Source organism: Klebsiella sp. HN106 (assembly GCF_051209435.1).
GTDB lineage: Bacteria > Pseudomonadota > Gammaproteobacteria > Enterobacterales > Enterobacteriaceae > Klebsiella > Klebsiella oxytoca.
Genome location: NZ_JBLURD010000012.1, coordinates 56,161 through 113,179 on the forward strand (window position 1 = coordinate 56,161; position 57,019 = coordinate 113,179).

The 57,019-nt window shown below is 56.2% G+C and carries 54 protein-coding genes, 1 pseudogene and 1 riboswitch (1 of these 56 cut by a window edge); of the genes and pseudogenes, 27 read left to right on the forward strand and 28 right to left on the reverse strand.

Annotated features, from left to right (window positions below):
- From ACSIPU_RS22500 to ACSIPU_RS22520, 5 genes are all read left to right on the forward strand, one after another.
- Positions 1-359: the final stretch of a ketose-bisphosphate aldolase gene (locus ACSIPU_RS22500; protein WP_004101281.1), read on the forward strand. Its footprint begins 478 nt before the window's first position; the window shows 359 of its 837 coding nt (coding positions 479-837); the start codon falls outside the window, past its left edge; the stop codon is at positions 357-359.
- Positions 360-363: 4 nt separating this feature from the next.
- Positions 364-1,311, forward strand: a complete 948-nt coding sequence (locus tag ACSIPU_RS22505) for a sugar kinase (RefSeq protein ID WP_004101290.1) — start codon at positions 364-366, stop codon at positions 1,309-1,311.
- A 9-nt stretch (positions 1,312-1,320) separates the two neighbouring features.
- A complete protein-coding gene (gene ydjG, locus ACSIPU_RS22510) occupies positions 1,321-2,304 on the forward strand; it encodes an NADH-dependent methylglyoxal reductase (protein WP_023320744.1) in 984 nt (327 codons plus the stop codon).
- Positions 2,305-2,439: 135 nt separating this feature from the next.
- Positions 2,440-3,198, forward strand: coding sequence for a DeoR/GlpR family DNA-binding transcription regulator (locus ACSIPU_RS22515; protein WP_004101292.1), 759 nt, complete (start codon positions 2,440-2,442; stop codon positions 3,196-3,198).
- Between the two features lie 141 nt (positions 3,199-3,339).
- Positions 3,340-4,698, forward strand: coding sequence for an MFS transporter (locus ACSIPU_RS22520; protein ID WP_004101293.1), 1,359 nt, complete (start codon positions 3,340-3,342; stop codon positions 4,696-4,698).
- A gap of 37 nt (positions 4,699-4,735) precedes the next feature.
- Here ACSIPU_RS22520 and pncA read toward each other — a convergent pair whose 3' ends face one another.
- The 3 genes from pncA to sppA form a co-directional block, all read right to left on the reverse strand.
- Positions 4,736-5,377 carry a bifunctional nicotinamidase/pyrazinamidase gene (gene pncA / locus ACSIPU_RS22525; RefSeq protein WP_196558131.1) on the reverse strand — a complete coding sequence of 214 codons (642 nt, stop codon included), beginning with the start codon at positions 5,375-5,377 and terminating at the stop codon, positions 4,736-4,738.
- Between the two features lie 10 nt (positions 5,378-5,387).
- Complete coding sequence (gene ansA / locus ACSIPU_RS22530) at positions 5,388-6,404, reverse strand: asparaginase (RefSeq protein ID WP_004101295.1); 1,017 nt, start codon at positions 6,402-6,404, stop codon at positions 5,388-5,390.
- A 253-nt stretch (positions 6,405-6,657) separates the two neighbouring features.
- Positions 6,658-8,511 (reverse strand): signal peptide peptidase SppA, encoded by a 1,854-nt coding sequence (sppA, locus tag ACSIPU_RS22535; RefSeq protein WP_004112300.1) that lies wholly within the window; start codon positions 8,509-8,511, stop codon positions 6,658-6,660.
- A gap of 166 nt (positions 8,512-8,677) precedes the next feature.
- Here sppA and ACSIPU_RS22540 point away from each other — a divergent pair, with 166 nt between their 5' ends.
- Positions 8,678-9,229 (forward strand): NAD(P)H nitroreductase, encoded by a 552-nt coding sequence (locus tag ACSIPU_RS22540; RefSeq protein WP_204746168.1) that lies wholly within the window; start codon positions 8,678-8,680, stop codon positions 9,227-9,229.
- Positions 9,230-9,460: 231 nt separating this feature from the next.
- Here the strand turns inward: ACSIPU_RS22540 and phoC are convergent, their stop codons facing one another.
- On the reverse strand, positions 9,461-10,207 hold the full coding sequence (gene phoC, locus ACSIPU_RS22545; protein WP_126488972.1) for an acid phosphatase PhoC: 747 nt from the start codon (positions 10,205-10,207) through the stop codon (positions 9,461-9,463).
- 227 nt (positions 10,208-10,434) lie between these two features.
- Between phoC and selD the strand changes: the two genes are divergently transcribed.
- Together selD and ACSIPU_RS22555 are read left to right on the forward strand one after the other, a co-directional pair.
- A complete protein-coding gene (gene selD, locus ACSIPU_RS22550) occupies positions 10,435-11,478 on the forward strand; it encodes a selenide, water dikinase SelD (RefSeq protein WP_004101299.1) in 1,044 nt (347 codons plus the stop codon).
- 4 nt (positions 11,479-11,482) lie between these two features.
- A pseudogene (locus ACSIPU_RS22555) lies at positions 11,483-13,415 on the forward strand (DNA topoisomerase III); the annotation flags it as partial.
- A 95-nt stretch (positions 13,416-13,510) separates the two neighbouring features.
- On the opposite strand, the gene gdhA reads toward ACSIPU_RS22555, so the two are convergent.
- Positions 13,511-14,854, reverse strand: coding sequence for an NADP-specific glutamate dehydrogenase (gene gdhA, locus ACSIPU_RS22560; protein WP_004101304.1), 1,344 nt, complete (start codon positions 14,852-14,854; stop codon positions 13,511-13,513).
- Positions 14,855-15,036: 182 nt separating this feature from the next.
- Positions 15,037-15,447, reverse strand: a complete 411-nt coding sequence (locus ACSIPU_RS22565; RefSeq protein ID WP_023320747.1) for a pyrimidine (deoxy)nucleoside triphosphate diphosphatase — start codon at positions 15,445-15,447, stop codon at positions 15,037-15,039.
- 86 nt (positions 15,448-15,533) lie between these two features.
- On the opposite strand from ACSIPU_RS22565, the gene ACSIPU_RS22570 reads away from it, so the two are divergent.
- Entirely contained in the window at positions 15,534-16,151 is a 618-nt protein-coding gene (locus tag ACSIPU_RS22570) for a CDP-alcohol phosphatidyltransferase family protein (protein WP_017146086.1), read from the forward strand.
- Positions 16,152-16,520: 369 nt separating this feature from the next.
- Here the strand turns inward: ACSIPU_RS22570 and ACSIPU_RS22575 are convergent, their stop codons facing one another.
- The 9 genes from ACSIPU_RS22575 to xthA form a co-directional block, all read right to left on the reverse strand.
- The gene (locus ACSIPU_RS22575; RefSeq protein WP_017146085.1) at positions 16,521-16,748 is read right to left on the reverse strand and encodes a hypothetical protein; all 228 of its coding nucleotides are present in this window, start codon (positions 16,746-16,748) and stop codon (positions 16,521-16,523) included.
- 57 nt (positions 16,749-16,805) lie between these two features.
- Positions 16,806-18,101, reverse strand: a complete 1,296-nt coding sequence (locus ACSIPU_RS22580; protein ID WP_023320748.1) for a rhodanese-like domain-containing protein — start codon at positions 18,099-18,101, stop codon at positions 16,806-16,808.
- 78 nt (positions 18,102-18,179) lie between these two features.
- Positions 18,180-18,812 (reverse strand): ATP-binding cassette domain-containing protein, encoded by a 633-nt coding sequence (locus ACSIPU_RS22585; RefSeq protein WP_016808491.1) that lies wholly within the window; start codon positions 18,810-18,812, stop codon positions 18,180-18,182.
- Entirely contained in the window at positions 18,812-20,347 is a 1,536-nt protein-coding gene (locus ACSIPU_RS22590; protein ID WP_196558129.1) for an ABC transporter permease subunit, read from the reverse strand. Before ACSIPU_RS22590 ends, ACSIPU_RS22585 begins: the two co-directional genes overlap by 1 nt.
- The gene (locus ACSIPU_RS22595; RefSeq protein ID WP_196558128.1) at positions 20,320-21,480 is read right to left on the reverse strand and encodes an ABC transporter substrate-binding protein; all 1,161 of its coding nucleotides are present in this window, start codon (positions 21,478-21,480) and stop codon (positions 20,320-20,322) included. The genes ACSIPU_RS22590 and ACSIPU_RS22595 overlap by 28 nt, the downstream gene beginning before the upstream one ends.
- A 9-nt stretch (positions 21,481-21,489) precedes the next feature.
- Positions 21,490-22,041 (reverse strand): carboxymuconolactone decarboxylase family protein, encoded by a 552-nt coding sequence (locus ACSIPU_RS22600; RefSeq protein WP_004112333.1) that lies wholly within the window; start codon positions 22,039-22,041, stop codon positions 21,490-21,492.
- Complete coding sequence (locus ACSIPU_RS22605; RefSeq protein WP_032728110.1) at positions 22,038-22,736, reverse strand: TVP38/TMEM64 family protein; 699 nt, start codon at positions 22,734-22,736, stop codon at positions 22,038-22,040. The genes ACSIPU_RS22600 and ACSIPU_RS22605 overlap by 4 nt, the downstream gene beginning before the upstream one ends.
- On the reverse strand, positions 22,726-23,388 hold the full coding sequence (locus ACSIPU_RS22610; RefSeq protein WP_016808494.1) for a TVP38/TMEM64 family protein: 663 nt from the start codon (positions 23,386-23,388) through the stop codon (positions 22,726-22,728). Before ACSIPU_RS22610 ends, ACSIPU_RS22605 begins: the two co-directional genes overlap by 11 nt.
- Positions 23,389-23,571: 183 nt before the next feature.
- On the reverse strand, positions 23,572-24,378 hold the full coding sequence (gene xthA, locus ACSIPU_RS22615) for an exodeoxyribonuclease III (protein ID WP_196558127.1): 807 nt from the start codon (positions 24,376-24,378) through the stop codon (positions 23,572-23,574).
- Between the two features lie 444 nt (positions 24,379-24,822).
- On the opposite strand from xthA, the gene astC reads away from it, so the two are divergent.
- From astC to ACSIPU_RS22655, 8 genes are all read left to right on the forward strand, one after another.
- Positions 24,823-26,043 (forward strand): succinylornithine/acetylornithine transaminase, encoded by a 1,221-nt coding sequence (astC, locus tag ACSIPU_RS22620; RefSeq protein ID WP_004112342.1) that lies wholly within the window; start codon positions 24,823-24,825, stop codon positions 26,041-26,043.
- The gene (gene astA, locus ACSIPU_RS22625) at positions 26,040-27,074 is read left to right on the forward strand and encodes an arginine N-succinyltransferase (RefSeq protein ID WP_016808497.1); all 1,035 of its coding nucleotides are present in this window, start codon (positions 26,040-26,042) and stop codon (positions 27,072-27,074) included. Before astC ends, astA begins: the two co-directional genes overlap by 4 nt.
- Positions 27,071-28,549, forward strand: a complete 1,479-nt coding sequence (gene astD, locus ACSIPU_RS22630) for a succinylglutamate-semialdehyde dehydrogenase (RefSeq protein ID WP_196558126.1) — start codon at positions 27,071-27,073, stop codon at positions 28,547-28,549. Before astA ends, astD begins: the two co-directional genes overlap by 4 nt.
- Positions 28,546-29,871, forward strand: a complete 1,326-nt coding sequence (gene astB / locus ACSIPU_RS22635; protein WP_016808499.1) for an N-succinylarginine dihydrolase — start codon at positions 28,546-28,548, stop codon at positions 29,869-29,871. Before astD ends, astB begins: the two co-directional genes overlap by 4 nt.
- Positions 29,872-29,880: 9 nt before the next feature.
- Positions 29,881-30,843, forward strand: coding sequence for a succinylglutamate desuccinylase (astE, locus tag ACSIPU_RS22640; RefSeq protein ID WP_196558124.1), 963 nt, complete (start codon positions 29,881-29,883; stop codon positions 30,841-30,843).
- Between the two features lie 352 nt (positions 30,844-31,195).
- Positions 31,196-31,678, forward strand: a complete 483-nt coding sequence (spy, locus tag ACSIPU_RS22645; protein WP_049593240.1) for an ATP-independent periplasmic protein-refolding chaperone Spy — start codon at positions 31,196-31,198, stop codon at positions 31,676-31,678.
- A gap of 216 nt (positions 31,679-31,894) precedes the next feature.
- Positions 31,895-32,437 carry a LemA family protein gene (locus ACSIPU_RS22650; RefSeq protein WP_435322273.1) on the forward strand — a complete coding sequence of 181 codons (543 nt, stop codon included), beginning with the start codon at positions 31,895-31,897 and terminating at the stop codon, positions 32,435-32,437.
- Between the two features lie 4 nt (positions 32,438-32,441).
- Complete coding sequence (locus ACSIPU_RS22655; RefSeq protein WP_196558123.1) at positions 32,442-34,484, forward strand: DUF2207 domain-containing protein; 2,043 nt, start codon at positions 32,442-32,444, stop codon at positions 34,482-34,484.
- 181 nt (positions 34,485-34,665) lie between these two features.
- Here the strand turns inward: ACSIPU_RS22655 and cho are convergent, their stop codons facing one another.
- Positions 34,666-35,526, reverse strand: a complete 861-nt coding sequence (gene cho / locus ACSIPU_RS22660; protein ID WP_004101337.1) for an excinuclease Cho — start codon at positions 35,524-35,526, stop codon at positions 34,666-34,668.
- 103 nt (positions 35,527-35,629) lie between these two features.
- On the reverse strand, positions 35,630-36,457 hold the full coding sequence (gene nadE, locus ACSIPU_RS22665) for an ammonia-dependent NAD(+) synthetase (RefSeq protein WP_004101338.1): 828 nt from the start codon (positions 36,455-36,457) through the stop codon (positions 35,630-35,632).
- Between the two features lie 230 nt (positions 36,458-36,687).
- Here nadE and osmE point away from each other — a divergent pair, with 230 nt between their 5' ends.
- From osmE to chbG, 7 genes are all read left to right on the forward strand, one after another.
- A complete protein-coding gene (osmE, locus tag ACSIPU_RS22670; protein WP_004101339.1) occupies positions 36,688-37,026 on the forward strand; it encodes an osmotically-inducible lipoprotein OsmE in 339 nt (112 codons plus the stop codon).
- Positions 37,027-37,312: 286 nt separating this feature from the next.
- The gene (gene chbB, locus ACSIPU_RS22675; protein WP_004101340.1) at positions 37,313-37,633 is read left to right on the forward strand and encodes a PTS N,N'-diacetylchitobiose transporter subunit IIB; all 321 of its coding nucleotides are present in this window, start codon (positions 37,313-37,315) and stop codon (positions 37,631-37,633) included.
- A 168-nt stretch (positions 37,634-37,801) separates the two neighbouring features.
- Positions 37,802-39,160: a PTS N,N'-diacetylchitobiose transporter subunit IIC gene (chbC, locus tag ACSIPU_RS22680; protein ID WP_004101341.1), complete on the forward strand. Its 1,359-nt coding sequence runs from the start codon at positions 37,802-37,804 to the stop codon at positions 39,158-39,160.
- A 54-nt stretch (positions 39,161-39,214) separates the two neighbouring features.
- Positions 39,215-39,562, forward strand: coding sequence for a PTS N,N'-diacetylchitobiose transporter subunit IIA (gene chbA, locus ACSIPU_RS22685; protein ID WP_004101342.1), 348 nt, complete (start codon positions 39,215-39,217; stop codon positions 39,560-39,562).
- 12 nt (positions 39,563-39,574) lie between these two features.
- Complete coding sequence (chbR, locus tag ACSIPU_RS22690) at positions 39,575-40,414, forward strand: transcriptional regulator ChbR (protein ID WP_071530309.1); 840 nt, start codon at positions 39,575-39,577, stop codon at positions 40,412-40,414.
- A gap of 102 nt (positions 40,415-40,516) precedes the next feature.
- The gene (locus tag ACSIPU_RS22695; protein ID WP_004101344.1) at positions 40,517-41,863 is read left to right on the forward strand and encodes a 6-phospho-beta-glucosidase; all 1,347 of its coding nucleotides are present in this window, start codon (positions 40,517-40,519) and stop codon (positions 41,861-41,863) included.
- 12 nt (positions 41,864-41,875) lie between these two features.
- Positions 41,876-42,634, forward strand: a complete 759-nt coding sequence (chbG, locus tag ACSIPU_RS22700; RefSeq protein WP_016808508.1) for a chitin disaccharide deacetylase — start codon at positions 41,876-41,878, stop codon at positions 42,632-42,634.
- Between the two features lie 38 nt (positions 42,635-42,672).
- Here chbG and katE read toward each other — a convergent pair whose 3' ends face one another.
- On the reverse strand, positions 42,673-44,931 hold the full coding sequence (katE, locus tag ACSIPU_RS22705) for a catalase HPII (RefSeq protein WP_016808509.1): 2,259 nt from the start codon (positions 44,929-44,931) through the stop codon (positions 42,673-42,675).
- A gap of 196 nt (positions 44,932-45,127) precedes the next feature.
- Between katE and cedA the strand changes: the two genes are divergently transcribed.
- A complete protein-coding gene (gene cedA, locus ACSIPU_RS22710) occupies positions 45,128-45,367 on the forward strand; it encodes a cell division activator CedA (RefSeq protein ID WP_024274048.1) in 240 nt (79 codons plus the stop codon).
- Positions 45,368-45,441: 74 nt separating this feature from the next.
- Here the strand turns inward: cedA and ACSIPU_RS22715 are convergent, their stop codons facing one another.
- The 4 genes from ACSIPU_RS22715 to hxpB form a co-directional block, all read right to left on the reverse strand.
- Positions 45,442-46,833, reverse strand: a complete 1,392-nt coding sequence (locus ACSIPU_RS22715) for an L-cystine transporter (RefSeq protein WP_004112384.1) — start codon at positions 46,831-46,833, stop codon at positions 45,442-45,444.
- A 134-nt stretch (positions 46,834-46,967) separates the two neighbouring features.
- Positions 46,968-47,558, reverse strand: coding sequence for a metal-dependent hydrolase (locus tag ACSIPU_RS22720; RefSeq protein ID WP_004101351.1), 591 nt, complete (start codon positions 47,556-47,558; stop codon positions 46,968-46,970).
- A gap of 91 nt (positions 47,559-47,649) precedes the next feature.
- Entirely contained in the window at positions 47,650-48,411 is a 762-nt protein-coding gene (gene kduD / locus ACSIPU_RS22725) for a 2-dehydro-3-deoxy-D-gluconate 5-dehydrogenase KduD (protein WP_004112387.1), read from the reverse strand.
- A 148-nt stretch (positions 48,412-48,559) separates the two neighbouring features.
- A complete protein-coding gene (hxpB, locus tag ACSIPU_RS22730) occupies positions 48,560-49,228 on the reverse strand; it encodes a hexitol phosphatase HxpB (protein ID WP_004112390.1) in 669 nt (222 codons plus the stop codon).
- A gap of 129 nt (positions 49,229-49,357) precedes the next feature.
- On the opposite strand from hxpB, the gene ACSIPU_RS22735 reads away from it, so the two are divergent.
- Positions 49,358-49,894 carry a YniB family protein gene (locus ACSIPU_RS22735; protein WP_017146069.1) on the forward strand — a complete coding sequence of 179 codons (537 nt, stop codon included), beginning with the start codon at positions 49,358-49,360 and terminating at the stop codon, positions 49,892-49,894.
- Between the two features lie 32 nt (positions 49,895-49,926).
- Here the strand turns inward: ACSIPU_RS22735 and yciA are convergent, their stop codons facing one another.
- The 5 genes from yciA to ACSIPU_RS22760 all read right to left on the reverse strand — a co-directional run bounded on the left by yciA (position 49,927) and on the right by ACSIPU_RS22760 (position 55,676).
- Positions 49,927-50,325, reverse strand: a complete 399-nt coding sequence (yciA, locus tag ACSIPU_RS22740) for an acyl-CoA thioester hydrolase YciA (protein WP_004101357.1) — start codon at positions 50,323-50,325, stop codon at positions 49,927-49,929.
- Between the two features lie 101 nt (positions 50,326-50,426).
- Complete coding sequence (locus ACSIPU_RS22745; RefSeq protein ID WP_023329577.1) at positions 50,427-52,607, reverse strand: TonB-dependent siderophore receptor; 2,181 nt, start codon at positions 52,605-52,607, stop codon at positions 50,427-50,429.
- Between the two features lie 183 nt (positions 52,608-52,790).
- On the reverse strand, positions 52,791-54,107 hold the full coding sequence (locus ACSIPU_RS22750) for a voltage-gated chloride channel family protein (protein ID WP_024274049.1): 1,317 nt from the start codon (positions 54,105-54,107) through the stop codon (positions 52,791-52,793).
- 79 nt (positions 54,108-54,186) lie between these two features.
- Positions 54,187-54,248, reverse strand: a riboswitch (Fluoride riboswitch).
- A 93-nt stretch (positions 54,249-54,341) separates the two neighbouring features.
- The gene (locus ACSIPU_RS22755) at positions 54,342-54,881 is read right to left on the reverse strand and encodes a septation protein A (protein ID WP_004101360.1); all 540 of its coding nucleotides are present in this window, start codon (positions 54,879-54,881) and stop codon (positions 54,342-54,344) included.
- Positions 54,882-54,932: 51 nt separating this feature from the next.
- A complete protein-coding gene (locus tag ACSIPU_RS22760) occupies positions 54,933-55,676 on the reverse strand; it encodes a YciC family protein (protein WP_004101361.1) in 744 nt (247 codons plus the stop codon).
- A 312-nt stretch (positions 55,677-55,988) separates the two neighbouring features.
- Here ACSIPU_RS22760 and ompW point away from each other — a divergent pair, with 312 nt between their 5' ends.
- Positions 55,989-56,627 carry an outer membrane protein OmpW gene (gene ompW / locus ACSIPU_RS22765; RefSeq protein WP_004101362.1) on the forward strand — a complete coding sequence of 213 codons (639 nt, stop codon included), beginning with the start codon at positions 55,989-55,991 and terminating at the stop codon, positions 56,625-56,627.
- A 121-nt stretch (positions 56,628-56,748) separates the two neighbouring features.
- Here the strand turns inward: ompW and ACSIPU_RS22770 are convergent, their stop codons facing one another.
- Positions 56,749-56,994, reverse strand: a complete 246-nt coding sequence (locus ACSIPU_RS22770; RefSeq protein WP_004101363.1) for a YmjA family protein — start codon at positions 56,992-56,994, stop codon at positions 56,749-56,751.
- Positions 56,995-57,019: the final 25 nt, after the last annotated feature.

The following is a 57,019-nucleotide window of genomic DNA, read 5'->3' on the forward strand; positions in this document are numbered from 1 at the left end:
AATTCGTCGAGCGCACCGGCTGCGATTCCCTGGCGGTAGCGATTGGTAACCAGCACGGGGTCTATACCTCAGAGCCGAAACTCAACTTTGAGGTGGTGAAACGCGTGCGCGAGGCGGTATCCGTTCCGCTGGTACTGCACGGCGCATCCGGCATTAGCGACGTGGATATTAAGCAGGCTATTTCGCTGGGTATTTCCAAAATTAACATTCATACCGAACTGTGCCAGGCGGCGATGGCGGCAGTGCAGGAGAACCAGAATCAACCGTTCCTGCACGTTGAGCGCGAAGTGCGCAAAGCGGTCAAAACGCGCGCGCTGGAGAAAATAAAACTGTTTGGCTCTGACGGTAAAGCGGAATGACAACATGGATAATATCGAGGTTATTTGTATAGGCGCGGCCATTGTTGATATTCCCCTGCAGCCGGTGAGCAAAAATATCTTTGATGTTGACTCATATCCCTTAGAACGCATCGCCATGACCACCGGGGGGGACGCAATTAACGAGGCAACCATTATTTCCCGACTCGGTCATCGAACGGCATTAATGAGTCGGGTAGGGGACGACGCGGCGGGACATTTTATTCTTGCACACTGTCGCCGGGAGAATATTGATATCCACAGCCTGAAGCAGGATGGCGAAATCGATACCTCCATTAATGTGGGTCTGGTCACCGCCGATGGCGAGCGTACTTTTGTGACTAACCGCAATGGTAGTCTGTGGAAGCTGAATATTAACGATGTGGACTTTGGCCGCTTCTCTCAGGCAAAGCTGCTGTCGCTGGCGAGCATTTTTAATAGCCCGCTGCTCGATGGTAAAGCGTTAACGGAGATATTCACTCAGGCCAAAGCGCACGGATTAATTATTTGCGCCGATATGATTAAGCCGCGGCTTAACGAAACTCTGAACGATATTCGCCAGGCGCTGAGCTACGTCGATTATCTGTTTCCCAATTATGCCGAGGCAAAACTGCTCACCGGCAAAGAGACGCTGGATGATATCGCCGATAGCTTCCTGAACTGCGGGGTGAAAACGGTGGTTATTAAGACCGGCAAGCGAGGCTGCTTTATTAAGCGTGCCGATATGAAGCTGGAAGTGCCGGCGGTTTCAGGCATTACCGCCATCGACACCATTGGCGCAGGGGATAATTTTGCCTCGGGATTTATCACCGCGCTGCTTGAAGGCAAACCGCTGCGCGAGTGCGCGTTGTTTGCTAACGCCACGGCGGCGATCTCGGTGCTGAGCGTAGGCGCCACGACGGGCGTGAAGAACAGAACGCTGGTTGAACAACTTCTCGACGAATATGAAGGGTAATAGCAGCAGATGAAAATGATTTCTTTAGGCAGTACGGATATCACGCTTTCCCGAATGGGATTAGGCACATGGGCCATTGGCGGCGGCCCGGCGTGGAACGGCGATCTCGATCTGCAGATATGTATCGACACCATTGTTGAGGCGCATCGCTGCGGGATCAATCTGATTGATACCGCGCCAGGCTACAACTTTGGCAACAGCGAAGTGATTGTTGGCCAGGCGCTTAAACAGCTGCCGCGCCGCGAAGTCGTTGTCGAAACCAAATGCGGTATCGTCTGGGAGCGCACGGGCAGCCTGTTTAATAAGGTGGGCGATCGCCAGCTGTATAAAAACCTGACGCCCGAGTCGATTCGCGAAGAGGTGGAGGCCAGCCTGCAAAGGCTGGGCATCGATACTATTGATATCTATATGACCCACTGGCAGTCGGTAGAGCCCTGCTTTACGCCAATTGCGGAGACCGTAGCCACGCTGAACGCGCTTAAGAAAGAGGGGAAAATTCGCTCTATCGGCGCGGCGAACGTAGATGCCGGGCATATCAGAGAGTACCTCAAGCACGGCGAGCTGGATATCGTGCAGGCCAAGTACAGCATTCTTGACCGGGCGCTGGAGGCCGAGCTACTGCCGCTCTGTCAACAGAACGGCATTGTAGTGCAGGTCTACTCGCCGCTTGAGCAGGGGCTACTGACCGGGACTATCGGCCGTGATTATGTTCCCGGCGGTGCGCGGGCCAATAAGGTCTGGTTCCAGCGGGAAAATATGCTGCGCGTGATTGATATGCTTGAGCAATGGCAGCCGCTATGCGAAAAATATCGCTGTACCATCCCCGCGCTGGCGCTGGCGTGGATATTAAAGCAAAGCGATCTCATTACCCTGCTGAGCGGCGCTACGGCGCCCGAGCAGGTGCGCGAGAATGTCGATGCGCTGAACATCGCTCTGACCGATGATGATTCATTATTGATGAGGCGAATGGCGGAAGCGCTGGATCCTAAATAAGAGATAAGACGCGGACCTCTGTTTCTGTGTAAAAGAGTATTAAATCTGTGATTCAGACAGGTTCTTTTGAAAATAAACATGGCCTGTGCGATACTAGAATCTTATTATGACTTTGCAGGAAACAGAGGTGTCATCGTGGCGGCAAAAGACAGGATTCAGGCCATAAAGCAAATGGTGGCTAATGATAAGAAAGTAGCGGTTTCTAATTTAAGCGCAATTTTTCAGGTCACTGAGGAAACCATCCGTCGCGATCTGGAAAAGCTCGAAGATGAAGGTTATTTGACCCGCACGTACGGCGGCGCTGTATTAAATACCAATGCTTTAGCTGACAATATTCATTTTTATAAACGCGCTAAATCTTTTTTAGAAGAGAAGCAGATCATTGCCCGCAATGCATTACCGTTTATAAAGAATAAAACCACCATGGCTGCCGACTCCAGCAGTACCGCGATGGAGTTATTAAAGCTGTTGAAAGAGAGAAACGATCTCACGCTGTTAACCAACTCGGCGGAAGCCTTTCATGAGCTGGCACAGTCTGAAATCAACGTGGTATCTACCGGCGGCGAGCTCAATAAGAATACGCTGTCGCTGCAGGGAAGGATCACTAAGGAAATTATTAGCCGCTATCATGTTGATATTATGGTGATGAGCTGCAAAGGGCTGGATATGCAGAGCGGGGCGCTGGACTCTAACGAAGCGGAAGCGGAAATTAAGAAAACCATGATCCGCCAGGCGACCGAAGTCGCTTTGCTGGTCGATCATTCAAAATTCGATCGCAAAGCATTCGTCCAGCTCGTGGATTTTAGCCATATTAATTACCTTATCACCAATAAGGCGCCGGGTGCACAGTGGATTGCATTTTGTAAAGAAAATAATATTCAACTTGTTTATTAACATTAAGATTGGCTGAATCGATATTATTTTAATTTGCACCTGGATAATGCCATAAAAATTTAATGATGATGGCTGGCGCGGCAAAAATGATTCTGCCGCGATGGCCATACTTTATATTTTAGCTGAATTTGAGGCATCCAGATGGAACAATGTGACCCTATCGGCGCAAGATTAGACCGCTTACCTTTATCACGATTTCATTTTCGTATTTTTGGCATTATTAGTTTTAGTTTATTAATCACCGGTTTTCTCAGCTATTCCGGCAACGTGGTGCTGGCAAAGTTAGTCAGCAATGGCTGGTCAAATAACTATCTCAACGCCGCATTTACCTCGGCGCTGATGTTTGGCTACTTTATTGGTTCGTTGACCGGAGGTTTTATAGGCGATTATCTCGGGCGACGTAAAGCATTTCGCCTGAATTTACTGATCGTCGGGGTCTCTGCCTGTGCGGCAACCTTTGTGCCCAACATGTACTGGCTTATCTTTTTTCGCTGTCTGATGGGCTGCGGAATGGGGGCGCTGATTATGGTGGGCTATGCCTCCTTTACCGAATTTATTCCGCCCGCGGTACGCGGAAAATGGTCCGCCCGGCTCTCCTTTGTCGGCAACTGGTCGCCTATGCTATCGGCGGCAATTGGCGTCGTGGTGATTGCTTTTTTAAGCTGGCGGATGATGTTTCTGTTCGGCGGAGGAGCCATGCTGCTGGCCTGGTATCTGTCGGGAAGATACTTTATTGAATCTCCCCGCTGGCTGGCCGGAAAAGGGCAGCGCAGCGCCGCTGAAAAGCATCTCCAGCAGGTAGAGTCGCAAATCGAGAGAGAGAAAAACATCACCTTACCGGCCTGGCAAAGCGCGGATCAAACGGCGGATGTGTGTGTGGAAAGCGGCTCTTTCTGGCTGCTGTTTAAAGGCCAGATGCTGCGGCGCACGCTGGTGGCAATCACGGTGCTAATCGCCATGAATATTTCGCTCTATACCATTACGGTGTGGATCCCGACAATTTTCGTCAATTCGGGCATCGACGTGACGAAGTCAATCTTGATGACCGCGATTATTATGATTGGCGCGCCGGTGGGAATATTTATCGCCGCGCTGATTATCGACCGTTTTCCGCGGCGGTTATTTGGCTCATCGCTGCTGATTATTATTGCGGTGCTCGGCTACTTCTATTCGATTCAAACCGCAGAGTGGGCCATCTTAAGCTATGGCCTGGTGATGATCTTTTTCCTGTATATGTACGTCTGCTTTGCCTCGGCGGTGTACGTGCCGGAGCTGTGGCCAACGCATCTCCGGCTGCGCGGTTCAGGCTTTGTCAACGCGGTAGGGCGAATTGTCGCCGTCTTTACTCCCTACGGCGTCGCTGTCCTGCTGACCCGCTACGGCGCGATTACGGTTTTTATGGTGCTCGGGGTGATGCTGGTACTCTGTGCGCTGATCCTGTTCTGCTTTGGCATCGAAACGCGCAAGATATCGCTGGAGGAGATTTCAACGCTGGCCTGAGAAATGCGCCGACAGGGAAAATGCCTGTCGGCACCGGTTATGCGTGGGTTTCCAGCCAGTCGTCCAGGGTATAGAGGGTGGCGCCCGCGGCGGCCATCTCCATAAATGCCTGATTGCTGTCGTGCGGCTGAATATTCACCCCGCGGCAGCCGTCGGTAATGACGTTGACGTTGTAGCCCAGATTGAGAGCGTCGAGCACGGTAAACTTGACGCAGTAGTCGGTGGCCAGACCCAGCACCGTGAGTTCGCGAATATCGCGCTCGCGCAGCCACGCATCAAGATGCGTTTTCTGTCGGTGGCCGTTGTCGAAAAAGGCGCTGTAGCTATCTATGGCCGGATTTTCGCCTTTGTGGAAGACGGCGGCGATATGCTGCTGTTTGAGCAGCGGATGCAGAGCCGCGCCTTCGCTGTTTTGCACGCAGTGATCCGGCCAGAAAGTTTGCGCCAGGCCGTCGAGCTCGCCCTGGGTATAGGGTTCAACCTGATGCTGGCTGGCAAAGCTGCCGTGATTCGCCGGATGCCAGTCCTGGCTGGCTACCACCGTTTCGCCCCGCGTCAGGCTCCAGTCGATAAGCTGGTTGGCGACGTCAACCGTACTATCGCCCTGCGGGACCGCAAGTGCGCCACCGGCGCAGAAATCATTTTGTAAATCGACCAGAAGCAGCGCGCGCTGGGTCATGTGTTTCTCCTTACTCATCGGGGGTCAGTTCGCCGCGCAGGTTCTCCTGCATTGCGCGACGGATAGCCGCAACGTCCAGATCCTGACTCAATAAATAGTGTAGCTTGGTCAGCGTGGCTTCGACGGTCATATCAAAACCGCTAATCACCCCGGCCTGAGCCAGCGCGTTACCGGTGGCGTAACCGCCCATATTCACCTTGCCGGACATACACTGGGTCAGGTTAATCACCACGATACCGCGCTGGCTGGCTTCAGCCAGGACCTGAATAAATTCGCCGTTCTGCGGCGCGTTACCGACGCCATATGAGCGCAGGATCAGCGCTTTGACCGGCTGGCGCAGGAAATTGCGCACGACGTCGGCGGAAATGCCGGGATAAATGGTCACCACGCCAATCGGCTGCGGCGTGATAGGGTGAACCACCAGCTCACCGCTGCCGTGCGGTGCGGGTGGGGTGCCGAGACGGCGAATATGGATCCCGGCTTCCAGCAGCGGCGCCAGGTTTGGCGAAGCGAAGGCGTTAAATCCGTCGGCGTGGGCCTTTGTTGTACGGTTGCCGCGGTAGAGACGGTTGTTGAAGAACAACGACACTTCGTTAATCGGATAGTTGGCGGCGACGTACAGGGCATTGAGGAGATTAATCTGCCCGTCGGAGCGTAGCTCAGCGAGCGGAATTTGTGACCCTGTCACAATGACCGGTTTCCCCAGATTCTCCAGCATGAAGGAGAGCGCCGAAGCGGTAAACGCCATGGTATCCGTACCGTGCAGGATCACGAAACCGTCGTACTGGTCATAACGATCGCGAATATCCTCGGCGATATGCTGCCAGTCTTCCGGCGTCATATCGGAGGAGTCCATCAGCGGAGCATATTCATGAATGGTGAAGTCCGGCATCTCCGGACGGTGAAACTCGGGCATCAAAGCCAGCTGGCGCTGGAGATGGCCGGAAACGGGAATGTAGCCGTGTTCAGAACGCTGCATACCAATGGTGCCGCCAGTATAGGCAACGTAGATAGATTTCTTCTGCATAGCATCGCTTAGGTTAAACGTAGACAGGCGCAGTATATACCCGTCACGCCGCAAGTTGCAGGGGCGTCGGCTGCTTTCGTGTATTGCATGGCTTGCCTGACACAAAAACATTTACGCTGCATCGAGGCGGCAAGCAATGAAATCTATGGGAGCATAGTGACTATGGGGCCAGCGTTGCTGCGCGTAGCCAGGAAAGAGGCGGCGGGAAGGATGAAGTGAAAAATGCCGCCCCGTGGAATGGGGCGGCGTGGGATTAACGAATGTTGGCGCAGGTCAAGCAGAAGGCGTAGCGATTCTGCGGATCATTAAAGGCCGCCAGCTTGTCGCTTTCGTTTTTCACTGCATTAGCCGCAGCGGCCACCGGCGCAGGCAAATAAGCCTGAACCGCCGCCGGCAGCGCCGCGCGAACGGAACCGGTCAGGCTATCGACCACCATCGAGAAGAAGGTCGGCTCTTCCTGATAATAATTGATATGCCACTCTTTCAGCTTCGCCAGCTCTGCGGCTTTTGCCACCGCGTCGTCAAAGTCGCCAAGGCTGTCGACCAGACCGTTTGCTTTCGCATCTTCACCGGTCCAGACGTGGCCCTGGGCGATTTGGTCGATTTTTTCCGGCGTGCTCTTACGCGCGTTCGCCACCAGGGTGATAAAGCGCTTATAGCCGTTTTCGATGCTGAGCTGCATCAGCTGTTGTACTTCCGGCGGAAGCGCTTTAGTGGTGGAGACATCGGCCAGCGGAGAGGTGGCCACGCCATCGGTATGAACGCCAATCGAGCCGAGCGTATTTTCGACGGTGTTAATTACCCCAAAGATACCGATAGAACCGGTCAGGGTGCTGGGGTTCGCGACGATATAATCCGCCGGGGTGGAGATCCAGTAGCCGCCGGAGGCCGCCATGCCGCCCATCGATACCACCACCGGTTTGCCGGCCGCTTTTGCCGCCGCCAGCTCTTCGCGAATCACCTCCGAGGCGCTGACGCTGCCGCCAGGGCTGTTTACCCGCAGTACGATAGCTTTTACTTTCGGATCGAGGCGGGCATCGCGGATCTGCGCAGCGGTAGTGTCGCCGCCGACGTTACCCGGCGTTTCCTCGCCATCCATAATCGCGCCGTTAGCAAAGATAACCGCTATCGCGGAGCCTTTATCGGCAGGCGTTTTCACGGTGTAGTCGTAGTAGCTGATCGCGCTGTAGTTATTATCCGCTTTGCTCCAGCCAAACTGCTTAGTCAGCGCTTTCTCCACTTCGGTAGAGGTGCCAAGCTCGTCAACCAGCTTGTTATCCAGCGCGTACCTGGCGGTGTCGCCATCAACTTTACGCAGACCGTCGAGGACCCCCTGAGCGCCAGGGAACAGCTGCTGTGCGGAGATCTGGCGGTTGGCGGCGATGGTGTTGAGGTAGTTTTGCCACAGTTCGCCAATCCAACGGCTATCCGCCTCGCGCGCTGCCGGGGACATATCATCGCGGATAAACGGCTCTACCGCTGATTTATAAGTGCCGACGCGGAAAACGTGGGTCGATACTTTGAGTTTGTCGAGCAGCGATTTGTAGTACAGGCCGTTGGTCGCGAAACCATGCAGATCCACTTCGCCCTGCGGCGAAAGCCAGATTTTATTGGCGAAGCTGGCCAGATAATACTGCCCCTGGCTGTAGCTGCTGCCAATGGCGTAGACCGGTTTGCCGCTATCGCGGAATTCGCGCAGCGCTTTACCGATGTACTGCATCGATGGCTGATCGCCGCCGGCAAAGTTTTTCAGATCCAGCACGATGCCGGTGATATTGCGGTCGTCTTTCGCCTGGCGAATTGTCTGCACAATATCAAACAGCGAGTTTTCCTGTAGGCGATCCGAGCTGGCGCCAAACAGTTGACGGCCAATGACCCCAAGTTTGCTGCTGGCCGAAGGTTTATCGACCACCACGCCGGTGATATCCATCAGCAGCGCGCCGCGAGTGGTATGCTCTGTTGTGTTACTGCTGAACTGGGCCCAGATACCGACGCAGGCCAGCACCAGCACCAGGAAAACCACGTTCAGTGCGAGCTGGCGAATGAAGTTGAGCACCCGCCATGTCCATTTAAAAATTCCGGCGAGCAGTCGCCAAAGAGTTCGCATGTATTCTCCCTAACTATTATCAAAAATGGGCGAGCCGCAGGGGCCGCCGCGTCTGGCTATCCTAAAGAGAGTGCCGACGGTTGTCAGCAGGAATCACCCGCTGGGCTGTAACAAAATCCTTGTGCATGTTAATTTTATGAAAAATGACATCACAGGAGTTATACAGATGGATGCTCTAGAATTACTGGTTAATCGCCGCAGCGCTTCACGTCTGACCGATCCAGCTCCGGCTGGCGAACAGCTGGAAAATATTCTCCGCGCTGGCCTGCGCGCGCCGGACCACGGGACGCTGCAGCCGTGGCGCTTCTTTATTATTGCTGATGAAGGGCGCGAGCGCTTCAGCCAGTTGCTGGAAAAAGGCGCGGTTACGGCAGGGGCCGATGAGAAAGCGATTGAGAAAGCCCGTAGTGCGCCGTTTCGCGCGCCGCTGATTATTACCGTGGTGGCGCGCTGTGAAGATCATCCGAAGGTCCCCAGATGGGAACAAGAGATGTCGGCGGGCTGCGCGGTGATGGCCATGCAGATGGCGGCCGTGGCGCAGGGCTTTAATGGTATCTGGCGCAGCGGCGCATTAACCGAGAGCCCGGTCGTCCGTGAAGGGTTTGCCTGCCGCGAGCAGGATAAAATCGTGGGCTTTCTTTATCTGGGAACGCCGCAGCTCAAAGCTTCAACCACCATCACTTTGCCGGATACCGCGCCGTTCGTGACGCGCTTCTGAGTCCGTTCTCGTTATGCCGGGTGGGCCCGGCTCACCGCCGCCTCCGGGATTGTAGCCCGGCTAAGCGCAGCGCGAGCCTGGTGGAAGCCGTGCCAGTGTACCAGGCTCGACACCTTTCCCGGAGGCGGTGCTGGCGCATCTGTCCGGGCGACCAAACCGCGGACGGCTGGGAACCCGTAGCCCGGATAAGGCGCGTCAAGCGCCGCCTCCGGGAATTTAACAGCGATGAGGTTACTTCTGCCGTTTGGCGAATTCGTCTTTCGCTTTCTGAAGCTGCTGCTGGAAGGCCGGGTTGGTATGCAGCGTGGCAACCACCGCCGAACCGACAATCCGCGCCGCGTCGACGTCGCTCTGCCAGTGATAGCCGCAGATCACCCGGCTTTCGCCCAGCTCAAAGCCGCGCTTAAGAATTTCATTTTGCCGCTGCGGATTAATCTCAGCCAGCACCAGCGCGGTGGCCCAGCCGATAGAGGTGTGGCCGGAGGGGTAGGAGCCGTTTTTCGATAGCGTATCCTGTTCCTTGGTGTTACAGGTGGCGACTCCATAAAACGCAAAGGGGCGAATGCGCATGTATTTCTCCTTCGCCCCTCGCGTGGCCAGGTCGCCGGCATCTTCAATCATGTTGGTGAGCAGCTTGTGCAGCTCCGGCGCATCTTTGGCGGTAATGGGCGAGCCGAAGGCACCCGAGAAGGCGTTGGCGACGCCGCCGCCGCTCAGGTTTGCGTCTTCCGCCGCCAGTTTGCCGCGCTCGGTGCCGCGCAGCAGGCGTCCTTTCTCATACATGGCCTGATCGTTTAAAAACGCGATACTGCCCACCTCCGGCGGCGGCGGTAGCAGCGAGAGACTGTCGATAGCCTGCGCATTGGTCAGGTAGTAGAGATCCGGTTTGGTGGTGACGTCGTTACCGGCGGGAACCAGGGCGAAAGCGTTGATGGAGAAGAAACTGGCCAGGCAAAGGGCGAGAACACGCTTTTTCATGAAAACTTCCTTACGTTGTTATATGTCCAGACAAAACAGAATTTTTTGTTGTTACATTTCTGTCATTTTTTAGTAAAGGGTAAAATGACGACGAAAAAGCGGGCCCGTATCGCAAAATCGGTTTTTTGTCTGCTTAATGAGCAACCATACGCGATTTCGGACTGTCGCACTTACCACTCCGCCATTTGGGCGCTACCATATCGGGATTGCAATGACAGGAGATGTCCATGAGCGAGCAAGCCATTCGTTTAACGCAATACAGCCACGGAGCCGGTTGCGGATGTAAAATTTCCCCTAAAGTGCTGGAAACCATCCTGCAGAGCGACCAGGCCAAATTTATTGACCCGAATCTGCTGGTGGGGAATGAAACCAGCGATGATGCCGCGGTCTACGATCTCGGCAACGGTACCTCGATTGTCAGTACTACCGACTTTTTTATGCCGATCGTCGATAATCCGTTCGACTTTGGGCGCATTGCCGCGACAAACGCCATCAGCGATATTTTCGCTATGGGCGGCAAGCCGATAATGGCCATCGCTATCCTCGGCTGGCCCATCAATACGCTGGCGCCGGAAATTGCCCGTCAGGTAGTTGATGGCGGGCGTTTTGCCTGCCAGCAGGCGGGGATCGCGCTGGCCGGGGGCCACTCGATTGATGCGCCTGAACCCATCTTCGGTCTTGCGGTGACCGGCGTGGTTCCGACCGAGCGGGTGAAGAAAAACAGTACCGCTCAGGCCGGATGCAAACTCTACCTCACGAAACCGCTGGGTATCGGCGTGCTGACCACTGCCGAGAAAAAGTCGCTGCTGAAGCCGGAACATCAGGGGCTGGCGACGGAAACCATGTGCCAGATGAACCTCGTCGGCTCGGCGTTCGCCAACATTGACGGCGTGAAGGCGATGACCGACGTCACCGGCTTCGGACTGCTGGGGCATCTGAGCGAAGTGTGCCGCGGCGCGGGCGTACAGGCGCAACTCACCTATGCCAGTATCCCGAAACTACCGGGCGTGGAAGAGTATATTGCGGCCGGTGCGGTGCCGGGCGGAACCGGGCGAAACTTTGCCAGCTACGGGCATCTGATGGGCGAAATGCCGCCTGAGTGGCGCGATCTGCTGTGCGATCCGCAAACCTCCGGCGGCCTGCTGCTGGCGGTAACGCCGGAAGCAGAGGACGAGGTGCTGGCAGCAGCCGCTGAATATGGCATCACGCTGACCGCTATCGGCGAGCTGGTGACCGCCCGCGGCGGACGCCCTATGATCGAGATTCGTTGATTTCATGCGGCTGTTTATTGCAGAAAAGCCGAGTCTCGGCCGCGCCATTGCCGATGTGCTGCCAAAACCGCATCGCAAAGGCGATGGCTATATTGAATGCGGCAACGGACAGGTGGTCACCTGGTGTATCGGCCACCTGCTGGAGCAGGCTCAGCCTGACGTCTATGACGGGCGCTATGCGCGCTGGAATTTGCTCGACCTGCCTATCGTTCCGGAAAAGTGGCAGCTCCAGCCCAAGCCCTCGGTGACCAAACAGCTTAACGTGATTAAGCGTTTGCTTGGCGATGCGCAGGAAGTGATCCACGCGGGTGACCCGGACAGAGAAGGCCAACTGCTGGTGGACGAGGTGCTCGACTACCTGCAGCTGGCGCCGGAAAAGCGCCAGCAGGTGCAGCGCTGCCTGATTAACGATCTCAACCCGCAGGCGGTGGAGCGGGCGATTAACCGCCTGCGCGCCAATAGCGAATTCGTTCCGCTGTGCGTCTCGGCGCTGGCTCGCGCCCGCGCCGACTGGTTATATGGGATCAATATGACCCGCGCCTACACCATCCTTGGGCGTAACGCGGGTTATCAAGGGGTGCTATCGGTCGGACGCGTACAAACGCCGGTGCTTGGCCTGGTTGTACGCCGCGATGAAGAGATTGAAAACTTCGTCGCCAAAGACTTCTTCGACGTGAAGGCGCATATCGTCACCCCGAAGGAGGAGCGTTTTGTCGCCACCTGGATCCCCAGCGAGGCCTGTGAACCCTATCAGGATGAAGAGGGACGGCTGCTGCATCGTTCGCTTGCCGAACATGTGGTCAAGCGCATTGAGGGCCAGCCGGCGACGGTGACCGCTTATAACGACAAGCGGGACTCCGAGCCAGCGCCGCTGCCGTTCTCCCTCTCGGCGCTGCAGATTGAAGCCGCGAAGCGCTTCGGTTTTAGCGCGCAGAACGTGCTGGATATCTGCCAGAAGCTGTATGAAACCCATAAGCTGATTACCTATCCGCGTTCGGACAGCCGCTATCTGCCGGAAGAGCATTTTGCCGGACGACATGCGGTGCTGAACGCCATCAGCGTACATGCGCCGGACCTGCTGCCGCAGCCGGTGGTGGACCCGGAGATCCGCAACCGCTGCTGGGACGATAAAAAGGTCGATGCCCACCACGCCATTATCCCCACCGCGCGCAGTTCGCAGGTGAAGCTCAGCGACAACGAAGAAAAGGTTTACACCCTGATTGCCCGCCAGTATCTGATGCAGTTCTGCCCGGATGCGGTGTTCCGAAAGTGTCAGATCGATCTTGATATCGCCAACGGTAAGTTTGTGGCCAAGGCGCGTTTTCTGGCAGAAGCGGGCTGGCGAACCCTGTTAGGCAATAAAGAGCGCGATGAAGAAAACGACGGCATGCCGCTGCCGGTGGTCGCTAAAGATGATGAGCTCCTGTGCGAAAAAGGGGAAGTGGTGGAGCGGCAGACCCAGCCGCCGCGTCACTTTACCGACGCCACGCTGCTGTCGGCGATGACCGGTATTGCCCGCTTTGTGCAGGATAAAGACCTGAAGAAAATTTTGCGCGCCACGGACGGTCTCGGTACGGAGGCGACCCGCGCCGGAATTATCGAGCTATTGTTCAAACGCGGTTTTCTGACCAAGAAAGGGCGCTATATCCACTCTACCGATGCCGGCAAGGCGCTTTTCCATTCGTTGCCGGAGATGGCGACGCGTCCGGACATGACTGCCCACTGGGAGTCGATTCTGACGCAAATCAGCGAGAAACAGTGCCGTTATCAGGATTTCATGCAGCCGCTGGTCGGGACGCTGTTCCAGCTTATTGACCAGGCCCGTAGCACGCCGGTACGCCGCTTCCGCGGAATTGCGGCGCCGGGGGAGGGGAAGAAAAGCTTTAGCAAGGGGAAAGGCAGAGCCAAAGCGAAAGATAAAAAAAGCGCCGCCGGCCCTGCGGCGGAAAACCCGCAGTAAAAAACCCCGGGAAGCCGGGGTTTTTCAATTATGCACCGAATCCGCATGCAGGGGTTCATTCAGCGAGTGGGCTTAAATCACACCCTGAGCCAGCATAGCGTCAGCAACCTTCACGAAACCGGCGATATTGGCGCCGCGCACGTAGTTGGTCTGCTTCGCTTCGCCGCCGTACTGCACGCAGGCGTGGTGAATATCCAGCATGATGTGGTGCAGACGCGCATCCACTTTTTCCGCTTTCCAGCCCATGCGCGCGGCGTTCTGCGCCATTTCCAGGCCGGAGGTGGCGACGCCGCCGGCGTTCGCGGCTTTACCCGGCGCGAACAGTACGCCCGCTTCAAGGAACAGATCGGTGGCGGCGATGGTGGTTGGCATATTGGCGCCTTCCGCTACGGCCTTCACGCCGTTAGCGATCAACTGACGGGCGGCATCGACGTCCAGCTCGTTCTGCGTCGCGCACGGCAGCGCGATATCCACCGGTACGGACCACGGCTGTTTGCCTTCCAGATAGGTCAGGCCAAACTCGCGCGCGTAATCCGCTACGCGGCCATGGCAACGCTCTTTAATGTCGATCAGGCGCGCCAGTTTTTCTTTGGTGAAGCCTGCCTCGTCGACGACGGTGCCGTTAGAGTCGGACGCTGTAATCACCCGCGCGCCAAGCTCCATCGCTTTCTCGATGGCGTACTGCGCCACGTTGCCAGAGCCGGAAACCGCCACGCGAGCGCCTTCAAAGCCCAAACCGTGGCGCTTAAGCATCGCTTCGGTGAAGTAAATCAGGCCATAGCCGGTGGCTTCCGGACGAATCAGGCTGCCGCCGAAGGAGAGACCTTTGCCGGTAAATACGCAGGCGCTGTTGTTAGAGAGCTTACGCATCATCCCGGCCATAAAGCCGACTTCACGACCGCCTACGCCGATATCACCGGCAGGCACGTCGGTATCCGGCCCCAGATGACGATACAGTTCGGTCATCAGCGCCTGGCAGAAACGCATGACTTCGCCGTCGCTCTTGCCTTTAGGATCGAAATCGCTGCCGCCTTTACCGCCGCCCATAGGCAGGGTGGTCAGGGCGTTTTTGAAGGTTTGTTCAAAGCCAAGGAATTTCAGAATCGACAGGTTTACGGAGGGGTGAAAACGCATACCGCCCTTGTACGGGCCGATGGCGGAGTTGAACTGCACGCGCCATGCGCGGTTAACCTGAACCTGGTTACGGTCATCAACCCAAACGACGCGGAACTGGATAGCACGCTCCGGTTCAACCAGACGTTCCAGCAAATTCATCTGGCGATAGCGCGGATTTTCCTCAAGGAAGGGCCACAGGGTGGTCATCACCTCGCGGACGGCCTGAGCAAATTCAGTTTGATTTGGATCGCGCTGTTGAACGCGGGCGAGAAAACCTTCCAGAGTGCACGTCTGATCCATAGATATAATTTCCCCTTATGGTTGTGGTTGCGTCTATTTATTATGATTCGGCCCTTGAAAAAGCCGATTTTCCGACTATACCACCGGGAATCGTTAGGTAAGCAAGGAAAAATTGTTCGGAAAGCAAAATTTATAATCAGGCATGGGTCATAATCAAAAACGATGACCGCTGCCTGACAGAATTAGCGGGAGAGGAGATCGGCGCGCTGGGCGATAAAGGCTTCCAGCAGGGGGATGTCCGCTGGCGCAAGGTTGAAGCTAAAGGCCTCCTGCGGGGAACACCAGCGCAGCTGACTGTGATAGCGGGCGATGGGTTCGCCGCTAAAATGAGGGACCCACCAGGCGTGAAGATGAATCAGGCGAGCGGAAATTTCGCGCCGATGGCTGGCGATATAGCATCCCGGGCTGGCGTCGATCTCCAGCTCTTCCCGGAGCTCGCGGGCCAGCGCCTCGGCCTGGGTTTCGCCGGGTTCGACTTTACCGCCGGCAAATTCCCACATCCCCGGCTGATCCGCGTGGGGAGGGCGCTGCGCCAGCAAAATTTGCCCGTTGCGTTCGATAATGGCGGCAACAACATCAAAAGTTTTTAGCATGTGAATCATCGTTCTGTACGAAAGAAACGCCTATTATCACCGCCCTGGTACTCTGCAAACAACCCTGAATCCGCTGGAGAAACTTCGTGCTTGATCGTTATCTGCATCCGCGTTTGAAACCTGCCCTCAACGCCACCGCCGCTCTGCTGGATCGTCCAGCCGTTTCTCCCGACGGTCTGACCCTGCTTGGCTTTGCAATTGGCGTACTGGCGCTGCCGTTTTTAGCCCTGGGCTGGTATCAGGCGGCGCTGGCGGCGATAGTGCTTAACCGCCTGCTGGACGGCCTCGACGGCGCACTGGCCCGGCGACGCGGATTGACCGATGCGGGCGGTTTTCTCGATATTTCCCTCGATTTTCTGTTTTACGCCCTGGTGCCGTTTGGCTTTATTCTGGCCGACCCGGCGAGCAACGCGCTGGCGGGCGGCTGGCTGCTGTTCGCGTTTATCGGTACCGGCAGCAGCTTTCTCGCCTTTGCCGCGCTGGCGACAAAGCATCAGATCGCCAATCCGGGCTACGCCCACAAATCGTTTTACTATCTTGGCGGACTGACGGAAGGGACGGAAACCATCGCGCTGTTTGTGCTGAGCTGTCTGTTCCCTGCGTGGTTTGCCTGGCTGGCGTGGATTTTTGGCGCGCTGTGCTGGCTGACGACCTTTACGCGGGTGTGGAGCGGATACCTGACCCTGAAGCAGGTAAAAGAGTGATGAGCAGGTTTTGTGCCGGGCGGCGGCTGACGGGTTCAGTGCCGTCTGCGGGCCGGTAGCCCGGACAGATGCGCAGCATCGCCTCCGGGAAACTCTGTCACTCTGCGCGCGGCTCCCGGGGGCGGCGCTTAACGCGCCTTGCCCGGGCTACGGGTTTACAGCCCGTCTGCGGGCCGGTAGCCCGGACAGATGCGCCGCATCGCCTCCGGGAAACTCTGCCACTCTGCGCTCTGCTCCCGGGGGCGGCGCTTAACGCGCCTTGCCCGGACTACGGGTTCTGACGACCTTGGCACAGGTGCCTGAGTCTAAGAAAAAATCAGCGCCACCCAAAAAATAACAGCCTTGGTGGTACGGCGAATCAGGAGTGAATTAGTTTGTAAGGCTGGCCAGAACCAGGCCAAAACCCACCCCAGCGCTGAGAATTAGTGTCAGGATCGCATTGCGCCATACGCGCCAGTGTTTGCCGAAAGTATCGGGATCGGATTTGTGTTTATGCCAGGTTTGCCATGCAACGGCGACAGTAGCCACAATGGGCAAACCCACCATAAATGTCAGAATAAGATTTTCGATATATTCGGTATTAATGGTCAATTTCATCGTCCTTTATCATTAACGTGCCGGGCAAATCCATCGCCCGGCATCAAAGCCGCGATATCACTCCGGCTTGCGATCGCCAGTCGCAATCGGATTTTTCGGATCGCTGCTCCACTCGTACCAGCCGCCGTCGTAGACCGAGACGTTGTTCCAGCCCATCGCCCTGGCGTACATAAACGTTTCTGAGGCGCGCCATCCGGTGCCGCAGTAAAAAGAGACCTGCTGGCTCGGCAGAATATTCCATGATTTCCACATCGCGGCGATATCATCAGCGCTACGCATGGTGCCGTCCGGATTATGGAAATCCTCCATATGGGTGGAATCGCTTCCGGCATGACCCCAGCGAGCCCCGGCAATTTCGCCCTTCGGCTTGATATAGCTGTAGCCGCTGGTGGTACCGATAAACTCCGGCCAGGAACGGATGCTGACCAGCGAAGCATCCTGACGATGCAGCAGGGCGCGAGCCTGCTCGGTATTGAGCATCAGCTGCGGCTGGCCCGGGATGGGGGCGCCAAAATCCGGTTCAGGTTTCTGTTCTGGCGGCGTTCCGCGCTCAACCGGCAGACCGGCATCGGACCAGGTCTTCCAGCCGCCGTCGAGCAGGCGCACATCCTTCACGCCGGCGTAGAGCATAATCTGCGCCACGCGGGCGGCGGCATACACGTCGCGACCGTACAAAATTACCGTGGTGTCATGGCGAATGCCGTGTTTTGCCAGCATCGCTTTTAGCTGCGCGTCGGACACTTTATTCCATAGCGGTTCGCTCTCCACCTCGTTAGTGTCGATATAACCGGCGCCCGGAATATGGCTCAGCAGATAAAACTTCGGCGCGCCCCAGGCGGCTTCAAAAACTTTCCATTCACCGGCAGGCGCGGCGGTAACCGGCTCGCCGCGCTGGAGGTCGTGCAGCCACTGCGGATATACCAGCTGTTCAAAATGCGGCAGCTTTTGCAGGCGACCTGCCTGGCTCAGGGCATCGCCGAGGGAGCTGAGATGAGTGAAACCAGCAGCCTGAAGGCGCGCCGCGACTTTCGCGTTGTCTTCGGCGTTGCCGTATAGCGCAATTGGCGTAGAGGTCTGCAGATTGTGCAGCTTAGCCCAGGCGCTCAGCTGTTCGTCGTTCATCGCGCCAAGCCAGCTGGCTGACAGGTTAAGCGCCTGCGGTTCATGACCCTGAGGCCCGTTAGCGCTTTGCGGCCAGCCGTTATAGAAAGCGCTGAGACGCGTATCAATAGCGACGCCGTTCTGCTGTTGCAGCGTGGAGAGCGTTAGCGTTGGCATGGATTCAGCGGCGGAGGTGGAAGCAGCAAGCCCCATCAGGAGGGCGAGTGCGGTCAATTGAGAAACACGTTTCATCGAAATGCCCGACAGTAGAAAATTGAGCGGCAATTCTCGGCGTTCTCAGCGGAAAAATCCTTGCGATAGCGCAGGCTTTCATTGCCACTGGCTCATATGTAAACAGCGCCCGCCGACGGGAGAGTCCTGGCGATCGTGCGTCACCAGCAGCGCCGGAATGGCCAGCCGCGCCAGTTCGTCGAATACCCAGCGGCGAAAATCGGCGCGCAGCTCAATGTCGAGGCGATTAAAGGGCTCATCAAGCAGCAGCGCCCGCGGTCGGGCCAGCAGGGCGCGCATCAGGCTGACCCGCGCCCGCTGGCCGCCGGAAAGGGTGGCCGGATCGCGGCTGTAGAAACCCTCCAGACCGGCGCGCTCCAGCGCCTGTTCTACCTGCGGTTTGCGCTGGGAACGCTGGACGTCAGCGGGCAGCGCCAGCCGCAGATTTTGTCCGACGCTGAAGTGGTCAAACAGCAGCGCGTCCTGGAACAGGATGCCGATACGCCGCCGCTCGGTGGGTAAACTGTCGCAGCGCTGATTATCCAGCCACAGCTCCCCTGCGGCGCGGAAATCTTCCGCCAGCGCGCCCACCATCCAGGCGAACAACGTCGATTTGCCGCTGCCGGAGGGGCCCATCAACGTCAATATCTCGCCCGCTGCAACCGAAAAATCGACGTCGCGCAGCAGCGGCTGCCCGTTGAGTCTGAGAGTCAGGTTTTTGACGATCAACATTAGCGTAATCCTTGTCGATAGCGGCCAATCGGCCAGGCCAGCAGAGCGGTGAGAGCAAAGAATACCGCCGGTAGCAGCAACTGCCACAGCGCCTGCGCGGCGAGGGTGGCGATATCGCCGCCGCTGCTCAGCGCCACGGCTTCGCTGGTCAGCGTTGGGATCCGCCCGCCTCCCAGCCATAACGTCGGTAGATATTGCGCAATGCTTACCGAAAAGCCCACCGCCAGCGCCGTCAGCAGCGGACGCGTCAGGGCAGGTAAGGTGACCAGCCAGAAGATACGCCCCTGATGCCAGCCGAGGGTTCGGGCAACCAACTCCGCGCGCGGATCGGCCGCGCGACGCGCGGGATGCAGAATAAACAGCATCCATGGTACCACCCATAGCAGATGGCCCCATAAAACGGTAAGCCACTCGCCGTCCTGCCACGTATACAGCGCCAGCTGATATTGCCCGTCCACCAGCGGCAGCGCCGGTAAAATTAGCGGCAGCCAGATCCAGCCGCCGAAGCGGGAAGGGCCAAGCTCCAGCCACAGCAGGCAAACGACCGCGCCGAGAAGCGCAGAGCAGAGACCGAGCCACAGACTGTTGCCGATGCTATCGCCGAGCGGAGCACGACTCTGCGCCGTCGCCGCCAGCAGCAGCGCGCAGAGCACGCCACACAGCGGCAGGAGAATCGCGAAGCTTTTCCCGATGAGCGCCCGCGGCTGCGGGCGGCGGATCCCCTGAACCGGTGGGATCCACCGCCGCCAGACGCGCCAGGCTCCCCATGCCAGCAGCGCCATCATGACGAGCGTCAGCAGTAATACCAGGCTGGCAAGGGCCCCTTTGGCCTGCTGTTGTTCATCGCCCTGGCTCAACCATTGCCAGGCCAGCACCGCCAGCGTCGGCGGGTTGCCCGGCCCAATTACCAGCGCGACATCAACCGCCGAAAGGCTCCAGGCGGCGGTCGCCAGCAGCGCGATCGCCAGCGCTGGCAGCAGGGCGGGTAGCACAAGCCACTTCAGGCACTGCCAGCGGCCGTAGCCGAGGCTTTTTAATACCGTTGCCTGTCCCGCCAGCCGTTTCTCACCTAACAGGCCGTAAACCACCCACAACAGAAATGCGCTCTCTTTGACCGCCATCGTCAGACCCAGGCCAATGCCGTAGCGGTCAACTGGCGGAATGAAAAAGGGCAGCAGGCGAGAGAGCCAGCCGCCTTCAGCAAATAGCAGCAGGGCGGCGGTAGCGAAGGCGACATGGGGTACCGCCAGCAGCAGCGGCAGCCTGGCTGCCAGCCGGCGCCAACCGCTTGATGGCCAGAGTGCGGCAACAACCGAGAGCGTGATGATCAGCGCGCCGCCAACCGAGAGCAGGGTTGAGACGAGAGTCGCCGCCAGCGCCTGCCAGAACTGCGGATCGGCAACCAGCGACTGCCAAAGCGTCAGGCGCAGCGCCGGAAGCGTCATCAGAGAAACGGCCGGCAGCAGCGGGAGATAGATCAGCGCGACGGCGGCCCAGGCCAGCAGCCTTAGTGCGTGCCGTAGCGGCGCAGCCATTCCTGCTCCAGCGCTTCTACCCAGGCCGAGTGCGGTTCTCCCAGCATTGGCGGCAAATCCTGCGGCACAACGGCGTTGAAGGACTGGCGCTCATCGGCCGTTAACTTCGCCGGATCCAGCACGCTGGGGTCGCCCCACACCGCCGGGTCGGCCTTGCGCAGCTGCGCCTGCGGTGAGAGCAGGAAATTGGCGACAACTTTCGCCCCTGCCGTCGCGCGGGCGTTAACCGGGATCGCCACAAAGTGGACGTTGCCGAGCATCCCCTGGCTAAAACCGAAGCCGTAGCTGTCTTTCGGCAGCTCGCCGCTGGCCGCTTTTTGCTGCGCGTGCAGCGGGTTGAAGGTGATTGACAGCCTGAGGACACCGTTCGTCAGCATGGTATCCATACGGGCGGGCGAAGCCGGGAAGTCGCGGCCCTCGCGCCATAGCAGAGGGTGAAGCTGGTCAAGGTATTGCCACAGCGGCGCGGTCGCGGCGGCGAAGTTGGCCTCTTGCGGCGGCTGACGCAGGGCGTCAGGATCTGGGGTCAGCGTCAGCAGCAGCTGTTCGAGAAAGGCGGTACCGGTAAAATCCGGCGGCCGCGGATAGGTAACGCTACCGGGGTGCGCGGCGGCGAAAGCCAGCAGCGCCTGCGGATCGTTGGGCGCGTCGGGCGTTTGCGAACGGCGGGCGATAAAAGTGAGCTGCGCGCCGCCCCACGGCGACTCCGCCCCGTCGGTAGGAATGGAGAAATCTTCGCGCACCGGCTTTTGCGTATCGACAAAGCGCCAGTTGGGCAGGGTTTCCGCCCACTGGGTTTGCAGCAGATTTGCGCTTTTCAGGGTGCGGAAATTCTCGCCGTTAACCCACAGCAGGTCGATAGAACCGCCAGAACTGCGTCCGACGCGGGCTTCGCTTTGAATGCGCTTTACCGCGTCGGCGGCATCGGCGATATGCACGATGCGCAGATCGATGGCATAGTCGCGCTTCACCTCTTCGCTGACCCAGTCGAGATAGCGGTTAACCGCCGGATCGCCACCCCAGGCGTTAAACCACACCGTCTGGCCGCGAGCCTCTTGTTGCGTGGATTGCCAGTTGGCGCTGGCGGACAGCGGAGAAAGCAACAGCAAAGCGAAGACCAACAAACTACGCATAACCACTCCTTATGGTTTCGAATCGGTGGGAAGCTGGCATAACCCCTGGGCGGGGATCGCCATCGCCGAATTAAAGCGCGCTGACAGGTTTTGTAACCCGATCAGCGCCGTGAGTTCGGTCAGCGCTTGAGCATCAAACTGTCCCGCCAGCTTATCGCGCAGCGCGTCGTCGACGGCTGGAGGCGTCATGCTGGCCGCTTCGGCATACTCCAGCGCCAGCCGCTCGCGTTCGCTGAATAGCGCGCTATCTCGCCATCCGGCTACAGCAAGGAGTTTATCGCTGCCGCCGCTGCGCTCCGCCAGCTTCATGCTGGTGATATCAATACAAAACTCGCACAAACACAACTGCGCGATGCGGGCGCTGACCAGCGAACGCAGCACCGGCTCGAGGGGCGAGCGTTTGCGTTCCAGATAACCGACGAACATCGACACCAGATAAAAGACCAGCGGAATGCGGCCCCACCAGCGAATAGGGCTCAGCACCTCGCCGTAGTGGCGGCGATGCAGCCAGGCCTGCGGGCGCAGAATCAGGGGAATTGACTTCAGGGGGGGTAAGCTCATCGTGAACGCCTCTTTTGTTGTTCAAGATAGAGTGCTTTCGCGACGACCACCAGGATCGCCAGCGCAAACAGGATCGATAAACCGGTTACCAGCCAGAATGTACCGCCCGTCAGCAGGCTGCCGGTCCATGAGTAGACTATCGTGGCGGGCAACTGGCCCAGACCGGTAGCCAGCATAAAATGGCGAAAGCGTATTGAGGTCAGTCCGGCTGCGTAACTTACCGGATCAAAAGGTACAAAGGGCAGCAGGCGGCAAACCAGGATGGTGTGTTTACCGTAGCGGGTAAAAAAGCCATCCATACTCTGCAATACGCTTTTGCCGGTCAGCTTTTCCACCGCTTCGCGGCCAAATACTCTGGCGATGAAAAAACACAGCGCCGCCCCGGCCATGGCGCTCACCCACGATAGCGCGCCGCCCCAGAAGGCGCCGAACAGGGAAGCGTTAGCGAAGGTGATGAGAAAAGCGGGAAGCGGGGCGATAATCGCCTGCAGAATCATCAGCGCAAAGGAGACCAGGGCCGCCTGCGGCCCCCAGGAGTCGATAAACTGCTCAATAGCCAGCTGATCGAGCGTGGCAAAGGCGGCGAGGCTGCGCTGCATAAACCCATTGACGCCGGGGATCAGCCACCACGCCAGCAGCCCCGCCAGCAGCGTAGCGCCAATGATTATCCGGTAGATCGCCTGGCTATTTTTCATCGTTGATTCGCCACCGTTGCGTGTCGATCCGCCGATAGCGGGCATATCTTTTGGCTGCCTGAATCAGGACAAATAACACCAGCCCGGCAAGCGTTAGCTTTAGCACAAAAAGGGAGGTGATACCGTCGCGGATAAGTTCGCTGGCCATCAGCGTATAAATAAATATGCCGGGCAAGGTGGTTATGGCGGAAATAAAGGTAAACGACCAGAATGAAATAGCCGTGAGGCCATAGGCGTAATTCTGGATATTATAGGGAAACAGCGGGACTAACCGGGTCAGAATTAAAAAATCGCAGCCGCTACGCTCAATGCCTCTTTCAATTGCCTGGAATATCGCCGTCTCTCCGAAGTATTTAAGCAGCAGCTCGCGGCCCAGCCAACGGGCGAGCAGGAACGACAGGGAGGAGGCGACCGTCGCCGCCAGCAGCGATAGCAAGGTTCCCGTCAGCGGGCCAAAAAGTACACCGCCGGCAATGACCAGCGCACTGCCCGGAATCAAAAACAGGGTAGCGATAATAAACAGCAAGATATAGAGCGCATACCCGAAGCCACCGCTTTGGCGGATAATTTCGCGCAGATGGTGGAAATGAGTGACCAGCTCGGCAAAACCCGACTGCTGGATAATACAGGCGAAAATGCTCAGGATGACCACAACAGAAAGCAGCTTATACTCTGCTTTATGACGGCTTCTTTTGCATTGGGTTCTCCTGTCTTATGCGGGCGGTCAAAAGTGCGCGCGACAGTATAATAGTTTGCCGACGTTCACAATCTATTACGGCGGCTTTTTTGATATGGCTCAGGCTCTCCGGGCGGGAGAGCCTGACAGAGGGCATCATCAGACTTTAAAGGTGGCCCATACCGGGGCATGGTCGGAGGGTTTTTCCATGCTGCGAATTTCGTAGTCGATGCCGGTCTCGATACAGCGCTGCGCCAGCGGGTGGCTGGCCAGCAGCAGGTCGATACGCAGCCCGCGGTTATCGTCAAAGCCCTTAGAGCGATAGTCGAACCATGAGAAATGTTCGTTGTCCTGCGGGTTCGCATGGCGGTACGTATCCACCAGGCCCCAGCCCAGCAGGCGCTCCATCCATTCGCGCTCTTCCGGCAGGAATGAACATTTGCCGGTACGCAGCCAGCGCTTGCGATTCTCTTCGCCGATGCCGATATCAAGATCGGTAGGGCTGATGTTCATATCGCCCATAATCAGCACCGGATTCTCTTTATTCAGTTCGGTATCAAGGTAGTTCTGCAGATTCTGATAAAAGGCCGCTTTCGCCGGGAATTTGGTTTCATGATCCCGGCTTTCGCCCTGCGGGAAATAGCCGTTGATTACCGTCACGTTACCAAACGGAGACGGGATTTCCGCCATGATAATGCGGCGCTGGGCCTCTTCACCATCGTTGGGGAAGCCGCGGCGCACCGAGATCGGCGTCTCTTTGGTCAGCAGCGCGACGCCGTAATGGCCTTTCTGCCCGTGATAAAAGACGTTATAGCCCAGCTTTGCCACCTCTTCGAGAGGAAACATATCGTCGTGAACTTTGGTTTCCTGGAGGCCGATGACGTCGGGCTGGTGTTTGTCGATGATGGCGGCCAGCTGATGCGGGCGGGCACGCAGGCCGTTGATATTAAAAGAGACAAATTTCATAGTCGCTGCCACTGTGCAAGGTGAATAGTGCAGGGATGGTAGCAGAAATTCGCCGGGCTGGCTGCGCAAAGGCGCTTTATTCTGCCGATTGCAGCGGTTGGTAGCCTGTTTGCACAAAGTGTGCACCATTCTGGAACGCGCTGCGCCAAAAAAGGGCGATTATTGCCGATAAATTTCGTCAAGGATCACAATTACAGAATTATATCTTACCCCTGCATAATCTTTCTTTTTATTCCACTGCTAAAGCCTCTTTTAGTATTTTTATTCACTTTTTATGCATTTTATGTGAATAGCGGTCTTTCGTAACTTATTGATATTTCGTTGACGACCTCGATTTATGCATTTTTACCTCTGGCTGGCACGAACCGTGCAATCTACATTTACAGCGTAATAACCATATTCATTAACATTATTTAAACTTTTTGTTTACCGGAAGAGGTCGATATGTCTCAGTCAATTACGCGTAGCAACTTTGATGAATGGATGATGCCTGTATACGCGCCAGCGGCTTTTATTCCGGTACGCGGCGAAGGGTCACGCCTGTGGGATCAGCAGGGGAAGGAGTATATCGATTTTGCCGGCGGCATTGCGGTTAATGCCCTAGGCCATGCGCACCCGCAGCTGGTTAAGGCGCTGACCGAACAGGCGGAGAAATTCTGGCATACCGGCAACGGCTATACCAATGAGCCGGTACTACGTCTGGCTAAGCAGCTCATTGACGCCACTTTTGCTGACCGGGTCTTTTTCTGTAACTCGGGGGCTGAAGCCAACGAAGCGGCGCTAAAACTGGCGCGCAAATATGCCCACGATCGTTTCGGCAGTGAGAAAAGCGGCATCGTGGCATTCAAGAATGCCTTCCATGGCCGCACGCTGTTTACCGTTTCTGCGGGCGGTCAGCCGGCCTATTCACAGGATTTTGCGCCGCTGCCGCCGCAGATTCAGCACGCTATCTTTAACGACCTCGACTCGGCAAAGGCGCTGATCGACGACAATACCTGCGCAGTGATCGTTGAACCGATGCAGGGGGAAGGCGGCGTCGTACCAGCGGATGTGGAATTCCTGCGCGGCCTGCGTGAGCTGTGCGATGCGCACAATGCGCTGCTGATTTTCGATGAAGTCCAGACCGGCGTCGGCCGTACCGGGGAGCTGTACGCCTATATGCACTATGGCGTGACGCCGGACGTGCTTTCCACCGCGAAAGCGCTGGGCGGCGGTTTCCCGATCGGCGCGCTGCTGGCAACGGAACGCTGCGCCAGCGTAATGACCGTGGGTACTCATGGCACCACCTACGGCGGCAACCCGCTGGCCTGCGCGGTGGCGGGGGAAGTCTTTGCCATCGTCAACACGCGTGAGGTTCTCAACGGCGTTAAGCAGCGCCATCAGTGGTTTAGCGAACGGCTCAACGCCATCAACGCCCGGTACGGCCTGTTTAAAGAGGTTCGCGGTCTGGGGCTGCTTATTGGCTGCGTGCTGAAAGATGAATATGCCGGCAAGGCGAAAAACATCAGCAACCTGGCGGCGGAGGAAGGGCTAATGATGCTGATTGCCGGCGCCAATGTGTTGCGCTTCGCACCGGCACTGATTATCAGCGAAGACGAAGTCAATAGCGGCCTGGATCGCTTCGAGCTGGCCTGCAAACGCTTTCTCTCGGGGGTCTCATCATGATGGTGATCCGTCCAGTCGAAAAAGGTGACCTGCCGGGGTTAATGACGCTGGCAGGCGAAACCGGCGGCGGCCTGACATCGCTGCCGGCCGATGAGGCCACGCTGGCCGCGCGCATTGAACGTTCACAGATGACCTGGCGCGGCGAGCTGCCGAAAAGCGAACAGGGGTATGTGTTCGTTCTGGAGGATTGCACCAGCGGCGCGGTGGCGGGAATTTGCGCCATTGAGGTGGCCGTAGGGCTTAACGACCCCTGGTACAACTATCGCGTCGGTACGCAGGTCCACGCATCGAAAGAGCTAAACGTCTATAACGCCCTGCCGACGCTGTTTCTCAGTAACGACCATACCGGCAGCAGCGAACTGTGTACCCTGTTCCTTGATCCAAAATGGCGAAAAGAGGGCAACGGCTATCTGCTGTCGAAATCGCGTTTTCTGTTTATGGCCGCCTTTCGTGAACGCTTCAACGATAAGGTCGTGGCGGAAATGCGCGGCGTAATTGATGAGCACGGCTACTCGCCGTTCTGGGAGAGTCTCGGGAAACGCTTCTTCGCGATGGAGTTTTCCCGCGCCGACTATCTGTGCGGCACCGGGCAAAAAGCGTTTATCGCCGCGCTGATGCCGAAGCACCCGCTGTATATCGACTTCTTAAGCGATGAAGCGCGGGCGGTTATCGGCGAGGTTCATCCGCAAACCGCCCCGGCCCGCGCGGTGCTGGAAAAAGAGGGATTCCGCTATCTCAACTACGTCGATATTTTCGACGGCGGTCCGACGCTGGAATGCGAAATTGACCGGGTGCGGGCCATCCGCAAAAGTCGGCTGGTTACCGTCGTTGAAGGCGAACCCGAGGCGGGAGAGTGGCCGCCATGCCTGATCGCCAATGAACAGTACCAGCACTTTCGCGCCATGCTCGTTCACGCGGACCCGGATAGCGACCGCCTGGTGCTAAGCGCGCGTGAGTTAGATGCCCTGAAATGCCATTCCGGTGAACAAATTCGCCTGGTTCGCCTGTGCCCTGAGGAGAAAAAATCATGAGTTTATGGATCAATGGCGACTGGCAAAGCGGTCGCGGCCCGGCCCGACAAAAACATAACCCGGTAAGCCAGGCGCTACTGTGGCAGGGACGGGATGCCGATGCTGAGCAGGTTGCGCTGGCGGTCAGCGCGGCGCGGCGGGCATTCCCCGCGTGGGCGCGCCAGCCGTTTGCCGCCCGCAAAGCGATAGCAGAAAAGTTTGCTGCTTTACTTGACGTGAACAAAGCTGAATTAACCGCCATTATTGCTCAGGAGACCGGCAAACCGCGCTGGGAAGCGGCGACGGAAATCACCGCGATGATCAACAAAATCGCGATTTCAGTAAACGCTTACCATAGTCGTACGGGGGAAGCGCAAACCGCACTGGCCGACGGCGCAGCCACTCTGCGTCACCGGCCGCACGGCGTACTGGCGGTGTTTGGTCCCTACAATTTTCCCGGACATTTACCAAACGGACATATTGTTCCGGCGCTGCTGGCGGGCAATACCGTGGTGTTCAAACCCAGCGAGCTGACCCCACAGAGCGGCGAAGCGGTGGTAAGGCTTTGGGCAGAAGCCGGCCTGCCGCCCGGAGTGCTTAACCTGCTTCAGGGCGGTCGGGAGACCGGCGAAGCGCTGAGCGGTCAGTCAGATATCGACGGTCTGCTGTTTACCGGCAGTTCTGCCACCGGCTTTCAGCTCCATCGCCAGCTTGCCGGCCAGCCGGAAAAAATACTCGCTCTTGAGATGGGCGGCAACAATCCGCTGATCGTCGATGAACCGCAGGATATCGATGCCGCCGTTCATCTCACCATTCAGTCGGCATTTATTACTGCAGGCCAGCGCTGTACCTGCGCGCGTCGGCTGTTGGTGAAGCGTGGTGAGGCTGGCGATGCGTTTCTTCGCCGTCTTGTGACAGTGTCACAAAAACTTATTCCTGACGCCTGGGATGCAGAGCCGCAGCCTTTCCTCGGGGGACTGATTTCAGCGCAGGCGGCGCAGAAAGTGCATCAGGCCTGGCTGACACACGTCTCCAACGGCGGCCAAACGCTGCTGGAGCCGCGTCTGCTACAGGCCGAAACGTCGCTGCTGACGCCGGGTATTATCGACATGAGCGAGGTCGCGCAGGTGGCCGATGAAGAGGTTTTTGGCCCACTGCTCTGCGTCTGGCGTTACGACCATTTCGATGAGGCGATTGCGCTTGCTAACGCGACCCGCTTCGGGCTTTCCTGCGGGCTGATCTCCGCCGAACGCGAGAAGTTCGACCAGCTGCTGCTGGAGGCGCGCGCCGGTATCGTGAACTGGAATAAACCGCTCACCGGCGCCGCCAGCACCGCGCCGTTTGGCGGGACCGGTGCTTCCGGTAACCATCGGCCGGGGGCCTGGTACGCCGCGGATTATTGCGCCTGGCCGATGGCCAGCCTGGAATCGCCGGAGCTGTCGCTCCCGGTCGCGCTCAGCCCGGGTCTGGATTTTGGCCAGGAGAGCTCACAATGAACGCCTGGGAAGTGAACTTTGACGGGCTGCCGGGCCTGACCCATCACTATGCGGGATTATCTTTCGGCAACGAGGCTTCGACCAAACACCGCTATCGGGTGTCAAATCCGCAGCTGGCGGCAAAGCAGGGGCTGAAAAAAATGAAAGCCCTGGCGGATGCGGGCTATCCGCAGGGGATCATCCCGCCGCAGGAGCGGCCAAACATCCCCCTGTTGCGCCAGATTGGCTTTAGCGGTAGCGATGAGCAGGTGCTGGAAAAAGCGTCGCGTCAGGCGCCGGAGCTCCTCTCGGCGGCCAGTTCAGCCTCATCAATGTGGGTGGCCAACGCCGCTACGGTCTCGCCATCGGCGGATTCGCTGGACGGCCGGGTGCATCTGACCGTCGCCAACCTCAATGATAAATTCCACCGCGCCAGCGAAGCGCCTACCACCGAGGCTTTGCTGAAGGCGATTTTCCCTGATGAGCAGCGGTTTGCCGTACACGGCGCGCTACCCCAGGCCTCGCTGTTCGGTGATGAAGGGGCGGCAAACCATAACCGTCTCGGCGGCGACTACGGCGCCCCTGGCGTGCAGCTGTTTATTTACGGTCGTCAGCAGGGTGGGGAAGAGAGCCCGCAGCGCTACCCGGCGCGGCAGACGCTGGAGGCCAGCCAGGCCGTTGCCCGCCTCAACCAGGTCAACCCACGGCAAGTGATTTTCGCCCGTCAAAACCCGGCGGTGATTGATAAGGGCGTATTTCATAACGATGTGATTGCGGTAAGCAATCAGCAGGTGCTGTTTTGCCACGAGCAGGCGTTTGTCGATCAGCCGCAGCTCCTGCAGCAGCTGACGGAGCGGGTTGCTGGTTTTACGCCGCTTGTGGTGCCGACGGGTCAGGTATCGGTAGAAGAGGCGGTGGCGACCTATCTGTTCAACAGCCAGCTGCTGAGCAAACGCGAGGGCGGAATGCGGCTGATTCTGCCGCTGGAAGCGCAGGAGCATCCGGGCGTCTGGCGTTATCTGAACCGGCTGGTGGAGGGCGATAACCCGATTGATGAGCTTCAGGTTTACGACCTGCGCGAGAGCATGGCCAACGGCGGCGGCCCGGCCTGCCTGCGTCTTCGGGTGGTGCTGACTGAGAACGAGCGACGAGCGGTGAATCCGGCGGTCATGATCGACGACGCGCTGTTCGCCACTTTGAATGATTGGGTAGACCGCTACTATCGCGATCGCCTGACCCAGGCCGACCTTGCAGATCCGCAGCTGCTGCGCGAAGGTCGCGAAGCGCTCGACCGCCTGACGCAAATCCTGCGCCTCGGCTCCGTATATCCGTTTCAGCAATAAGGAGATGTCGTGGACGACTTTCTGGCATTAACGCTGGCTGGGCGTTTGCCCCACCATTTTCATGGCCAAACGGCGCACTTCCGCTGGCACTGGATTGACTGCGGTATACTGCAGCTCATTCCCCATGAGCCCTGCGAGCGCTCGCTGGTATTGTCCGCCGGGATCCATGGTAACGAAACCGCGCCGGTCGAAATCACGGATTTACTGCTGCGTCAGTTGTTCAGCGGGGAGTTGCCGTTACGCTGGCGGTTGCTGGTGGTCTTCGGCAATCCTTCGGCGCTGAGGGCCAATAAACGCTATCTGCACAGCGATATTAATCGAATGTTTGGTGAGCGCTGGCGGGCTTTCAGCGTCAGCGATGAAACCGCTCGCGCCCGGCAACTGGAGCATGCGCTGGCGCGCTTTTATGCGCCGGGTAGCGGTGAGCGCTGGCACCTGGATTTACATACCGCTATTCGCGGATCGCTGCATACGCGCTTTGGCGTCCTGCCAGCGCGCGATAAGCCGTGGGATGAAGCATTCCTGGGCTGGTTGGGGGCGGCTGGCCTGGAAGCGCTGGTCTTTCATCAGCAGCCGGGCGACACCTTTACCCATTTCAGTAGCGAACGTTTCTGCGCGCACTCCTGCACGCTGGAGCTGGGAAAAGCGCTTCCTTTTGGCGACAACGATCTCAGCCAGTTTGCCGCGACGCAGCGCGCGCTGGCGCGTCTGCTGGCCGGCGAGAGGGCGTTGGCTACCGGTGATTCGCCGCTGCGCTACAGAGTGGTGCAGCAAATTACCCGCAGCAGCGACAAATTTCAGCTGCATATGTCGGCGCAGACGCTAAACTTCACCCCCTTTTCTGCCGGGACGCTGCTGGCTGAAGATGGCGAAACCCGCTATGTCGCGGCTAAGGAGCCAGAATATGTGCTGTTTCCCAACCCCGACGTAGCTTTTGGCCAGCGAGCCGGGCTGATGCTCGAACGCTTCTGAATATGCTGTCGCCCCGGTGGGCGATGGCATTTATTTTGCCGGCTGTTTTTTCCTTTAGATCTTAATTTTTTGTGCGCTATCGGATGATTGCGGATTATTCCTGGATAAATGCTTTGTTTTTAATCTGCGCTGGTTTATAGTCTTCATAATTTCTCGATAAAACAGCCTGTTAATTATTTTTTCTTGCAATTATCTCCCCATAATCCTTATTTTCTCCATAATTGGTCAGAAACTGTTTCTTATACTTTCAATGTTTTACGCTTGCTCTGACTAATTGACGATAAACGTCGTAAAGTTAATCTCGTCAACACGGCAACGCGCCGTAAGAATAACGCAAAGTAAGGATTGAACGATGAAAAAGATTACAGCTCTGTTTGTTGCCTCTACTCTGGCTCTTGGCGCGGCTAACCTGGCTCACGCGGCTGATACTCCGGCAACCTCAGGCGAGACCGCGCCGATGATGCATCATAAGCGCGGCCCGGCGGGCCCACATGAAATGATGTTTAAAGGTCTGAACCTGACCGACGCGCAGAAAACGCAAATTCGCGACATCATGAAGAGCCAGCGCGACAATATGAAGCGTCCGTCCCTGGATGAGCGCCGCGCGATGCATGAACTGGTTGCCAGCGATACCTTCGATAAGGCAAAAGCGGAAGCGCAGATTGATAAAATGGAAGCCCAGCATAAAGAAATGGCGCTGGCTCGACTGGAAACTCAGAACAAGATTTACAACATTCTGACCCCGGAACAGAAAAAACAGTTCAATGCTAATTTTGAGAAGCATCTGACAGATCGTAAAGCGCCGGAAGGTAAAATGCCTGCACCAGCTGAATAATTCAGCGCGCTGACTTAAGACCGCCGGTCTTGCCCAAGAATGCCAACAGGCTTTGGGCAGGGCCGGCGGTTTTTTTATCTGCGGCGGGGCAACGGCAAAACGCCGATGAAACCTGATTTACCCGACAGGGGCGAATATGCGAGGATGAGGCTTCAACCGTTATCATGGGCGCAGTCACCCTGACTCTGCTGCCCGCTATCGCTTCGGATTTTGCATATGGAAATGTATATCGGCCTCGCCGTCCTCGTTGTCGTCCTCGTCTGGGTTATCATGACCTATAACCGCTTTATCTCCCTGCGTCGTTTCAAAGACGAGGCCTGGAGCGGCATCGCTGTGCAGCTTAAGCGCCGCCACGATCTGGCGCCCAATCTACTGAGTCTGGTGAAACGCTACGCACAGCACGAAAAGGAATTGCTGGAAGAGCTGGGCCGCCAGCGTAGCGTACTGGTCGGCAGCACCAAACAGATAGCCGACAGCGAACGCCACTATTCCGCTACGCTGGGACGTATTTTCGCGCTCGGCGAAGCCTGGCCGGAACTCAAAGCCAGCGACAACTTCCTCTCATTACAGCAATCGCTTAATGAAATAGAAGAGCAGCTGCAGATGGCTCGCCGCTACTTCAACGGTACGGTGCGCGATTTGAATATTCTGGTCGAGTCTTTCCCCAGCCTGCTGCTGGCGCGACTATTTAAATTTAAAGCACAAGCTTTCTTTGAACTGGACTCACCGGAAGAAGCTCAATCTCCACGGATGGAGTGATTAAATGCTCTGTATAACTCTGCGGGTAGTGCGCGCGTTCGTATTGCTGTTGCTGCTGCCTGCCAGCGCAGCATTCTCCGCAAACAACCCGATTATTATTAGAGATGCTTCTCAACTCCCCGCTGGCGCTATTCCGGCGTATGAACATATCCTCTCTTTTGATTCCCGGGCGCGCTTTAGCCCGAACGGCAGCATGGCGATTGAGGAGAATATCAAGGTACTTGCCCTGGGGAAGGAGATTCGGCGAGGGATTTTGCGCACGCTTCCCCTCACGTGGAACCGCCAGGATGGCAAAATCTTCCGTGTTGACTATACGATCGAATCGGTGTCGCGCGATGGCATCTCTGAGCCATTTAGCCTTGATGAGGCAGCAAAAAGCCTGACGATACGTATCGGCAGCGGCGAAAAGATATTAAAACCAGGGATCTATCACTATCGGATTCGCTATCAAATCAGCAACCATTTCAGCCGATTTCCCCAGTGGGATGAACTGTACTGGAACGTGACGGGCAATGGCTGGGCCTGGCCAATTAGCAAGGCCAGCTTTAGCCTGACGCTACCGGATAGCGCCGCAAATCTCAACGCTGACGCCAAAGATGCCAGGCTGCGCTCAATTGATGTTTATACAGGGATCGCAGGCACGAAAGAGCACAACGCAACGATTCTGCCCGACGGTAGCGTGCGCACTCTGCGTCCGCTGGCAAAGGGGGAGGGGCTGACGGTTGTTTATACCTGGCCGCGGGAGATACTTGCCCGCGCTCCGGCGCCGGAGGCCGCTTCGCCGCTGGTGCATCTACTTTTCCCCAACCTGAAAACCTGGGTGATATGGCTGCCGCTGCTGTTCATGCTCGTTTATTATCTGCTCTGGTGGCGGAAAAACGTCACCCAGGCCGGGTTGAGAATGCCGCCTGTTGTGCCGCTCTTTTCGCTGCCTGCCTCCATGTCGCCAGGCCACCTGCGTTTTATTACCCGGCGTAAATATGACGATGTGGCTTTTAGCAGCGATTTATTAGCGCTGGTCGCGAAACGCGGGATGACGCTGACGAGCGACAAAAATCCATCCCGCAGCCCGTGGCGATTAAATTCCGGCATCAAACAACGGCTGACCCGCCTCCCCGTTGAGGGGAACAGACGGTTAAACAGAGACGATCTCCAGCTATTAAGCACCCTATTTAAAGGCAAACAGAAAAATATCGATCTCAGTAAGGCCCATCAGCGGTCAGTGCAGAGTGCGCGTAAACGTCAGGAGACGCGTTGTGAAGAACAGCGGGCTAAACTCTTTCGTAAATGGGGGCAACCGCTGCGGCGCTGCATCTACATTGCGCTGCTTGTTCCGGTAGCGTGCGGTCTTTGGGTTAATGCGGAGGCCGCGCTGCTGACGATACCGGCCGCGGTTTTTATGCTGATCGGCGGTTCGCTGCTGGCTTTTTTCTTGCGGTTTCTTTGTCATCCTCGGGAGATGTGGCGCGACTGGGGCCCCGCCCCGGTACTGTTTTGTGCCTCTTTTGGTATTTTAGCGATGCTCGGCGGAAGCAATTTTCTGTTGGGAATGTTGCCCATAACCCAACTTCCCGCCGGATATATTGGCGCGCTGCTGATGGCGTTCGCCCTGTGCGTTTTTGTTGGCTGGAAAACGCCTCGTTATACGCAGCGCGGGTTGGATGAGCTGGCAGTCGCCAAAGGACTGAAGCTGTATCTTGGCACCGCTGAAAAGAACCGCTATCAGATTATTTACCCGCCTGCGCAGATGATCTCCCATTTTGAAGAACTACTGCCCGTAGCGTTGGCGCTTGGCGTGGGGAAAACCTGGGCGAACACCTTTGCCCACTATCTGAGTAGTACTGGCGCTCTGTCGGAAGCGTTTGCCGGTGCTGGCTGGGAAAGCGTGCATCATTTCAGCGAGTTCTGTCGAACCTCCTCTATATCCTCGCCGACCAGCGGTTCAGGGGGCGGTTCATCATCGGGTTCAGGCTATAGCGGTTCCGGCTCTTCCGGTGGCGGTTCATCCGGCGGCGGCTCAGGCGGAGGCGGCGGCGGAGGCTGGTAATTAAGGGAGACGCCCCGATAACCTACTGCGGGATCTGATGCTGGCATCGTGCGTTTCCCGGCAGGTCTTACCGGACTGACGGGAAACGCGTATGGCAGCAGTTTTTAAACCGGGCAAGGCCATATCACCAGGGAATGCGATATGATCTGTTCGTCAGGACAGAGGTGGCCCACGGTCAGTTTTACAGCGGATGCAGCTTATAGCGGCCGCTAAGCAGCGGTTTACACAGTATTTTATAACCATCATGGTCAAATTTTGCCGCCAGGCGCGTGAGCGATGAGGCCTGCGACAGGGATTCTACGGCGCCCAGCCATAGCCAGTTTTGAATAATATGGTACTGCGTCATATCCTCGCTGCGCTCTTCCAGCGCGATCGCCCCGGCCCATGGCCAGCATACCAGCTGCATTTTTTGCATATTTTCCACCAAACGCTGCTGGTGCGCTTCAACGCTCTCCTTCCCGCAGCAGGCTCCTGCACAGCGGCCCAGCGCCGAACGAAAGCAGGCGCGCCCGCGGTTGAGCGGCTCGAGTCCCATTAATCCATAACAAAGGCGATGCTCGTCGGCAATTTTTTGCAGCGCCTGCAGCGCGGCGCGGCGATTGGCAAAAAGGCCATAGAGATCGCTTTGTTGCGAGAAATCCAGCTCGCTGGCGTAAACCACCTGCGGTCGGGCGTCAGCCAGGCGCAATGAGCACAGCTGCCGGTTTTGCCGCAGACGTTTATTAAACAGGGGCTGCTGTTCCTTAATGAGCTGCGCTTCTAACAGGAGTGCGCCGAGCTCGCCCGCCGTCCGTTGCCAGGTGATGCGTCGTGACTGGCGCAGCATAGCCGCTTCGTCGGGGGTGCGCAGATGCGACAACACCCGGCTGCGGATATTAACGCTTTTGCCGATATAGAGCGGCAGGGTATCGCTTTCGCCGTGAAACAGATATACCCCCGGCTGCCTGGGCAGAGCCTCAAGCCACGGACGCAGATGTTCGGGATACTCATAGATTGCCGCCGCTTCAAATTCGAGACGCGGGGCGGATTGCCTTCTTGCCACTATTGCTCCTGGTGCTGTTTATTTATCCAGTATAGCAGGGGAAGAGCGGAGCGAAAAGGACAATAAATCACCCCAACCGGAGTCGGGGCGAGGGAGGGATGGGTTATTTTTTCCAGAAGTCGTCGAAGACGGTGATTGGCGGGCGGCGTTTGTGCTCGGTTTTCAGATACCAGCCTTCGATCGTTTTCGCGACTTTCTCGTCCAGCGTTTTACCTTCCAGATAGTCGTCGATGTTCTCGTAGGTCACGCCCAGCGCCACTTCGTCCGGCAGGGAGGGGCGGTCGTCCTCAAGATCGGCGGTCGGCAGTTTTTTATACAGGTGCTCCGGACACCCCAGATGGGCCAAAAGCTGTTTGCCCTGACGTTTGTTGAGGCGGAAAAGAGGGTTGATGTCTGTGCCGCCGTCGCCGTATTTAGTGAAAAAACCAGTAATAGCCTCCGCCGCATGATCGGTACCTACCACCACGCCGTGGGTCATCCCGGCGATGCTGTACTGCGCTTTCATGCGTTCGCGGGCTTTTTCGTTGCCGCGAACAAAGTCGCTAAGCTCAATGCCGGCTTCGCGCAGCGCCTGTTCACTGGCCAGCACGGCGCCCTTAATATTGACCGTTAATACACGGTCCGGCTGAATAAAAGCGATGGCGTCCTGACAGTCCTGCTCGTCTGCCTGCACGCCGTACGGCAAGCGAACGGCGATAAACTGCAGGCTGTCGTCACCGGTTTCGGCGCGTAGCTCATTGATTGCCTGCTGGCAGAGCTTACCGGCAAGCGTGGAGTCCTGGCCGCCGCTGATGCCGAGGACCAGTGATTTAATAAAAGGGTATTTCTGCAGATAGGACTTCAAAAAGTCTATGCTGCAGCGTATTTCGGCTTCGACATCGATCTGGGGTTTAGCGCCCAGCGCCTGAATAATCTCTTGTTGTAGCGTCATCGCGCCCTCCGGAAAGTGAATCTGTATGGCAATCAGCAGAGGTTTAACCTACCTCTTTGACGGTAAAACGACAAGGATCACAATTTTGAGTGTAGCAAAAGCAGGCAACCTCAACGGAACGGGCTTTATTATTGGAAAGATCTTAATTTCGCTTCATTTCCACCTTCGGCTTGAAAAATAACGATATTTATTCCAGGCTTATTTACACGCCAAAAAAAAGAGGATGGAATATGAACAAGCATTTTGCAGGATTTCTGGGCGCAGCAGCTGTATTAACCATGCTGGCAGGGTGTACGGCCTATGACCGTACTAAAGATCAGTTCACCCAGCCGGTGGTTAAAGACGTTAAAAAAGGCATGACCCGCGCGCAGGTTGCGCAAATTGCTGGTAAACCTTCATCAGAAGTGACGATGATCCACGCACGCGGTACCTGTCAGACATACATCCTGGGTCAACGCGATGGTAAAATTGAAACCTACTTCGTCGCGCTGGATGAAACCGGCCGTGTGATGAATTCTGGTTATCAGACCTGCGCTGAATACGATACCGACCCGCGCAACAGTAAGTAACATCCCGCCATAGTGCTGATTCCTACGAAAGCCCGACCATTGGTCGGGCTTTTTTATGAGCGCTGATGCTTATTTAATTGCGCGAATTATTTGAGGGAAATGTGAGGGCAGTCAAAACGCGAGGTCAATGAGAGACAATTCTGTTCAAGGAGGAATTATCCTGCCGATGAACGATGCCGTATACTCAATGCATAAACAATACTAATTCAAAGAAACATCTCTTACCGCCTCTCCGGCATCAACGATGCGCTCAGGAGACCCGGTCACACAAATTGAGGAAGCGTTCATGGAAAAGAAACATATCTACCTGTTCTGTTCTGCTGGGATGTCTACATCACTGCTGGTCTCGAAAATGCGTGCTCAGGCCGAGAAGTATGAAGTGCCGGTTATTATTGAAGCATTTCCCGAGACTCTGGCCGGTGAAAAAGGACCTGATGCTGATGTCGTATTATTAGGCCCACAGATTTCCTATATGCTGCCGGACATTCAACGTTTACTACCAAATAAACCCGTAGAAGTTATTGATTCCGTGCTGTACGGTAAGATCGATGGTTTAGGTGTTCTGAAAGCGGCCGTTGCGGCCATTAAGAAAGCTGCTGCGCAATAATTTATATTTTAAAACTCGACATATTTCGGATGGCAATGGTTAAAATTTCGTGAGGGTGTGTTTTAACTGTTTGCTGTCCGAAATACCCTGAGTTTATTTTCCCGTCAAAGAGTAATTTCATCTATCATTGCCGCAATAATTACATTGCGGCCTTAAAGGGTATTTATTATGAGTAAAGTGATTGATTCGCTTGAAAAGGTACTCCTTCCGTTTGCGATCAGAATAGGAAGGCAACCTCACGTCAATGCAATTAAAAACGGCTTTATTAAGTTAATGCCATTGACGTTAGCCGGGGCCATGTTTGTTTTAATTAATAACGTATTTTTGAGCTTTGGCGACGGTTCATTCTTTTATTCAATGGGCATTCGTCTGGATGCCTCGACAATCGAAACACTGAACGGTTTTAAAGCTATCGGCGGCAACGTTTATAACGGTACGCTAGGTATTATGTCGCTGATGGCGCCTTTCTTTATTGGTTCGGCTTTAGCTGAAGAGCGTAAAGTTGACCCAATGGCGGCCGGGTTGCTGGCGGTTGCGGCATTTATGACCGTTACGCCTTATAGCGTCGGGGAAGCCTACGCCGTTGGCGCGAATTGGTTAGGCGGTGCCAACATTATTTCTGGTATCGTAATCGGTCTGGTCGTTGCCGAGATGTTCACCTTTATCGTTCATCGCAACTGGGTGATTACGCTGCCGTCCAGCGTGCCGGCTTCGGTCTCCCGTTCATTCTCAGCGGTTATCCCGGCCTTTATTATCCTGTCTATTATGGGGATTATCTCCTGGGCGCTGACCCACTGGGGAACGAACTTCCACCAGATCATCATGGACACTATCTCCACGCCGCTGGCCTCAATGGGTGCCGTGGTAGGCTGGGCATACGTTATTTTCACCTCGCTGCTGTGGTTCTTCGGCGTACACGGGTCGCTGGCGCTGTCGGCGCTCGATAGCGGCATTATGACGCCATGGGCACTGGAAAACATCGCAACCTATCAGCAGTACGGCTCCGTTGAAGCCGCGCTGGCGGCGGGTAAGAGCTTCCATATGTGGGCCAAGCCGATGCTTGATTCCTACATTTTCCTCGGTGGTACCGGCGCGACGCTGGGCTTGATCATCGCCATCTTTATCGCTTCCCGCCGCGAGGATCATCGTCAGGTGGCGAAACTGGCGCTGCCGTCCGGCATCTTCCAGATTAACGAGCCTATCCTTTTCGGTCTGCCGATTATCATGAACCCGGTGATGTTTATTCCGTTCATTCTGATTCAGCCTCTGCTGGCGGCCATCACCATGACGGCGTATACCCTGGGCATCATCCCGCCGATTACCAACATCGCTCCGTGGACTATGCCGACCGGTTTAGGCGCCTTCTTTAACACTAACGGTAGCGTCGCAGCTCTGCTGCTGGCCCTGTTCAACCTTGCCGTATCGACCCTGGTCTACCTGCCGTTTGTGGTTATTTCCAACAAAGCGCAGGGCGTCATTGAGCAGGAAGAGAGCGAAGAAGATATCGCTAACGCACTGAAATTCTAATATCGAGCGGTACGGGAAGTTTCCCGTACCGTCTGGCAAATTAAGGGAGTCATTATGTTTGATCTGGATAACATCGCAGCAGAAGAGACCGCGGTAAACGACCTCGAAGAGGTGGTGATGGGGCTGATTATCAACTCCGGACAAGCGCGTAGTCTGGCTTATGCCGCGCTGAAGCAGGCAAAGCAGGGAGATTTTGCGGCGGCTAAAACCATGATGGAACAGTCGCGCATGGCGCTGAGCGAAGCGCATCTGGTGCAGACCCAGCTGATTGAGAGCGATGAGGGAGAAGGCAAAATGAAGGTGAGCCTGGTGCTGGTGCATGCGCAGGATCATCTGATGACCTCAATGCTGGCACGTGAGCTGGTTGCCGAATTGATTGAGCTGCACGAGAAGGTACAATAGGTCATCGACACGATGAGGCAACCAAAGATGATGACCACTGAAATCAGTACCGCCCGGGAGCAACAACTCTTTAACGGCAAAAACTTTCATGTGGTCATCTATAACAAAACGGAGAGCGTAAGCGGACTTCACCAGCATGATTATTACGAGTACACCATCGTTTTAACCGGGCGCTATTATCAGGTTATTAATGGCAAGCGGGTGCTGCTGGAGCGCGGGGATTTCGTTTTTATCCCAATGGGGTCGCACCACCAAAGCTTTTATGAATTTGGCGCGACGCGCATTCTGAACGTTGGTATCAGCAAAAGTTTCTTTGAAAAACACTATCTGCCGCTGCTGCCGTTTGGTCTGGTTGCTTCTCAGGTCTATGCCGTTAAAAGTACTTTTCTCAGTTATATTGAGTCGGTTATTGCATCACTGAATTTTCGCGAAACTGAATTTGACGAATTTATCGAGCTGGTCTCCTTTTATACTCTGAATCGGCTCCGACATTATCGTGAAGAGCCTGCGGAAGACGTTATTCCGCAATGGCTGAAAAATACCGTGGAGGGGATGCACGATAAGCTTAAGTTTGGCGAGGGGGCGCTGGAGAATATGGTTGAACTTTCCGGGAAAACCCAGGAGTACTTAACTCGGGCAACCCAGCGTTATTACGCCAAAACGCCGATGCAGATGATTAACGATATTCGCATCAACTTCGCAAAAAAACAGTTAGAGATAACCAACTACTCGGTGACCGATATTGCCTATGAGTCGGGGTACAGTAGCCCAAGTTTGTTTATTAAAACATTCAAGAAGCTGACTTCTTTTACCCCCAGCAGCTATCGGAAACACCTCACCAGTATTAATTAACCGGGCGCGGAATAGTCCGCGCGGTCTAAATATTCAAATTAACTGTCCGTATTTACACGGAGAGCGGGTGTCGCATACGCGTTATCCGCAAGGGAGAAAAAGATGAGCCAGAAATTGAAGGTAGTGACTATCGGCGGCGGCAGCAGCTATACCCCGGAATTACTGGAAGGGTTCCTGAAGCGTTATCATGAACTGCCGATTAGCGAACTGTGGCTGGTGGACGTCGCGGAAGGGCAGGAAAAGCTCGATATTATCCATGCGCTGTGCCAGCGCATGGTGGAAAAAGCCGGCGTGCCGATGAAAGTCTACAAGACCCTCGATCGCCGCGCGGCGCTGGAAGGCGCAGATTTCGTAACGACCCAGCTGCGCGTTGGCCAGCTCAAGGCCCGCGAGAAGGACGAGCGTATCCCGCTGAGCCACGGCTATTTAGGCCAGGAAACCAACGGCGCGGGCGGACTGTTTAAAGGTTTGCGCACTATTCCGGTCATTTTTGACATTGTGAAAGATGTGCAGGAAGTCTGTCCGAATGCCTGGGTCATTAACTTTACCAATCCGGCGGGGATGGTCACCGAAGCGGTTTATCGTCATACCGGCTTCAAGCGTTTTATCGGCGTGTGCAATATTCCGATTGGCATGAAGATGTTTATCACCGACGTTCTGCAGCTGAGCCCGAGCGATGAGCTCAATATCGATCTGTTTGGCCTGAACCATCTGGTATTTGTGCGCGATGTACTGGTTAACGGCGTTTCACGCTTTGACGAGCTGCTGGACGGCGTGGCATCGGGTCGATTGAGCGCTAACTCGGTGAAAAATATTTTTGATTTACCCTTTAGCGAAGGACTGCTTCGTTCGCTGCGCCTGATCCCTTGTTCCTATCTGCTCTACTACTTTAAGCCAAAAGAGATGCTGGCGATTGAAATGGGCGAATACTACAAAGGCGGCGCGCGCGCGCAGGTGGTGCAGAAGGTTGAGAAACAGCTATTTGAGCTGTACAAAGATCCGGATCTGAACGTTAAGCCGAAAGAACTGGAACAGCGCGGTGGGGCGTATTATTCCGACGCGGCCTGTGAAGTGATTAACGCCATTTATAATGACAAGCAGGCCGAGCATTACGTGAACGTGCCGCATCATGGTCACGTTGATAACATCCCGGCAGACTGGGCGGTCGAGATGACCTGTACGCTGGGCCGCGACGGCGCGAAACCAACGCCGCGCATCACGCATTTCGATGAGAAAGTGTTGGGGCTGATTTACACCATTAAAGGTTTTGAAGTTGCGGCCAGCGAAGCGGCTATCAGCGGTAAACTGGATGATGTGCTGCTGGCGCTTAATCTGAGCCCGCTGATCCACTCCGATCGCGATGCTGAAAAGCTGGCGCGGGAGATGATCCTCGCGCACGAGCAGTGGCTGCCAAACTTTGCGGCGACTATCGAAAAACTGAAACAGTAACGGGAGCGGCTAATGGAACGCGTGTTAATCGTCAATGCCGATGATTTTGGCCTCAGCAGGGGGCAAAACTACGGCATTATCGAAGCTTGCAAGAACGGTGTGGTCACCTCCACGACGGCGCTGGTCAACGGCGCGGCGATTAGCCACGCTGCCCAGCTTAGCCGCTGCGTCCCGGAGCTGGCGGTTGGGATGCACTTTGTCCTGACGCTGGGCGAGCCGCTGGCGGCGATGCCGGGGCTAACCCGCGAAGGGCGCTTTGGAAAGTGGATTTGGCAGATGGCGGAAGAGGGCAGCCTGCCGCTGGACGACATCGCCCACGAACTGGAGCGTCAGTATCAGCGTTTTGTCGAGCTGTTTGGCCATGAACCGACGCATATCGACAGCCATCATCATGTCCATATGATCGCGCAGATCTACCCCATCGTCGCGGCGTTTGCCCGCGAGAAGGGCGTGGCGCTGCGGATCGACCGCCAGCTAGCGACGCTGTCAGGCCTGGCGCAGGATGCCGCGCGCAGTAGTGATGGATTTGCCAGCGAGTTCTACGGGGAAGGGGTTTCGGAAGCGCTGTTTCTGCAAACCCTGGATGCCTCTGTCCAGCGCGAGGAAAAATCGCTGGAGGTGATGTGTCACCCGGCGTTCGTGGATAACACGATAATGGGCAGCGCCTACTGCTATCCGCGACTGACCGAACTGGATGTGCTGACCGCCGGGTCGCTGAAGTATGCGATTGCCGAGCGCGGCTACCGGCTTGGAACCTACCGCGATGTATAAAGGGAAGTGAGAAGCCCGGCATCTCTGCCGGGCTTTTTTTACGCCGGGATCGCGGCGATTTTAGCGCTTCTCGACCACACCCGATGCGCCGCCATCAGGGTGATCAGTTCATCCATTGATTGGCTATCAATGGCATCGGTCTCAACAATGCCTTCTTCGCCCTGAGCGGCAACCTGCAGCGGCGCTTTGCACTGCCGTGCATCGCCTGCCAGCAGAATCGGCTTCAGGTGTTTGTATGCTTCCAGCAGGTAATAGTTGAAATCACCGTTGCTGCTCAGACTTTGCAGATCGCCGCCGGGAACGATGACTGCATCCACGGTCAGCGATGGCGACCCGGCAAAGGTTCCGGCTACCGGGAGCTCGGTGCCATCATCGGCCTGCACTTTCCCCATTCGTGAATAGAGTAATTTGGCATGTACCCCGTGCGCTTTCAGCGACTTGAGCAAAGTCAGCAGCTCTTTGGCAACCGGACGATCGTTAAGCAGTACCGCCACCACCCGGCCTTTCACGTCGCCGCTGGGAATGGCGTACAGGCTTAGCGTCGGATCCTTTTTCAGGCCGTTGACATCCGGCGGCGGCGTAATGCTGCGCTGTTCGTCCGTGAGCTCAATACCCAGGTTTTTACCTACGGCCTGAGCCAGCTGCAGGTCGATATGCGCCAGCTGATCGACCACCCGCTCGCGGATCCACTCTCTGACAACCTTGCTCAGCTCGAAGCTGAATCCGTCGATAATATGCTGCTGCTCAATTGGCGTCTGGCTACGCCAGAATAGCAGGGGTTGAGAGTAATACTCGCCAAAGGAAGGGCTACGCTGGCGAATTTTTTCTCCGTCAATCCGCTCGGCATAGGATTCGAAGCCGCCGCGTTTAGCGGCCGGCGGCGTCTCCCGCGGCCAGTTGTTATTGATGGAGTTAGGTTCATAGTTTGCCGGGTTGGTATCAATATCCATCCGGTGCATGCCGTCGCGCTGGAAATTATGATACGGGCAGGTGGGTTTATTAATCGGAATTTCATGGAAATTCGGCCCGCCGAGGCGGCTAATCTGCGTATCGGTATAGGAGAAGAGTCGGCCCTGCAGCAGCGGGTCGTTGCTGAAGTCTATTCCTGGAACGATATGCCCGGGATGGAAGGCCGCCTGTTCGTTTTCGGCAAAGAAGTTATCCGGGTTGCGATTAAGGACCATCTTACCGACGCGCTGCACCGGAACCAACGCTTCCGGGATGAGCTTGGTGGGATCCAGCAGATCGAAATCAAAAGCAAATTCATCCTCTTCCGGGATCAGCTGTAATCCCAGCTCGTACTCAGGATAATCTCCGGCTTCAATCGATTCCCATAAGTCACGACGATGGAAATCGGGGTCGCGGCCGGTCAGCTTTTGCGACTCATCCCACACCAGGGAGGCCTTACCCGCGACCGGCTTCCAGTGGAAGCGTACGAAGGTCGCTTTACCTTCCGCGTTAATCAGGCGGAAGGTGTGGATGCCAAACCCTTCCATGGTACGGTAGCTGCGGGGTAGCCCGCGGTCCGACATCGCCCACATGACGTTATGCAGCGTTTCAGGCTGCAGCGAGACGTAATCCCAGAAGGTATCGTGCGCGCTTTGCCCCTGCGGGACGGCCCAGTGCGGTTCCGGTTTCACCGCATGGACAAAATCGGGAAACTTGATCGCATCCTGGATAAAAAAGATCGGCGTGTTGTTGCCGACCAGGTCAAAGATGCCCTCGTCGGTATAAAACTTGGTGGCAAAACCACGGATGTCGCGCACCGTATCGGCGGAGCCAGCGCCGCCCTGAACGGTGGAAAAACGGACGAATACCGGCGTTTTTTTCTGCGGGTCGCAGAGGAAAGCCGCTTTGGTGATGTCGCTTAAATCGCTGTACGCCTGGAAATAGCCGTGCGCAGCGGAGCCGCGGGCATGAACGATGCGCTCGGGAATACGTTCATGGTCAAAATGGGTTATTTTTTCACGCAGGATAAAATCTTCCAGCAGCGTGGGGCCGCGTTGACCCGCGCGCAGCGAGTTCTGGTCGTCAGCGATGCGTAGACCCTGATTGGTTGTAAGCGCAGCATTCTCACCGCCTTTACGCTGTTTCTCGAGGGCATCGAGCTTTTCGCTGGTCGTATCCGGGGCCTTCATGCTACCCGGCGCCGTCGGCTCTTCGCCCGGCGCGGTCGGGTGCGGCGTGGGCTGCCAATCCTGATCTTCTGGCGCTAATGCGCCCAGGCCAGGTTTTGCCGCCCGGTCATCATGCACCGGTGATTGATGGGATTTCGGGTTATGGGGTTTATCAGACATTGCACGCTCCTGCTTTCATTACTGAAAATGGTCTTTGCTAAACCAAAACCCTTCTAATTGTAGAACATCATTTCAAGAATATATTTTTATAAGAGTTTTGCTACTAAAGGACCGCAAGCAGGGGGCGACGAAAGCGGGCGTTTTCGGCTATGATAGGGGTTTCTGTTTACCGCCGTATTTAGTGAATTTATTTGTCATGAAACCACTTCGCCAACAAAATCGTCAGGTCATTAGCTACGTGCCTCGAGTGGAGCCTGCGCCGCCGGAACACGCCGTCAAAATGGATGGTTTTCGCGACGTTTGGGTTCTGCGGGGTAAATACGTCGCCTTTGTGCTGATCGACGAACGTTTCCGTCGCTCCCCGCCGTTTAACGTGCCGGAAGCGGCGCAGCGCTGGGCGACGCAAATGAGGCAGGAAGGTGAAATCGACGCCTGAATGAGCCGGGACAATAAAAAACCGCTGAAAATTCAGCGGTTTTTAGTTTCTGACTACGCGAAGGGCATATCGACTTAGCGGTGTGCCAGCTCCGCATCGTCATCGCTATCGAGAATAGCTTTATCGGTTTGGCGCAGCCACTGGCTGGTCAGGGTACCGGCGGTCATTGAGCCGCTAACGTTCAGCGCCGTACGGCCCATATCAATCAGCGGTTCAACCGAGATTAACAGCGCCACCAGCGTGACCGGCAGCCCCATCGCCGGTAAGACGATCAGCGCGGCAAACGTCGCGCCTCCGCCCACGCCTGCGACGCCGGCGGAACTGACGGTGACGATGCCAACCAGGGTAGCAATCCACAGCGGATCGAGCGGGTTAATACCGACCGTCGGTGCGACCATCACCGCCAGCATCGCCGGATAGAGTCCCGCACAGCCGTTCTGTCCGATGGTAGCGCCGAACGATGCTGAGAAGCTGGCAATGGATTCCGGCACGCCCAGACGACGGGTTTGCGCTTCCACGTTCAGCGGAATAGACGCCGCGCTGGAGCGGCTGGTGAAGGCGAAGGTCAGAACCGGCCAGACTTTGCGGAAGTATTTCAGAGGGCTCACGCCGTTGACCGCCAGCAGCAGGCCGTGCACCACGAACATGATGCCCAGACCAATATAGGAGGCGATAACGAAGCTGCCGAGCTTGATAATGTCCTGCAGGTTAGAGCCCGCAACCACTTTGGTCATCAGCGCCAGTACGCCGTACGGCGTTAACTGCATGACCAGACGCACCAGCTTCATCACCCAGCTCTGCAGCGTATCGATAGCGGTCAGCACGCGCTGGCCTTTGGCGACATCGTCTTTCAGCAGCTTCAGCGCCGCGACGCCGAGGAATGCAGCGAAGATTACCACGCTGATAATCGACGTCGGGTTCGCGCCGGTCAGATCGGCGAACGGATTTTTCGGCACAAAGGAGAGGATCAGCTGCGGGACGCTCAGGTCGGCGACTTTACCGGCATAATTACTCTGAATGGCGTTGAGGCGTGCGGTTTCCGCGCTGCCCTGGACCAGGCCTTCGGCTGTCAGGCCAAACATGTTAGTCACCAGCACCCCGACCAGCGCCGCAATCAGCGTAGTAAAGAGCAGGGTACCGATACTGAGGAAGCTGATTTTACCCAGCTGCGAAGCGTTATGCAGGCGGGCCACCGCGCTCAGAATCGAGGCGAAAACCAGCGGCATGACGATCATTTGCAGCAGTTGAACGTAGCCGTTACCGACGATATTAAACCACTGGATAGAGTCCTTCAGTACCGGGCTGTCGGAGCCATAGATTAGCTGTAACGCCAGGCCAAAAATAACGCCGATAACCAGACCGACCAGCACTTTTTTAGCGAGGCTCCACTGTTTATGGCGGGTTTGGGCCAGCGCCAACAGTAAAACCGCGAACACAACTACGTTCGCTATTAATGGAAAGTTCATCCCCGTTCTCCTGATATCTTTTATCACCAGGTTGGTCAATAACCAACTCTTATGACGGCAAGGGTAGCAGAAGGCGTAATCCGTACCTTATATTCAAATGGAATTGATTATAACTATTTGAATAATTCGCTGCTTTATCGTCCAGTCTGGTGACTAATAAAGCGATGAAAGGTAGTTTGCAGTGAATTTATCATCTCAGATGACCAGCGAACGGCGCTGTTTTCGGCAACGTTTTGCGGCATCCACACGGCGTAGATGAACAGCGCCATGCACAGCGCGCGCTCCAGTTGATTACCTTTTCGCGGCGCAAGAATAGGGAAGCGAAAGCGCCAGCGGCAGGGCCAGAGCAGCGGAACCCCGGCAGGGGTAAGCATGTCGGCAAGAATATGGCTGAGGTAGCCCAGCACCAGGCCCTGAACCGCATCCGCCGGGACGATCCAGCTATCCGGAACCTTCAACGAGAAAATCGCCACCGCGCCAAAGACCACCAGCAGGCTATGGGTGAAGCCGCGATGGCCGAAGGCGCGGGCAATCGGTTTTGATATCCAGCTTAATCGTTGCCCGAGAAACGACTTGGGGTGATCGATATCCGGCAGCAGACAGGTCAGGATGGCGGACGGAACGATATGCCACCAGTCACCCTGGGCCAGCACGGGGGTTAATTCCGCATTTTTCGCAAATACCGCACAGGCAATAGAAAAGAGGAGGTGGCCTTCCGCCGTCATGATAAACACCCTAAACTGTCAATTCATACAGTATAGGGTTTTTATACAGTGTGCGGAAGAGGTGACGGTGTAACTCTTTGTCACAAGACCATCAGCGTGCCAGCCAGCCGCCGTCCACCGCCAGGGTATAGCCGTTAATGTAATCCGCCGCCTGGGAAGCAAGAAAGACCACCGGTCCCTGCAGGTCTTCCGGAACACCCCAGCGTGCGGCCGGGATACGGTCGAGGATCTCTTTGCTGCGTTCGGCATCGTCGCGCAGCTGCTGGGTATTATTGGTAGCCATATAGCCCGGCGCGATGGCGTTAACGTTAATACGATGTTCCGCCCATTCGTTGGCCATCAGGCGGGTAATGCCCAGCACGCCGCTTTTGGAGGCGGTGTATGACGGGACCCGAATACCGCCCTGAAATGAGAGCATTGAGGCGATATTAATAATTTTTCCGCCGTCGCCCTGCGCGATGAACTGTCTGGCGACCGCCTGAGACAGAAAGAAAACGGATTTCAGATTCAGGTTAAGCACGTCGTCCCAGTCCTTTTCGCTAAAGGTTAGCGCATCGGCGCGGCGTATGGTTCCGGCATTATTCACCAGAATGTCAACCCGGCCCATGGCGGCCACGGCCTGAGTAACAATGGCTGCGATCTGATCCTGACGGCTCAGATCGGCCTGAATAGCGGTAAAGCGTCGGCCCAGCGCCTGAACCTTCTCTGCGGTTTCGTGAGGGATCCGGCGATTCACGCCGACGATATCGCACCCGGCCTGCGCAAGGCCCAACGTCATTCCCTGGCCCAGTCCGGTATCACAACCCGTCACGATAGCGACCTTGCCCGTAAGGTCAAAGGCGTTCAGTACCATATGCACCCCTGTATGCTGATTTTATGCGTCAAATAACGCCGTTGGGACAAGCATAGAGGGCGGGAGAAGAAAAGACAAATAAAAATGAAACGCTGTTTTAATTTTGTGATGATGGGGCGATGCCGCAACCCCATCATCAGCGATGCCTTTAGCCGAGCAGGTCGCTCAGGGTCAAAGATTCAAGGGTGGCAAGCTTGACGTCGGCCAGCACGAAGCGCGGGTCATGGCTATTTTCCGCTTCCGGTACGACGACAGAGCGCATCCGCGCCGCTTTGCTGGCAATCATCCCGTTGACCGAGTCTTCCAGCGCCACGCAGTTCATCGGGCTGACGCCGAGACTGGCGGCGCAGTTCAGATAGACCTGCGGGTGCGGTTTGCTGTACGGCAGCATTTCGGCGGAAGCGAGGGCGTCAAACTGGTCGCGTAGTTCAAACATGGCGAGGACTTTTTCCAGCATTCGCAGCGGCGATGCCGACGCCAGGCCAATTTTCAGTCCCTGTGCTTTACACATCGCCACCGCTTCCCGCGCCCCCGGCAGCAGCGGACGCGCCTCTTCCACCAGTTGGATAGCGCGATTGATGATCCGCGTGGTGACCTCCGCGCGGTCCGGGCCCTGCCACGGCTGTTGGGCAAACCACAGGTCGACGACTAAATCGATGCGCAGCCCGAGAATATCCGGCATTTCATTGCGGCGACGAATATCCACCCCAAGGCTGGCCATTACCTCCAGCTCTGCTTTGTCCCATAGCGGCTCGGAGTCAATCAGTAATCCATCCATATCAAAAATCGCGGCGTGAATCTGGCGCCTGGCTGACATAAGTCCCTCTCCTGTAGCGTAAGTAGATAACGAATCGGCACTCATGGTATATCATACCGCGCATTATTGGGCGAAATTCGCCGACGAAGGTAGACTAAGAGTGGATAGGCGTCTTAACAAGGGGAATCCATGACGTATCAACAAGCTGGACGCATTGCAGTACTTAAACGAATTCTGGGATGGGTGGTATTTATCCCGGCGGTTATCTCAACGCTGATCTCCGTGCTGAAGTTTATGTACGAGCACAGCGAGAAAAAACCGGGCATCGACGCGGTGATGATGGACTTTTCTCATGTGATGATCGAGATGATGCGCTTTAACACGCCGTTCCTCAATTTCTTCTGGTACAACTCGCCGCTGCCGGATTTTAAGCACGGCATGAATATAGGTTTCTGGATCATCTATATTCTGGTGTTTGTCGGCATGGCGCTACAGGCTTCCGGGGCGCGGATGGGGCGCCAGGCGAAGTTTCTGCGCGAAGGCGTTGAGGATCAGCTGATTCTGGAACAGGCTAAAGGAACGGAAGGGCTGACGCGCGAACAAATTTCCGCACGGGTTGTGGTGCCGCGCCACACCATCCTGGTGCAGTATTTTCCGCTGTACGTCCTGCCGGTAATTATTATTGTGCTGGGCTACTTCTTCTTTTCTTTACTCGGTTTTCTGTAAACAATCGGCCCGGATGCCCCGGGCCGGCTGAATCACAGAGTCGGCAGTGCGCGCGGTTTTCCCTGATTATCCACCGCGACGTAGATAAACAGCGCTTCGGTGGCTTTGTAGCGCTGGCCGATGGGCTCAGACGACACTTTCTTAACCCACACTTCCATATTGATAGTTATCGACGTATTGCCGCGCTTCACGCAGTTGGCGTAGCAGCACACGACGTCGCCGACCGCCACCGGGCGCAAAAAGGTCATGCCGTCGACGCGCACGGTCACGACGCGACCGTGGGCAATTTCTTTGGCCATAATGGCCCCGCCAATATCCATTTGCGACATCAGCCAGCCGCCGAAAATATCGCCGTTTGCGTTGGTGTCCGCCGGCATCGCCAGGGTGCGTAAAACCAATTCGCCCTTCGGCGCAAGATCTGTTGTTGTCATTCTCTACTCTGTACTGGTCAAAGACGATCAGGCGGATGCTACTATGAAAATGAGGTTGAGAGAATAGGGGAATACGCCCGCTATAGCGGGCGTGAGGGGGGTTAGAAAGAGAGCGTGACGCCAGCGTAATAGGCGCGACCCGGTTCGTTATAGGTCGAAGCGCCTTCGTTTTCCCGATAAATTTGCTTATCGAAGAGGTTACTGATCCCGGCATTCAGCCGCAGGTCTTTGGTTAGCTGATAGTTGCCGCCGACGCCGACGACAGAATACGCGCCGACTTCATTGGTGGCCAGCACCCCGTTTTCGTTACGAATTTCCGCGTATTCGCGCGGTTTCTGTCGACCGTACAGGGTCCAGTTGACGTTAGCCGAGAACTTGCTGGTCACCTGCCAGTCGAGCAGGGTATTGATGGTGTATTTCGGAATAACGGACAGCGGGTTGCCGGTATCTTTGTTTTCCGATTTGATCATATAAGTGGCGTTGGTGCGCCAGCTGAGCGTATCGGCAATGAGCGGAACCAGCAGCGTGCCTTCAAGGCCTTCGACGACCGCTTTCCCGCCGTTCTCCCACTGCAGGATATTCGCTCCGCTGGCGGTATTACCCAGCACCTCGGTGCCGGAGACGATCTTGTTTTTGTAGTCGTTGCGGAACCAGGTGATGCCGGCGTTATAACCGTTGAGGTTAAACTCAAGGCCGAGCTCTTTGTTGACGCTGATTTCCGGGTCGAGATCCGGGTTACCTAAAAGATAGCAATTGCCTTCCGCAATACTTATCGGGCAGCCGTTTCCGCGCGTAGAGAGCAGGTAGCCTTCGCTTGACTGATACAGGTTCGGCGCCTTGAATACGCGGGCAATGCCCGCCTTAACCTTAAACATATCGCCCAGATCCTGTGACAGATTCAGGCTCGGGCTCCAGTTACTGCCGAAGTCGTTATGATAGTCGAAACGCAGGCCGGGGATAATATTGGTTCCCGGCATCGCTTCGATATTGTCTTCCAGATAAATACCGGTCAGCGTGGCGCTGTTTTTAGGGCTGCGTTGCGAAGGATCGCCGGACATCCCTGGCAGCGTGTCCGTCGTTGTGGTGGCCTGCATCGAAGCCGGATCGTTCAGTTCATCGCGGTTCCACTCCATCCCCACAGTCAGGGTCTGTTCTGTGAGCCAGTTAAAGGGAAGATTCACTTCAGCGGTTGAGCGCCAAGACTCCAGGCGGCTGGTGTCGTAGACATCGCTATTGATCATCCCTTCTACGCGACCGGTGGTGCCCTCCTGCAGACGGGTATTGTTGGTTTTTTCGTAGTAGACGCCCGCTTTCGACTGGCCCCAGTCCCAGATCCCGTTGTAGGTCAGGCCCCAGGTCTGCCGGTAAAGCCGGTTGGTTTCCTGACCGTACAGCGTATCCACCAGGCCATTTGGGCTCATATTACTGTTGCTGTATTGCGTATCGCCGGCATAGATATTGCCCTGACGGCTGTAGGCGTAGCTGAAGTCGAGGATCTGCTGCGGGGTGACTTTCCACGACAGCAGGGCGTTAATATCTTTGTTGCGCACGCCTTCGCGGCCCGCCGCATAAGAGCCATTTTGCGCGCGGTTAATATCCCAGGCATCGGGTTCCGTTTTGTTAATGTTGCCATACAAACGCATGGTCAGGGCATCCCCGGCCAGCGGTCCGTTGAGGCTGAAGTTAGCCCGGTTAGTGGCGCCTTCTTTGTTATTTTCCGGCTGATTGGTATAGAGCGAGAGCGATCCGTGCCAGTCGTTGGTGGGGCGTTTGGTGATAATATTGACGACCCCACCCGCAGCGCCAGAACCGTAGCGCGCAGCGGCGGGTCCGCGCAGAACTTCAATGCGTTCCACCATTTCCGGCGGTACCCAATTGCTGTCGCCTCGGGTATCACGCTCGCCGCGCCAGCTATAGCGTACGGAGTTGCGGGAAGTGACGGGCACGCCGTCAATAAGAATCAGCGTGTTTTCCGGTCCCATCCCGCGAATGTCGATCTGCCGGTTGTTGCCGCGGCTGCCGCTGGCGCTGTTGCCGGTCAGGTTTACGCCGGGCATTTTACGGATGATTTCTGACAGATCGTTAACCGGAGGGTCCTTAGCAATATCTTCAGCGGTAATGATCGAGACGCCCGGCTGCTGCTTCAGCGCCTCTTCGGCCGTTCCGTGAACCACCATGGTCTCCGTATCCTGTTCCACCTCTTCGGCGAAGACCCCTGGGCTGAGTAAGCCTGCAATGGCCAGGGCCAGGGGCGTTGCTATGTGATTTTTCTGCGTTCTCATTATAAATATCCATATCAAGTCATGAAAAATTGAGATCGAGAATATCAATGATAATTATTATCATTTCAATAAAGTGAAGATAATCTCCATCAAATCCTCACGATTGCCGCAACTTTCCGGTATGTGACAGACATCATGGAGAAACCGGCGGGGCTTACCCTCACCGGCTTCCAGGTGCGATTGTCAGGAGGCGGGCGTCTCTTTGTCGGCCTTTTGTCGGCTTTTTTGTGACTGGTACCACTCCGGGAATTCTGACAGCCTGATGCCAGTCGGCACATCGCTCTGTTTTCGGCAGGCTATACGCTGCGAACGATAAATACCGCTATAGCCTGAGACCAGCCAGGCCACCACGCAGGCCAGCGCGGCGTAAATACCGATTTCAGAACCAAACAGCTCAATCGCCATCAGCGTTGAGGCAACAGGCGTATTCGCCGCCCCGGCAAAGACGGCGACAAAACCTATTCCGGCCAGAAAGCCGAGCGGCATATGCAGCAGCGGCGCCAGCGCATTGCCCAGCGTCGCACCGACATAAAACAGCGGAGTGACTTCACCACCTTTAAATCCGCTACCTAAAGAGACGGCGGTGAAGAGCAGTTTGCCTAAGCTATCCCACGGTGCCAGCGGTTGCTGGAAAGCGTCCACTATCACCGATATGCCCAGGCCAATATAGCGCTCTCCGTGCAGCAGCCAGACCGCGCAGGCAATCGCCAGTCCGCCAATAAACGGCCGCAGCGGCGCGTAGTGAATCCGTTTTTTCATCAACGCGCCGATTGCCTGCGTGCTGTCGGCAAAAATGCGCGCCGCGAGGCCAAAGCAGCAGCCGGCGATAATGATTGCCAGCAGCGTCCAGAGCGTTAGCGTGGGAAAGCTGGCAATAAAGTAGTGCGTATGCTGCACGCCCCACATGATGCCGACTCGATCGGCAATAATTGCGGCAAACAGGCAAGGAAGAATGGCGTTGTAGTTTATCCGTCCGATAGCCAGAACTTCGAGCCCGAAGAGCGCTCCGGCGAGCGGGGTACCGAAAACCGAAGAGAAACCGGCGCTGATCCCGGCCATCAGCACCATTGACCGTGCATCGTGGTTAAGACGGAAAATGGCCGTGAAGCGATCGGCGATCGAGGCCCCCATCTGTACCGCCGTGCCTTCACGCCCGACGGAGGCGCCAAACAGATGAGAAACAACGGTGCCGAAAAATACCAGCGGCGCCATCCGTAGGGGAATGATGCATTTAGGGTCATGGATCTCTTCCAGAATCAGGTTGTTGCCTGCCTCCACGCAGGTACCGTAGCGCAGATAGATCCAGCCGACGGCAAATCCGGCAAACGGCAGGAGCCAGATAAGCCAGCGGTGAGCTTCCCGCGTTGCCGTAGCCCACTCCAGTGAGAAAAGAAAAAATGCCGAGGCCGTGCCCGCCAGCACCGCAATGATAAAAGCGAGGAGCAGCCATTTCCCGAGGAATAAAAGCAAAGAGAGTGATGAAAAGCGGTATGCGCGCATCGTCGGATCCTTAGAAGATGAATCTTCCCGGACGCGGTGCCAGCCATTCAGATAGGCCTGCCCATTCCCGGTCCGGGAATAAAAAGCAGGCATCATTAGCCACATGGCGGTTCAAGGAGGAATGCCATCTCCTGTGAGAAATATCTTACATTACGAATCGATTCAGCTGAAGTGGTTTATACAAGGGGGAAACGAATAACACGGCGCGTCGGGCGGCGCACCGTGGGGGAAAGGTTAATGGTTGTCGTCCTGCGGCATATGGCGATAAATATACACACCGCTCAGCAGGGTGAATACCAGCGTCAGAGCGGTCAGGCCGAAGACCTTGAAGTTGACCCAGATGTTCTGCGGCAGCCAGAAAGCGATATAGATATTTGCCAGCCCGCAAAGGATGAAAAACACCGCCCAGGCCAGATTGAGACGTGACCACACCTGCTGCGGCAGCGTCAGCTCTTTACCCAGCATACGCTGGATCAATGGCTTCTTCATCACCCACTGGCTGAACAGCAGGGCGCTGGCGAACAGGACGTAGATAACCGTCACTTTCCACTTAATAAATTCGTCGTTGTGGAAAAAGATGGTTAAGCCGCCGAATACAGCGACCAGCACGAAGGTAATTAACGCCATTTTTTCGACTTTGCGATAGCGTACCCAGCTGTAAATCAGCACGATAGCGGTGGCGATAATCAGCGCGGTCGTCGCGGCGTAGATATCATAAAGCTTGTAGAATGCGAAGAAGACTACCAGCGGTAAAAAATCCAGAAACTGCTTCATACATCGATTCCGTCGTTCAGGTAGGGGCAGGTCGCGCCGCCCCGGGTTAAGTTAGTTACGAATGAGCATATACAAGCGGAATAAATAGATCAGCAACAATGCGGAGATCAGATTGCTGAGGGTATTTATTACCACCGCGCCAACGTTTGGCGTCAGGACCGCGAAGCTGGATGCAAACAGCAGAAGCAGCGTTTTCGCCAGCAGCCAGCCGATAATTGCCGGCGCCACCAGGCGTACGTTGGCCCAGGCCAGGCGCATACTGCTACGCATGGCGCTGAAAATACCAACTTTATCCTGTACCAGCATGATCGGCGCGAAAGAGAGCACAATGGCAAGCAGGACGCCCGGCACCACCACCAGCATCATCCCCATCTGCACAACAAACGTCGTCAGCAGGATCAGCAGCAGCAGCTTTGGCAGCACCGGCGCGGAAGCGCCGATCGCACGCAGGGCGCTGACTCTCTGGCCGGCGGAGACCATCTGGATCATCAGCAGAACGCCGCCGGCAAGAATGGCGTTACCAACCAGCCCGGAGAAGGTCGAGGCTGCGGACGCGCGCAGCAGAATTTGCTGCTGCTCCGGCGTCATGCTCTGAACCAGTTCGAACAGCCCGCCGCTGCCCGCCAGGCTATCGCCCTGACTCAGAATCGACAGTTGCTCTTCACTGGGTGAAAAGGCATGGCCAAGTACTACCGTAATGAACGCGCATAACAGCGCAATCAGCAGGATAGTAACGAACTGATTGCGGAAAAAGTTCCCGGTGTCACGGTAGACGGACTTCGCCGTGATAGACATGCATTCTCCTTGAGTATTGCAGGTATTAACTAGCCGGCGATTGTACCGCAAATCGCGGCTGGGTAGCAGTCTCTGCTCCTGTGCGCTAAGTATATCTTTGTAAATAGAAGGGGAAATCGGTGATGACCTCTGTTGAGAAGCGACAAGGGAGAACTTGATACATCTCGTTTATCACTGATTGCATTGAGAAAGTGAAAATTAATCTGGATCAATAAATGTTAAATTTGCCCACTTAATGTGATCTATGTTGGATCAAACATAACTCATTATGGGTATATTCTTGCGCTGAATAACCATAATGAGGAAGTGGGTATGAAAAAGTTAGCAGCGGCGGTTGTTATTCTGGGCACGCTTTCCACCGGTAGCGTCTGGGCGCATGAAGCTGGGGAATTCTTTATCCGTGCGGGTTCGGCTACGGTCAGACCATCAGAAGGCGCGGGCGGAACGTTAGGCAGTCTGGGGGGCTTTAACGTTAGCAATAATACTCAACTGGGCCTGACGTTCACCTATATGGCGACGGACAACATCGGCGTAGAGCTGCTGGCCGCCACGCCGTTCCGCCACAAAGTCGGAACGGCGGCAACCGGCAATATTGCGACCGTTCATCATTTACCACCGACGCTAATGGCACAGTGGTACTTTGGCGACGCCAGCAGCAAGCTGCGTCCGTATATTGGCGCAGGTATCAACTACACGACTTTCTTTGACGAAAGCGTGAACGATACGGGTAAAAAGACGGGCATTTCTGACCTGAGCCTGAAAGACTCCTGGGGAGCCGCGGGGCAGGTGGGGATGGACTATCTGATTAACCGCGACTGGCTGATTAACATGTCGGTGTGGTACATGGATATCGACACCACCGCCAACTATAAGCTGGCGGGCGCGCAGCAGCACGACAGTATTCGTCTGGATCCGTGGGTGTTTATGTTCTCTGCGGGATACCGGTTCTAAACTCTTGCTCAAAGCTGGTCGTCATGACCAGCTTTATTGCACGTCCCGACGCGAAGTCCGCTGCCGCGATTGCCGATGCGTCATTTGCCGCAATCAATCCGCGGAACGTCCGCGTCAACCGCTACTCATTACCCCATTTATTCAGGAATACCGCGATATCATCGATCCGCTGTTCATCAATCCCCGCCTGTATGGCCATCTCTCCCTGCGCCTCCTCGCTGATTTCCTCGTTATTCATCAGCCGCGTAATCAGCAGTTGAAAATAGCGCGCCAGGGGCTCACGTTCTGACTCGCTGACGGGCTCGGCGGACTCCGTCGAATACTCATCCGCAATGTCGTAAAATTTCAGTGGTACTTCTTCGTGCATAAATCGCTCCCGGGATAGAGGTTGT

Excerpts from the sequence above, each read along its gene's own strand:
- ACSIPU_RS22755 (WP_004101360.1), bottom strand. The coding sequence starts at position 54,881 with ATGAAGCAGTTTCTGGATTTTTTACCGCTGGTAGTCTTCTTCGCATTC.
- osmE (WP_004101339.1), top strand. The coding sequence starts at position 36,688 with ATGAACAAGCATTTTGCAGGATTTCTGGGCGCAGCAGCTGTATTAACC.
- nadE (WP_004101338.1), bottom strand. The coding sequence starts at position 36,457 with ATGACGCTACAACAAGAGATTATTCAGGCGCTGGGCGCTAAACCCCAG.
- chbC (WP_004101341.1), top strand. The coding sequence starts at position 37,802 with ATGAGTAAAGTGATTGATTCGCTTGAAAAGGTACTCCTTCCGTTTGCG.
- ACSIPU_RS22745 (WP_023329577.1), bottom strand. The coding sequence starts at position 52,607 with ATGAGAACGCAGAAAAATCACATAGCAACGCCCCTGGCCCTGGCCATT.
- ACSIPU_RS22735 (WP_017146069.1), top strand. The coding sequence starts at position 49,358 with ATGACGTATCAACAAGCTGGACGCATTGCAGTACTTAAACGAATTCTG.
- yciA (WP_004101357.1), bottom strand. The coding sequence starts at position 50,325 with ATGACAACAACAGATCTTGCGCCGAAGGGCGAATTGGTTTTACGCACC.
- ACSIPU_RS22590 (WP_196558129.1), bottom strand. The coding sequence starts at position 20,347 with ATGGCTGCGCCGCTACGGCACGCACTAAGGCTGCTGGCCTGGGCCGCC.
- xthA (WP_196558127.1), bottom strand. The coding sequence starts at position 24,378 with ATGAAATTTGTCTCTTTTAATATCAACGGCCTGCGTGCCCGCCCGCAT.
- ACSIPU_RS22600 (WP_004112333.1), bottom strand. The coding sequence starts at position 22,041 with ATGAGCTTACCCCCCCTGAAGTCAATTCCCCTGATTCTGCGCCCGCAG.
- spy (WP_049593240.1), top strand. The coding sequence starts at position 31,196 with ATGAAAAAGATTACAGCTCTGTTTGTTGCCTCTACTCTGGCTCTTGGC.
- chbG (WP_016808508.1), top strand. The coding sequence starts at position 41,876 with ATGGAACGCGTGTTAATCGTCAATGCCGATGATTTTGGCCTCAGCAGG.
- astA (WP_016808497.1), top strand. The coding sequence starts at position 26,040 with ATGATGGTGATCCGTCCAGTCGAAAAAGGTGACCTGCCGGGGTTAATG.
- ompW (WP_004101362.1), top strand. The coding sequence starts at position 55,989 with ATGAAAAAGTTAGCAGCGGCGGTTGTTATTCTGGGCACGCTTTCCACC.
- ACSIPU_RS22770 (WP_004101363.1), bottom strand. The coding sequence starts at position 56,994 with ATGCACGAAGAAGTACCACTGAAATTTTACGACATTGCGGATGAGTAT.
- gdhA (WP_004101304.1), bottom strand. The coding sequence starts at position 14,854 with ATGGATCAGACGTGCACTCTGGAAGGTTTTCTCGCCCGCGTTCAACAG.
- selD (WP_004101299.1), top strand. The coding sequence starts at position 10,435 with ATGAGCGAGCAAGCCATTCGTTTAACGCAATACAGCCACGGAGCCGGT.
- pncA (WP_196558131.1), bottom strand. The coding sequence starts at position 5,377 with ATGACCCAGCGCGCGCTGCTTCTGGTCGATTTACAAAATGATTTCTGC.
- ACSIPU_RS22540 (WP_204746168.1), top strand. The coding sequence starts at position 8,678 with ATGGATGCTCTAGAATTACTGGTTAATCGCCGCAGCGCTTCACGTCTG.
- cedA (WP_024274048.1), top strand. The coding sequence starts at position 45,128 with ATGAAACCACTTCGCCAACAAAATCGTCAGGTCATTAGCTACGTGCCT.
- kduD (WP_004112387.1), bottom strand. The coding sequence starts at position 48,411 with ATGGTACTGAACGCCTTTGACCTTACGGGCAAGGTCGCTATCGTGACG.
- ACSIPU_RS22655 (WP_196558123.1), top strand. The coding sequence starts at position 32,442 with ATGCTCTGTATAACTCTGCGGGTAGTGCGCGCGTTCGTATTGCTGTTG.
- ACSIPU_RS22605 (WP_032728110.1), bottom strand. The coding sequence starts at position 22,736 with ATGAAAAATAGCCAGGCGATCTACCGGATAATCATTGGCGCTACGCTG.
- ACSIPU_RS22580 (WP_023320748.1), bottom strand. The coding sequence starts at position 18,101 with ATGAAACGTGTTTCTCAATTGACCGCACTCGCCCTCCTGATGGGGCTT.
- ACSIPU_RS22505 (WP_004101290.1), top strand. The coding sequence starts at position 364 with ATGGATAATATCGAGGTTATTTGTATAGGCGCGGCCATTGTTGATATT.
- phoC (WP_126488972.1), bottom strand. The coding sequence starts at position 10,207 with ATGAAAAAGCGTGTTCTCGCCCTTTGCCTGGCCAGTTTCTTCTCCATC.
- chbR (WP_071530309.1), top strand. The coding sequence starts at position 39,575 with ATGAGGCAACCAAAGATGATGACCACTGAAATCAGTACCGCCCGGGAG.
- ACSIPU_RS22565 (WP_023320747.1), bottom strand. The coding sequence starts at position 15,447 with ATGCTAAAAACTTTTGATGTTGTTGCCGCCATTATCGAACGCAACGGG.
- ACSIPU_RS22715 (WP_004112384.1), bottom strand. The coding sequence starts at position 46,833 with ATGAACTTTCCATTAATAGCGAACGTAGTTGTGTTCGCGGTTTTACTG.
- ACSIPU_RS22520 (WP_004101293.1), top strand. The coding sequence starts at position 3,340 with ATGGAACAATGTGACCCTATCGGCGCAAGATTAGACCGCTTACCTTTA.
- ACSIPU_RS22650 (WP_435322273.1), top strand. The coding sequence starts at position 31,895 with ATGGAAATGTATATCGGCCTCGCCGTCCTCGTTGTCGTCCTCGTCTGG.
- sppA (WP_004112300.1), bottom strand. The coding sequence starts at position 8,511 with ATGCGAACTCTTTGGCGACTGCTCGCCGGAATTTTTAAATGGACATGG.
- astB (WP_016808499.1), top strand. The coding sequence starts at position 28,546 with ATGAACGCCTGGGAAGTGAACTTTGACGGGCTGCCGGGCCTGACCCAT.
- astD (WP_196558126.1), top strand. The coding sequence starts at position 27,071 with ATGAGTTTATGGATCAATGGCGACTGGCAAAGCGGTCGCGGCCCGGCC.
- ACSIPU_RS22750 (WP_024274049.1), bottom strand. The coding sequence starts at position 54,107 with ATGCGCGCATACCGCTTTTCATCACTCTCTTTGCTTTTATTCCTCGGG.
- ACSIPU_RS22760 (WP_004101361.1), bottom strand. The coding sequence starts at position 55,676 with ATGTCTATCACGGCGAAGTCCGTCTACCGTGACACCGGGAACTTTTTC.
- ACSIPU_RS22695 (WP_004101344.1), top strand. The coding sequence starts at position 40,517 with ATGAGCCAGAAATTGAAGGTAGTGACTATCGGCGGCGGCAGCAGCTAT.
- chbB (WP_004101340.1), top strand. The coding sequence starts at position 37,313 with ATGGAAAAGAAACATATCTACCTGTTCTGTTCTGCTGGGATGTCTACA.
- ACSIPU_RS22575 (WP_017146085.1), bottom strand. The coding sequence starts at position 16,748 with ATGAAATTGACCATTAATACCGAATATATCGAAAATCTTATTCTGACA.
- ydjG (WP_023320744.1), top strand. The coding sequence starts at position 1,321 with ATGAAAATGATTTCTTTAGGCAGTACGGATATCACGCTTTCCCGAATG.
- chbA (WP_004101342.1), top strand. The coding sequence starts at position 39,215 with ATGTTTGATCTGGATAACATCGCAGCAGAAGAGACCGCGGTAAACGAC.
- ACSIPU_RS22720 (WP_004101351.1), bottom strand. The coding sequence starts at position 47,558 with ATGACGGCGGAAGGCCACCTCCTCTTTTCTATTGCCTGTGCGGTATTT.
- ansA (WP_004101295.1), bottom strand. The coding sequence starts at position 6,404 with ATGCAGAAGAAATCTATCTACGTTGCCTATACTGGCGGCACCATTGGT.
- hxpB (WP_004112390.1), bottom strand. The coding sequence starts at position 49,228 with ATGTCAGCCAGGCGCCAGATTCACGCCGCGATTTTTGATATGGATGGA.
- ACSIPU_RS22585 (WP_016808491.1), bottom strand. The coding sequence starts at position 18,812 with ATGTTGATCGTCAAAAACCTGACTCTCAGACTCAACGGGCAGCCGCTG.
- astC (WP_004112342.1), top strand. The coding sequence starts at position 24,823 with ATGTCTCAGTCAATTACGCGTAGCAACTTTGATGAATGGATGATGCCT.
- ACSIPU_RS22595 (WP_196558128.1), bottom strand. The coding sequence starts at position 21,480 with ATGCGTAGTTTGTTGGTCTTCGCTTTGCTGTTGCTTTCTCCGCTGTCC.
- katE (WP_016808509.1), bottom strand. The coding sequence starts at position 44,931 with ATGTCTGATAAACCCCATAACCCGAAATCCCATCAATCACCGGTGCAT.